The organism is Nonomuraea wenchangensis (assembly GCF_900111685.1).
Lineage (GTDB): Bacteria > Actinomycetota > Actinomycetes > Streptosporangiales > Streptosporangiaceae > Nonomuraea > Nonomuraea wenchangensis.
On sequence record NZ_FOHX01000001.1, the window covers coordinates 840,475 to 898,145 of the forward strand.

Annotated in this window: 44 protein-coding genes (2 of these 44 only partly in view); 16 read left to right on the top strand and 28 right to left on the bottom strand. The window is 74.2% G+C overall.

The genetic code is table 11. The features are described from left to right. The 5 genes in view from BMW85_RS04100 to BMW85_RS04120 are tightly spaced (at most 36 nt apart) and all read left to right on the top strand, a layout consistent with a single transcriptional unit that may run on beyond the window. Window positions 1-69, top strand: partial view of an antibiotic biosynthesis monooxygenase family protein gene (locus BMW85_RS04100; protein WP_091076915.1) — the final stretch only. It extends 234 nt beyond the left edge of the window; only the last 69 of its 303 coding nucleotides appear in the window; its start codon lies beyond the left edge, outside the window; the stop codon is at window positions 67-69. A gap of 36 nt (window positions 70-105) precedes the next feature. After that, complete coding sequence (gene accA / locus BMW85_RS51790; protein ID WP_091076917.1) at window positions 106-1,791, top strand: acetyl-CoA carboxylase carboxyltransferase subunit alpha/beta; 1,686 nt, start codon at window positions 106-108, stop codon at window positions 1,789-1,791. Between the two features lie 26 nt (window positions 1,792-1,817). Then, window positions 1,818-2,348 carry an acetyl-CoA carboxylase biotin carboxyl carrier protein gene (locus BMW85_RS04110; protein WP_245774594.1) on the top strand — a complete coding sequence of 177 codons (531 nt, stop codon included), beginning with the start codon at window positions 1,818-1,820 and terminating at the stop codon, window positions 2,346-2,348. Next, window positions 2,345-3,742: an acetyl-CoA carboxylase biotin carboxylase subunit gene (locus BMW85_RS04115; RefSeq protein ID WP_091076919.1), complete on the top strand. Its 1,398-nt coding sequence runs from the start codon at window positions 2,345-2,347 to the stop codon at window positions 3,740-3,742. The genes BMW85_RS04110 and BMW85_RS04115 overlap by 4 nt, the downstream gene beginning before the upstream one ends. 23 nt (window positions 3,743-3,765) lie before the next feature. Continuing rightward, complete coding sequence (locus BMW85_RS04120; RefSeq protein WP_245774595.1) at window positions 3,766-5,001, top strand: FAD-dependent oxidoreductase; 1,236 nt, start codon at window positions 3,766-3,768, stop codon at window positions 4,999-5,001. 51 nt (window positions 5,002-5,052) lie between these two features. On the opposite strand, the gene BMW85_RS04125 is transcribed toward BMW85_RS04120, so the two are convergent. Then, on the bottom strand, window positions 5,053-6,249 hold the full coding sequence (locus BMW85_RS04125) for a cytochrome P450 (RefSeq protein ID WP_091076924.1): 1,197 nt from the start codon (window positions 6,247-6,249) through the stop codon (window positions 5,053-5,055). Between the two features lie 197 nt (window positions 6,250-6,446). Between BMW85_RS04125 and BMW85_RS04130 the strand changes: the two genes are divergently transcribed. After that, on the top strand, window positions 6,447-7,475 hold the full coding sequence (locus tag BMW85_RS04130; RefSeq protein ID WP_091076926.1) for a methyltransferase: 1,029 nt from the start codon (window positions 6,447-6,449) through the stop codon (window positions 7,473-7,475). Between the two features lie 16 nt (window positions 7,476-7,491). Here BMW85_RS04130 and asnB read toward each other — a convergent pair whose 3' ends face one another. The 11 genes from asnB to BMW85_RS04185 form a co-directional block, all read right to left on the bottom strand. Next, window positions 7,492-9,363, bottom strand: coding sequence for an asparagine synthase (glutamine-hydrolyzing) (gene asnB, locus BMW85_RS04135; RefSeq protein WP_342743378.1), 1,872 nt, complete (start codon window positions 9,361-9,363; stop codon window positions 7,492-7,494). A 49-nt stretch (window positions 9,364-9,412) separates the two neighbouring features. Next, the gene (locus BMW85_RS04140; protein WP_091076931.1) at window positions 9,413-10,660 is read right to left on the bottom strand and encodes an acyltransferase family protein; all 1,248 of its coding nucleotides are present in this window, start codon (window positions 10,658-10,660) and stop codon (window positions 9,413-9,415) included. Between the two features lie 79 nt (window positions 10,661-10,739). Next, complete coding sequence (locus BMW85_RS04145) at window positions 10,740-14,438, bottom strand: non-ribosomal peptide synthetase (protein WP_091076932.1); 3,699 nt, start codon at window positions 14,436-14,438, stop codon at window positions 10,740-10,742. Between the two features lies 1 nt (window position 14,439). After that, window positions 14,440-15,438, bottom strand: coding sequence for a class I SAM-dependent methyltransferase (locus tag BMW85_RS04150; protein WP_091076935.1), 999 nt, complete (start codon window positions 15,436-15,438; stop codon window positions 14,440-14,442). A 27-nt stretch (window positions 15,439-15,465) separates the two neighbouring features. Further along, entirely contained in the window at window positions 15,466-16,674 is a 1,209-nt protein-coding gene (locus BMW85_RS04155; protein WP_091076937.1) for a cytochrome P450, read from the bottom strand. A gap of 108 nt (window positions 16,675-16,782) precedes the next feature. Then, entirely contained in the window at window positions 16,783-18,633 is a 1,851-nt protein-coding gene (locus tag BMW85_RS04160) for an AfsR/SARP family transcriptional regulator (RefSeq protein WP_091076939.1), read from the bottom strand. Window positions 18,634-18,795: 162 nt separating this feature from the next. Next, window positions 18,796-20,667, bottom strand: coding sequence for an AfsR/SARP family transcriptional regulator (locus BMW85_RS04165; RefSeq protein WP_091076941.1), 1,872 nt, complete (start codon window positions 20,665-20,667; stop codon window positions 18,796-18,798). A 279-nt stretch (window positions 20,668-20,946) separates the two neighbouring features. Next, window positions 20,947-22,206: a beta-ketoacyl-[acyl-carrier-protein] synthase family protein gene (locus BMW85_RS04170; protein ID WP_091076943.1), complete on the bottom strand. Its 1,260-nt coding sequence runs from the start codon at window positions 22,204-22,206 to the stop codon at window positions 20,947-20,949. Beyond that, window positions 22,203-22,631: a cupin domain-containing protein gene (locus tag BMW85_RS04175; protein WP_091076945.1), complete on the bottom strand. Its 429-nt coding sequence runs from the start codon at window positions 22,629-22,631 to the stop codon at window positions 22,203-22,205. The genes BMW85_RS04170 and BMW85_RS04175 overlap by 4 nt, the downstream gene beginning before the upstream one ends. Next, entirely contained in the window at window positions 22,628-22,963 is a 336-nt protein-coding gene (locus BMW85_RS04180; RefSeq protein ID WP_091076948.1) for a TcmI family type II polyketide cyclase, read from the bottom strand. The genes BMW85_RS04175 and BMW85_RS04180 overlap by 4 nt, the downstream gene beginning before the upstream one ends. An 84-nt stretch (window positions 22,964-23,047) precedes the next feature. Next, window positions 23,048-23,743 (bottom strand): SDR family NAD(P)-dependent oxidoreductase, encoded by a 696-nt coding sequence (locus BMW85_RS04185; RefSeq protein WP_091076949.1) that lies wholly within the window; start codon window positions 23,741-23,743, stop codon window positions 23,048-23,050. 204 nt (window positions 23,744-23,947) lie between these two features. Here BMW85_RS04185 and BMW85_RS04190 point away from each other — a divergent pair, with 204 nt between their 5' ends. Next, window positions 23,948-24,988: a methyltransferase gene (locus tag BMW85_RS04190; protein ID WP_091076952.1), complete on the top strand. Its 1,041-nt coding sequence runs from the start codon at window positions 23,948-23,950 to the stop codon at window positions 24,986-24,988. A gap of 80 nt (window positions 24,989-25,068) precedes the next feature. On the opposite strand, the gene BMW85_RS04195 is transcribed toward BMW85_RS04190, so the two are convergent. After that, on the bottom strand, window positions 25,069-26,511 hold the full coding sequence (locus tag BMW85_RS04195; RefSeq protein WP_091076954.1) for an MFS transporter: 1,443 nt from the start codon (window positions 26,509-26,511) through the stop codon (window positions 25,069-25,071). Window positions 26,512-26,622: 111 nt separating this feature from the next. Between BMW85_RS04195 and BMW85_RS50270 the strand changes: the two genes are divergently transcribed. Beyond that, entirely contained in the window at window positions 26,623-27,324 is a 702-nt protein-coding gene (locus BMW85_RS50270; protein WP_091076957.1) for a TetR/AcrR family transcriptional regulator, read from the top strand. Window positions 27,325-27,333: 9 nt separating this feature from the next. Beyond that, the gene (locus BMW85_RS04205) at window positions 27,334-28,347 is read left to right on the top strand and encodes an NAD-dependent epimerase/dehydratase family protein (protein ID WP_091076959.1); all 1,014 of its coding nucleotides are present in this window, start codon (window positions 27,334-27,336) and stop codon (window positions 28,345-28,347) included. Here the strand turns inward: BMW85_RS04205 and BMW85_RS04210 are convergent. The 6 genes from BMW85_RS04210 to BMW85_RS04235 are packed head-to-tail and all read right to left on the bottom strand — an operon-like array spanning window position 28,337 to window position 37,919. After that, the gene (locus BMW85_RS04210; RefSeq protein WP_245774596.1) at window positions 28,337-29,584 is read right to left on the bottom strand and encodes a cytochrome P450; all 1,248 of its coding nucleotides are present in this window, start codon (window positions 29,582-29,584) and stop codon (window positions 28,337-28,339) included. The genes BMW85_RS04205 and BMW85_RS04210 overlap by 11 nt on opposite strands. Next, entirely contained in the window at window positions 29,581-33,381 is a 3,801-nt protein-coding gene (locus BMW85_RS04215; RefSeq protein ID WP_245774597.1) for a type I polyketide synthase, read from the bottom strand. The genes BMW85_RS04210 and BMW85_RS04215 overlap by 4 nt, the downstream gene beginning before the upstream one ends. Next, window positions 33,378-34,439 (bottom strand): ketoacyl-ACP synthase III family protein, encoded by a 1,062-nt coding sequence (locus BMW85_RS04220; protein WP_091076963.1) that lies wholly within the window; start codon window positions 34,437-34,439, stop codon window positions 33,378-33,380. Before BMW85_RS04220 ends, BMW85_RS04215 begins: the two co-directional genes overlap by 4 nt. Window positions 34,440-34,476: 37 nt before the next feature. After that, on the bottom strand, window positions 34,477-35,514 hold the full coding sequence (locus BMW85_RS04225) for a ketoacyl-ACP synthase III family protein (RefSeq protein ID WP_091076965.1): 1,038 nt from the start codon (window positions 35,512-35,514) through the stop codon (window positions 34,477-34,479). After that, complete coding sequence (locus BMW85_RS04230; RefSeq protein ID WP_091076968.1) at window positions 35,514-36,365, bottom strand: phytanoyl-CoA dioxygenase family protein; 852 nt, start codon at window positions 36,363-36,365, stop codon at window positions 35,514-35,516. Before BMW85_RS04230 ends, BMW85_RS04225 begins: the two co-directional genes overlap by 1 nt. Window positions 36,366-36,413: 48 nt before the next feature. Continuing rightward, complete coding sequence (locus BMW85_RS04235) at window positions 36,414-37,919, bottom strand: FAD-dependent monooxygenase (RefSeq protein ID WP_091076971.1); 1,506 nt, start codon at window positions 37,917-37,919, stop codon at window positions 36,414-36,416. Between the two features lie 235 nt (window positions 37,920-38,154). Between BMW85_RS04235 and BMW85_RS04240 the strand changes: the two genes are divergently transcribed. Both BMW85_RS04240 and BMW85_RS04245 read left to right on the top strand, forming a co-directional pair. Beyond that, entirely contained in the window at window positions 38,155-39,396 is a 1,242-nt protein-coding gene (locus tag BMW85_RS04240) for a cytochrome P450 (RefSeq protein WP_091076973.1), read from the top strand. After that, window positions 39,374-39,592, top strand: coding sequence for an aldo/keto reductase (locus BMW85_RS04245; protein WP_143082085.1), 219 nt, complete (start codon window positions 39,374-39,376; stop codon window positions 39,590-39,592). The genes BMW85_RS04240 and BMW85_RS04245 overlap by 23 nt, the downstream gene beginning before the upstream one ends. 72 nt (window positions 39,593-39,664) lie before the next feature. Here the strand turns inward: BMW85_RS04245 and BMW85_RS04250 are convergent, their stop codons facing one another. The 8 genes from BMW85_RS04250 to BMW85_RS04285 all read right to left on the bottom strand — a co-directional run bounded on the left by BMW85_RS04250 (window position 39,665) and on the right by BMW85_RS04285 (window position 52,198). Continuing rightward, window positions 39,665-43,576, bottom strand: a complete 3,912-nt coding sequence (locus tag BMW85_RS04250; protein WP_091076976.1) for a S8 family serine peptidase — start codon at window positions 43,574-43,576, stop codon at window positions 39,665-39,667. Between the two features lie 121 nt (window positions 43,577-43,697). Continuing rightward, on the bottom strand, window positions 43,698-46,634 hold the full coding sequence (locus BMW85_RS04255) for a helix-turn-helix transcriptional regulator (protein WP_218155646.1): 2,937 nt from the start codon (window positions 46,632-46,634) through the stop codon (window positions 43,698-43,700). A 164-nt stretch (window positions 46,635-46,798) separates the two neighbouring features. After that, window positions 46,799-47,980: a hypothetical protein gene (locus BMW85_RS04260; RefSeq protein WP_245774598.1), complete on the bottom strand. Its 1,182-nt coding sequence runs from the start codon at window positions 47,978-47,980 to the stop codon at window positions 46,799-46,801. 143 nt (window positions 47,981-48,123) lie between these two features. Then, window positions 48,124-48,660, bottom strand: a complete 537-nt coding sequence (locus tag BMW85_RS49220; protein ID WP_091076981.1) for a MauE/DoxX family redox-associated membrane protein — start codon at window positions 48,658-48,660, stop codon at window positions 48,124-48,126. A gap of 23 nt (window positions 48,661-48,683) precedes the next feature. Further along, complete coding sequence (locus BMW85_RS49225) at window positions 48,684-49,331, bottom strand: hypothetical protein (RefSeq protein WP_091076983.1); 648 nt, start codon at window positions 49,329-49,331, stop codon at window positions 48,684-48,686. Continuing rightward, on the bottom strand, window positions 49,328-50,122 hold the full coding sequence (locus BMW85_RS49230; RefSeq protein WP_091076985.1) for a hypothetical protein: 795 nt from the start codon (window positions 50,120-50,122) through the stop codon (window positions 49,328-49,330). Before BMW85_RS49230 ends, BMW85_RS49225 begins: the two co-directional genes overlap by 4 nt. Beyond that, the gene (locus tag BMW85_RS04280; RefSeq protein WP_091076987.1) at window positions 50,112-51,272 is read right to left on the bottom strand and encodes an ATP-grasp domain-containing protein; all 1,161 of its coding nucleotides are present in this window, start codon (window positions 51,270-51,272) and stop codon (window positions 50,112-50,114) included. The genes BMW85_RS49230 and BMW85_RS04280 overlap by 11 nt, the downstream gene beginning before the upstream one ends. After that, window positions 51,269-52,198, bottom strand: coding sequence for an NAD-dependent epimerase/dehydratase family protein (locus tag BMW85_RS04285; RefSeq protein ID WP_020546088.1), 930 nt, complete (start codon window positions 52,196-52,198; stop codon window positions 51,269-51,271). The genes BMW85_RS04280 and BMW85_RS04285 overlap by 4 nt, the downstream gene beginning before the upstream one ends. Before the next feature lie 165 nt (window positions 52,199-52,363). Here BMW85_RS04285 and BMW85_RS04290 point away from each other — a divergent pair, with 165 nt between their 5' ends. The 5 genes from BMW85_RS04290 to BMW85_RS04310 are packed head-to-tail and all read left to right on the top strand — an operon-like array spanning window position 52,364 to window position 57,279. Next, window positions 52,364-53,404 carry a GNAT family protein gene (locus BMW85_RS04290; protein WP_091076989.1) on the top strand — a complete coding sequence of 347 codons (1,041 nt, stop codon included), beginning with the start codon at window positions 52,364-52,366 and terminating at the stop codon, window positions 53,402-53,404. After that, the gene (locus BMW85_RS04295; protein WP_143082086.1) at window positions 53,389-54,402 is read left to right on the top strand and encodes a hypothetical protein; all 1,014 of its coding nucleotides are present in this window, start codon (window positions 53,389-53,391) and stop codon (window positions 54,400-54,402) included. Before BMW85_RS04290 ends, BMW85_RS04295 begins: the two co-directional genes overlap by 16 nt. After that, window positions 54,399-55,145 carry a hypothetical protein gene (locus tag BMW85_RS04300; RefSeq protein ID WP_091076995.1) on the top strand — a complete coding sequence of 249 codons (747 nt, stop codon included), beginning with the start codon at window positions 54,399-54,401 and terminating at the stop codon, window positions 55,143-55,145. Before BMW85_RS04295 ends, BMW85_RS04300 begins: the two co-directional genes overlap by 4 nt. Continuing rightward, window positions 55,142-56,320: a hypothetical protein gene (locus tag BMW85_RS04305; protein ID WP_091076997.1), complete on the top strand. Its 1,179-nt coding sequence runs from the start codon at window positions 55,142-55,144 to the stop codon at window positions 56,318-56,320. The genes BMW85_RS04300 and BMW85_RS04305 overlap by 4 nt, the downstream gene beginning before the upstream one ends. Continuing rightward, window positions 56,317-57,279: a glycosyltransferase gene (locus BMW85_RS04310; protein ID WP_245774599.1), complete on the top strand. Its 963-nt coding sequence runs from the start codon at window positions 56,317-56,319 to the stop codon at window positions 57,277-57,279. Before BMW85_RS04305 ends, BMW85_RS04310 begins: the two co-directional genes overlap by 4 nt. On the opposite strand, the gene BMW85_RS04315 is transcribed toward BMW85_RS04310, so the two are convergent. Next, window positions 57,239-57,671 carry the end of an NAD(P)-binding domain-containing protein gene (locus BMW85_RS04315; protein WP_342743380.1) on the bottom strand. Its footprint extends 809 nt past the window's final position, so 433 of the gene's 1,242 nt are visible here — the last part of the coding sequence; the start codon falls outside the window, past its right edge; its stop codon occupies window positions 57,239-57,241. The genes BMW85_RS04310 and BMW85_RS04315 overlap by 41 nt on opposite strands.

The window sequence follows — 57,671 nt, forward strand, 5'->3', positions numbered from 1 at the left end:
CTGCGGCCGTTCCGCGACACCACCATGAGCCGCCCCTTCGGCGTCTACCACGTGATGGGCACGTACTGACCCCAGGTCCGGCCGCGAGGACGGGAGGTGTGACCGATGAACGGCGCCGAGTACTTCGGCAAGGCCGCTGTAGGGACGCGCGCGGAGGCGGAGTGGATCGTCTGCCGGAGCTGCAAGCTGCTGCTGTACGGCAAGCGGTTCACCCGCCACGCCAAGGTGTGCCCCGAGTGCGGCTGGCACAGCTCCCTGACCGCGTCCGAACGGCTCGCCCTCCTGCTCGACCCCGGCTCGACCACCACCGTCCAGCCGGGGGCGTCGGTGCGCGACCCTCTCGGGTTCACGGACCTGAAGCCCTACGCGGGCAGGCTGGTGGCGGCGCGGCAGGCGACCGGGCTGGACGACGCCGTGCTGGTGGCGCACGGGACGGTCCACGACCGGCCGGTCGTGGCGGCGGTGATGGACTTCCGCTTCCTCGGGGGCAGCCTCGGCTCCGCGGCGGGCGAGGCCGTGGCGACCGCGGCGGAGACCGCGCTCGGCTGCGGCTCGCCGCTGCTGCTCGTCACCGCCTCCGGCGGCGCGCGCATGCAGGAGGGCGTGATCTCCCTCATGCAAATGGCGCGGACCAGCAACGCCATGGCCGCGATGGACGAGGCCGGCCTGCTCACCCTCACGCTGATCACCGATCCCACCTTCGGCGGGGTGTCCGCCTCGTTCGTCACGCTGGCCGACGTGCTCATCGCCGAGCCCGGCGCCCGGATGGGCTTCGCCGGGCCGCGGGTCATCGAGCAGACCGTCAGGCAGCGGCTGCCCGAGAGGTTCCAGACCGCGGAGTTCCTGCTGGAGCACGGCCTCGTCGACACCGTCCTGCCCCGCTCCGAGGTGCCGAGGATGGTGGCGAACCTGCTCGGCGTCGCCGACGCGCCCGACGAGCGGTGGGGCGCGGACGTCAGGGACCCGATGGTGCGCGACCCCGCGCGGCTGGCGGCGCCGCCGGTCGAGGAGACCGTGCGCCGGGCCCGCGAGCTCGGCCGCCCGACCACCATGGACCACATCGCCGGCTGGCTGGACGACTTCGTCGAGCTGCGCGGGGACCGCACCGGCGAGGACTGCCGGGCCCTGGTCGGCGGGCTCGCCCGGCTCGACGGCCTCCCCGTCATGGTGATCGGCCACCAGAAGGGGCACGACCTCGACGCGCTCGTGCGCAACAACTTCGGCATGCCGTCACCGGCCGGCTACCGCAAGGCGGCCCGGCTGATGCGGCTGGCGGCCAAACTGCACGTCCCGGTGATCACGCTGATCGACACGCCGGGCGCGCACCCGGGCGTGGACGCCGAACGCGGCGGCCAGGCCCACGCGATCGCCGAATGCCTGCGCGTCATGGGCTCGCTGCCGGTGCCGATCGTGGCCGTGGTCAACGGCGAGGGCGGCAGCGGCGGCGCGCTGGCGCTGGCCGTCGCCGACCGGGTCCTGATGTGCGAGAACGCGATCTACTCCGTGATCAGCCCGGAGGGTTGCGCGGCCATCCTGTGGCGCGACGCGGAACGGCGCGCCGAGGCGGCGGCGGCGCTGCGGCTCAACGCCCGGTCGATGCTGGAGCTGGGCGTGATCGACGGCGTCGTCCCCGAACCGGCCGGTGGGGCGCACAACCGGCCGGACCGGGCCGGCCGCCTGGTACATGACGCGGTGGTGTGCGCGCTGCGGGACCTGCGCCGGTTGCCCGGCGTGCAGCTGGTCTCCGCTCGCCGGGCCCGGTTCCGCCGGTTCGGCTCACCAGCGGCGTGAAGACAGATCGAGGAGGCGTGGACGACGTGACCGAGACACGTGTCGAGAGTGCGGACGAGCAGCGGGCGGTGGAGCTCGGTTCGCTGGAGGCGGAGATGACCAGGCTCGGCGCGGAAGGGGCGATGGAGATCCTCTGCCGCAGCCTCAGCGGGGTGGTCGGCCTGGCGCCGTTCCCGCCGGCGCGGGCGAGCGCGCGGTTCGGGTGCGCCAGCATCGAGGTCGAATGGGCCTCCCCCGAGCCCGCGCCGGCCGCGCCGGCGGCCGGCGCGGCGGCGGCGGTGGAGGAGGAGGAGCCCGAGGCGGAGGAGCGGCACGAGGTGCGCGCCCCGCTGGTCGGCACGTTCTACCGGGCGCAGGAGCCGGGGGCCAAGCCGTTCGTCGAAGTGGGCGATGCCGTCGTCGCCGGCCAGCAGGTGGGCATCGTCGAGGCGATGAAGCTGATGAACCCGGTCGTCGCCGAGGTGTCCGGCTGGGTGACCGACGTCGTCGCCGGCGACGGCGAGCGGGTCGAGTTCGGGCAGCCGCTGGTGTTCCTGCGGCCAGGCGGGCAGGAATGACCCAGGCGGGCGGCGCCGGCCCGCCCTTCGAGACGGTGCTGGTCGCCAACCGCGGCGAGATCGCGCTGCGCGTGGTGCGTACGTGCAGGGAGATGGGGATCCGCACCGTCGTCGTGTACTCCACCGCCGACCGCGACTCCGCGGCCGTGCGCCTGGCCGACGAGGCGGTGCAGATCGGGCCGCCGGCCCCGAGACAGAGCTACCTGTATCCGCCGGCCATCATCGAGGCCGCGGTGAGCACGGGCGCGCAAGCCGTGCACCCCGGCTACGGGTTCCTGTCCGAGAGCCCGGACTTCGCGGAGATCTGCGCGCGCCACGGACTGACGTTCATCGGCCCGCCGCCCGAGGTGATGGCCCGGCTGGGCGACAAGGCGCTGGCCCGCCGGCTGATGGCGGACGCCGGGCTGCCGGTGCTGCCCGGCACCCGCGACCCGGTGAGCACCGTCGCCGAGCTGGTCCCCGCGGCCAGGCGGATCGGGCTGCCGCTGATCGTCAAGGCGTCGGCGGGCGGCGGCGGGCGCGGGATGGCCGTGGTCAGGACGTGGGAGGAGCTGGTCCCGGTGTTCCGCGCGATGCGGGCCACCGCCCGTTCGGTGTTCGGCGACCCCGGGGTCTACCTGGAGCGGTTCTGGGAGCGGGCCAAGCACGTCGAGGTCCAGGTGCTCGCCGACGAGCACGGCGCCGTCCTGCACCTCGGCGAGCGGGACTGCTCGGTGCAGCGCCGCCACCAGAAGCTGGTCGAGGAGACCCCGGCGCCGCGGCTGGCCGAGGGGATGGCCCGGCGGCTGGCTGAGTACGCCGTGGCCGGGGCGAAGTCCGTCGGCTACACCGGGGCGGGCACGTTCGAGTTCCTGGTCGACGAGGAGGAGGCCGCGTTCATCGAGGTGAACTCGCGGCTGCAGGTCGAGCACCCGGTGACGGAGATGGTGACCGGCATCGACCTGGTGCGGGAGCAGATCAGGGTCGCGTCCGGCCTGCCGCTCCCGGTCGGGCAGGAGGAGGTGCGCCCGCGCGGCGTGGCGCTGGAGTGCCGGGTCAACGCGGAGGATCCGGAGCGGCGGTTCGCGCCGTGTCCTGGCGAGCTGGCCGAGTTCGTGCCGCCGGGCGGTCCCTTCGTCCGGGTGGACACGCACGGTTACCCCGGCTGGCGGATCTCGCCCGACTACGACTCGCTGCTGGCGAAGGTCGTGGTGTGGGCCCCGGAACGGGAGCAGGCGCTCGCCCGGATGGAGCGCGCACTGGCCGAGTTCCGCATCGGCGGCGAGGGCGTGCGCACGACGCGGGACCTGCTCCGGGGCGTCATGGGGCACCCGGTGTTCCGCGCAGGCACGCACACCACGTCGTTGCTGGACGGGACGGACGAGCCGGCCGGCGGCACGGCGCCGGCCGGTTGACGACGATCGCCAAGGAGGCGGACATGGACGGGCGGGAGACACCGCGGGACCTCCGGGTCCTCGTGATCGGCGGCGGCATCGGCGGGCTCTGCCTCGCCCAGGGACTGCGCCGGGCGGGGGTGGACGTGCGGGTGTACGAGAGGGACGCCGCGGTCCACCGCCGCACCCAGGGCTACCGCCTGCACATCAGCCCGGAGGGCGAGCAGGCCCTGCGCGAGTGCCTGCCGCCCGAGGCCGCCGCGCTGCTGACGGCGACGGCGAACTCCCGGTACGGGTACGGCATGGCCGTCTACGACGAGCACCTCACCGAGCAGTGGTCGCCGCGGTTCACCGATCCGAGGGCGGCCGACCCGGACAAGGTGGACGCGGTGGACCGGGTGACCCTGCGCTACGTGCTGCTCGCCGGGCTCGACGGCGTCGTCTCCTTCGGCAAGCAGTTCACCGGGTACGAGCTGACGCCGGACGGCGAGGTCACCGCCCACTTCGCCGACGGGACGAGCGCCACCGGCTCCGTGCTGGTCGCCGCCGATGGCGTCAACTCGACCGTACGGGCCCAGTGCCGCCCCGCGGACCGGCCGCGCGACCTCGGCATCCGTACGTTATTCGGCCGGATCCCGATGGCGGACGCCGTCCGCGACGGCCTCCCCGAGACGCTGCAGGACCGGTTCACCTGGATCATGGGCACCGACGGCCACAAGCTGGGGCTGATGCCGATGGTCTTCCGCACCCCGCCGGAGGAGGCGGTGGCGCGGCTGTGGCCCGGCCTGGTCATCGAGGAGTCCGAGGACTACTTCATGTCGGTGTTCTCCATGCACCGCTCGCTGCTGGGCATGGCGGACGAGGAGCTGTTCGCGATGGACGGCGCCCGGCTCTGGGAGCTGGTGCGCGAGCGCACCGCCCGCTGGGATCCGCACCTCCGCAGGATCCTGGCCGCCGCGAGCACCGACGCGACCTTCGCGGTGGCCGTGCGCGCGACGCGGCCGATCGAGCCGTGGGAGCCGGGGCCGGTCATCCCGCTGGGCGACGCCGTGCACGCGATGCCGCCGTCCGGTGGGGTGGGGGCGAACACGGCCGTCCGCGACGCCGCCGTCCTGTGCCGCGCGCTGGTCGCGGTGGAGCGCGGCGCGGTGTCGCTGGAGGCGGCGGCGGCCTCCTACCAGGGGGAGATGCTGAAGTACGCGACGGAGGCGCTGAACACGTCGCTGGAGGTCGCCAGGTGGTCGCTCGGCCGCAACGACCTCGACGACCTCGACGGGTGAACGGGCCGGCGGGCCGGCGTCGCCGGCCCGCCGGGAGGTCGCCACGGTCGCTCACCAGGTCAGCGGCAGCTCCGCCGGCCGGGAGAACGCCGTGCCCCGGTTCCACCGCAGGCCGGACTCGGGTACGGCGAGCCGGAGCCCGGGCAGGTCCCGCAGCAGGGAGCCGAGGGCGATCTCCAGTTCGAGCCGGCCGAGCTGCGCGCCGAGGCAGTGGTGGATGCCGTGCCCGAAGGACAGGTGGGGGTTGGGCCTGCGGTCCAGCCGGAGCCCGTCGGCGTCGGCGAAGACCGTCTCGTCCCGGTTCGCCGAGTTGATCATGGGGAGGACGGCCTCCCCCGCGCGGATCAGCACGCCGTCGAGCCGCACGTCCTCCGTCGCGATGCGCAGCGCGCCGATGCCGCCGCCGGCCTGCGACCTGCGCAGCAGCTCGTCCACCGCGGCGAGGGGCGGCCGGTCGCCGCTGCGCAGCAGCCGCAGCTCGTCCTCCTCGCGCAGCAGGGTGAGCACCGCGTGCGCGATGCTCGCGGTGGTCGCGTGGTAGCCGGCCCCGAGGAGGGTGTAGCCGAAGGCGAGCAGCTCCTCCTGGGACAGCCGGTCGCCCTCGTCGCGCGCCTCGATCAGCACGGTCAGCACGTCGTCGGCCGGCTCGCTGCGCTTGGCCTCGATGAGCGCGGTGAGGTAGTCGTTCAGCCGTTCCCGCGCCTGCCTGACCTGGTCCTGCATGGCGCGGTCGAAGCTCAGCATGAGGTCCGTCCACTGCCGGAAGCGGCCGACGTCGGCGTAGGGGACGCCGAGCAGCTCGCAGATGACGGTGATCGGCAGCGGCTGGGCCAGGCCGCTCATCAGGTCGGCCGGCGGCCCGCTCTTCACCATCGCGCCGAGCAGGTCGTCGGTGATCTGCTGGATGCGGGGGCGCAGCGCCTCGACGCGCCGGGCGGTGAACGCCTTGGACACGAGCCGGCGCAGCCGGGTGTGCTCGGGCGGGTCCATCACGAAGATCGACTTGGAGCCCTCCGCGATGGGCAGCACGCGGGGCGCCCCCGGCGCGGTGATCGCCTCCCTGCTGAAGCGGGCGTCGTCGGCGAGCACCTGGCGTACGCTCTCGTACCGGCTGACCAGCCAGGCCAGGTCACCCGAGGGCAGGCGCACCCGCGCCACGGGCTCGTCGCGTCTCAGCTCGGCGTACTCCTGGGGCGGCTCCAGCGGGTCCGCCGGGGTGAACGGGAACGAACGCGCGGCATCGTCCATCGCCGGGGCCCTCCGTGTCGTGGGTCGGTGAGCGGGGGTGTGACGTCTCCAGCGTGACCGGGGCCGGTCGAGGGCGCGTCGAATCCGCCTGGAGCGTGGTCCTGCCCTCCGCGCCCCCAGCGGGGCTCCAGCGCTCCACCAGATCCAGAGGGGATCCTGCGGCTGACCGCGCACGCGACCGTGAAGGAGTGCCGCCCATGAACGCCGTACCCCCTGAGCTCGAACTGGTCCAGAGGATGGGCGAGCTGCGGCCGCACGAGTGGAGCACCGGGCTGATCCTGCGCGGTGCCGCGCTGCTGGGCCTGGCCGACCATCTGGCCGCCGGCCCCCGCACCGCCGCCGAGCTCGCCGAGGCGACCCGGACCCACCCGCCGAGTCTGGCCCGGTTCCTGCGGGCCTGCGCCGTGACCGGGATCGTGACGCCCGCCGGGCCTGACGAGTACGCGCTCACGGAGCTCGGCCGGGTGCTGCGCTCCGACGTGCCCTCGCTGCGCGGCTTCGTCATCGCGGTCAACGGCCCGGGGTTGATGCGGCCGTGGGAACGGATCGAGCACACGCTGCGCACCGGGCGGCCCTCCGCCACGGACACGCTGGGCTCGGACCTGTGGGGGTATTACGCGCGGCATCCGGACGAGGCCCGGCACTACGCGGAAAGCCTGATCCCGGTGTGCGGGCTCGCGGGGGCGGTGCTCACCTCCGTCTGCGACCTGAGCGGCGCCAGGACGGTCGTGGACGTCGGTGGCTGCCCGGGGACGCTGCTCGCCGCGGTCCTCGCCGCCGCCCCTCGGGCGCGGGGGGTGCTGCTCGACCTGCCCGCGATGCTCCCGCACGTCAAGGAGATCGTCGCCGAGCACCCCGCGGCGGACCGGATGACCCTCGCCGGCGGCGACTTCCTGGAGTCGGTGCCCGCCGGCGGGGACCTCTACCTGCTCAAGCACGTCCTCAGCGACTTGGACGAGACCGGCGCGAGAACCGTCGCCGGCAACTGCCTCACCGCCGCCGCGCCCGGCTCGCGGCTGCTCGTGATCGACTGGGTGACGACTGAGAAGCCGTCGTTCGCGCACGTCACCGACATCGACGCGATGGTCACCTTCGGGGGCCGGATCCGGTCCGAGTACGAGCTGACCGGCCTGCTGCGCGAGGCCGGCTTCCGGGACGTCCGGCGGCTCGCCGTGCCCGGCCAGGAGGACGATCCCCTCGCCTTCGTCGAGGCGATCCGCCCCTGACCGGGCCCGGCCGCGCTCACAGCTCCAGGCTCACGCCGTAGTGCTTGAGCCAGGAGTTGAACTGCAGCGCCATCTCCACGTTCATCCGGCTCGGCCAGTCCTGCGCCACGTCCTTCGGGTGTCTGAGCACCTCGTCGGCGGCGGACCGGTCGAGCAGCGGCAGGACGGGCGCGTTCGGGTCGGCCAGCAGGTCGGCCAGCTCCTGGTGCAGCGCCCGCGTGTAGGCGGGGTCCTGCGTCACCGGGTAGGGGCTCTTACGGCGGTCCAGGACGGAGGGCGGCAGGAGGTCCTTCACCGCGGCCCGCAGCAGGCTCTTCTCCCGCCCGTCGAAGGTCTTGAACGCCCAGGGCGTGTTGTAGACGTACTCGACGAGCCGGTGGTCGCAGAACGGGACCCGGGTCTCCAGCCCGGACGTCATCGCCAGCCGGTCGCTCCGGTCCAGCAGCATGGGCAGCCAGCGCGCCAGCTTGACGTAGCAGACCGAGCGCATCAGGTGCTCCCGCTCGTCCTCGCCCTCCTGGTGCGGGGCCTCCGCGAGCGCCTGGTGGTAGTTGTCGGCGTAATACCGGTCCATGTCCAGCTTCTGCAGGAAGCTCCGGTCGAACAGGCCGCGGCCCTGCCCGTTGGCGCAGCCCGGCTGCCGCTTCTCGTTCGCCACCCAGGGGAAGGTGCCGGAGCGGACGAGCTCGTCGTCGTGCACCCAGCGGAAGCCGCCGAAGATCTCGTCGGCGGTCTCCCCCGTCAGCGCCACGGTCGAGTGCTGCCGGATGGCGCGCAGCATCAGGTAGAACGAGGTGTCCATGTCCCCGACCGTGGTGGGCATGTCCTGCGCCGTCATGGCGGCCTTGCGGGCCTCCGGGTCGGTCAGGGCGGCGGTGTCCAGCACGATGTCGGTGTGGTCGGCGTCGACGTGCCGGGCGAGCTCGGCCGCGTACGGCGCGTCCGCGGTGTCCCTGGTGTCGTCGGGGCGGAAGTTCTCGCTGTACCCGACGTACGTGGTCGTGACGCTGCGCACCCGCTCCCCGTTGACCTTGCGCTGCCAGCGGGCGGCGAGCGCGGTGACCGCGCTGGAGTCGAGGCCGCCGGACAGCGTCGTGCACAGGGGCACGTCGGACACCAGCTCGCGCAGGACGATGTCCTCCAGCAGGGACCGGACGTGGTCGACGGTGCCGTCCAGGTCCTCGGTGTGGGGCCGCGCGCTCAGCGCCCAGTAGCGCCGCTCGACGACCTTGCCGGGCCGTACGGTCAGCGTGTGGCCGGGCCGCACCTCCCGCTGGTCGCGGAAGACCGCCTGCCCCGGCTGCTTGGCGGTGGAGAAGACCTCGCGCAGGCCGTCGAGGTCGACGGCGGTCCCGGTCTCCGGGTGCGCCAGCAGCGCCTTCGGCTCGGAGGCGAACAGCACGCCGTCGGGGCGCAGGCTGTAGAACAGGGGCTTGATGCCGAACCGGTCGCGGACGAGCAGCAGGCTCTGGTCGCGCACGTCCCAGACGCCGAAGGAGAACATGCCCTCCAGGCGCGTGGCGCAGTCGGCGCCCCACTCCAGGTAGGAGCGCAGGACGACCTCCGTGTCGCTCCTGGTGCGGAAGCGGTGGCCGCGCTGCTCCAGCTCGTTGCGCAGCTCGCGGAAGTTGTAGACCTCGCCGCTGTAGGTGATCACCGCGATCGTGCGGCCGTCCTCCTCGGCCGTCATGGGCTGGACGCCGCCCGTGAGGTCGATGACCGATGTCCTGGTGTGCCCCAGCGCCGCGTGCCCGGCGCACCAGACGCCTCTGGCATCGGGACCACGTGGTGTCAGGGTGTCGGTCATCGCGTCGATCGTCCGGTGCTCTCCGGACAGATCGCGTGCGAAGTCCACCCAACCGGCGATGCCGCACATACGGGCCTCCATCTGGTTGTCCGACTACCGTCGAGCCTGCTGGGACCGGCTCGAACCCGCCTCAACGGCGGATCGAGCCCCCTTGGCCCGGCCCGCGCAGGCCGAACAGGAAGGCGGTCAGGCGGGTGCGGCGCACCAGCACGTCGTACGCGGCCACGGTGAGCGCGAGCGACAGCGCGACGATGACCAGGTACTCCGCCAGGGCCGGCGTGTCCCTGCCGACGACGAAGAAGGCCACGGCCACGACGATCGGCTGGTGCAGGACGTACACGGGTAGGGCGGCGGGGGCCAGGTAGCCGTACAGGCGGCCGAGCGGCCGGTCCGGGGCGACGGCGCGGCCGAGGGCGGACGGCGTACGGTCGAGCAGGCGCAGGATCACGACCAGCAGGCACCACCCCGCCAGGCCGTGGAGCGCGCGTACCCCGGCCGCCAGGGGCGTCATGCCGGTGAACGCGTCCGCGCCCGGCTCCGTCAGGAGGGCGAACCCCGGCACGCTCGCCGCCAGCAGCACGATCCCCGCCACGGCCGCGGGCACCGTGTCACGGCGGATCGCGGCGGGGAACGTCTGGTGGGTGACGAGCACGAACCCGTACAGGAAGAACACCGCGTAGGCCCAGCGGTTCCAGCCGCCCATGGTCTCCTCCAGCCCGGCCGCGGCGGAGATCGCCGCGATCGGGAGGCCGAACAGCAGCGTCCCGCCCGGCAGGGCGGCCACCCGCGCGGGACCGGCGCGCAGCCGGCGGGCGAGCGCCCGCGGCAGCCAGCGCACCAGGGGCGCGAGCAGCAGGGAGAAGCACAGCAGCAGCACGAGGAACCACAGGTGCCCGGTCTCGAAGTACGTGCCCTTCAGGACGAACGGGAAGTCCGCCGGCGCCGGCCGCACAGCGAAGAACCTCGGCAGGAACGCCAGGTACGACTCGTGGTAACCGGGATCGGTCCGTAACCGTAACCACTGCGGGATCGGGGCGACGGTCACCATCGCCACCACGAACGGCACGCCCAGCCGCCGCAGCCGCTCGGCCGCGAACCCACCGGGCCCCCGGCGGCGCATCGAGTGCCACGCCCCGAACCCCGCGATGAGGAAGAGGAGGGGCATCGCCCAGACGACGCAGAGGGCGGCGACGAGGCCGGTGACGAGGAAGGGGGCGTCGCCGGTCCCGGCGTTGGTGACGTAGAAGCCGTCACGCGAGCCGAAGACCAGCGACGCGTGGAAGAACACCAGGCCCACGACCACGACCAGGCGCATGACGTCGAACTCGGGGCGCCGTTCCCGCGCCAGGTCCCGGGGCGCCCCGATGCCGGTCGTCATGCCTGCGCCTCCCCTGTGGGCCGTGGCCGGTCCGAGGGGGACGGCCGTCAGGCGGCCGCCGGCTACTCCCCTCTCTCCTTCACTCTGCCCCCTGCGACGCGATTATCTTCTTCATCACCTCGGCGAGGTCGTCGGCGACGGCGCGGACGTGGGGCGGCCGGAGCACGGACAGGTGGCCGCCGGCGCAGGCGCGCGCGTCGAGCCGGGCCGCGAACGGCCGCCAGCACTCGGCGAGCGGCACGGACCAGGCCGACTCCCGCGCCTGGTACAGCAGCACGGGAGCGGCGACCGGCCGCGGCCGGTACGTCAGCAGGGCGTGGGTGTGCGCGGCCAGGATGCGCACCCGCGCCTCGAACTCCTCCCGCGCCAGCGACAGCATGACCTCGGGCAGGTTGAGCTCCCGCATGAGCGCGCGGGCGCGGGACGAGCCCGCCAGGTCCGGCAGCGCCCCGGCGGCGGCGACCAGCGACGACAGCTCGTCGATCCGGTCCCGGTCGCGCTCCACCATGTCCTTGACGGGGCCGACGGGCAGGGCCGCGTCCACGGCGGTCAGCAGCGCGACCTCCGCGCCCTGCCGCTCGGCGAGCTCGGCGACCGCCAGGGCGACCGCCCCGCCGAGCGAGTAGCCCGTCAGGAAGTACGGCCCGGACGGCTGCATGCCGCGGATCGCGCCCCAGTACGTCTCGGCCAGCTCCACCAGGTCGCGCCCGGGGGCCAGCCCGAGCCTGATGCCGCCCGACTCGATCCCGACCAGACGGGCCACCGGCGAGAGGATCTCCGCCAGGTCTGTGTAGGCGCTGACGTTGCCGCCGATCTCGTGGAGGCAGAACATCATCGGGCCGGCCGGGCTGTCCCCGTTGAGTATCGCCATGGACACCCGCCCCCGGTCCCCGCCCTGCCACACCTGGAAGCGCCAGCCTGAGCCGCCGGCCGCGGTCCTCGCCCGCCCGCCGCCGGACACCCGCGCGGCCATCTCGGCCAGGGTCTCCGACTCGAACACCACCCGCGAGCTGAGCCGGATGCCGTGCTCCCTCGCCCTGGTGATGAGGGCGATGCTGAGGACGGAGTCGCCGCCGAGGTCGAAGAAGCCGTCGTGGACGCCGACCCGGTCGAGCCCGAGCACCTCCGCCCAGACCCGGGCGAGGGTCTCCTCGACGGGCGTGCGCGGCGGCACGAACTCCGTCTCCAGCCGGGGCCGCTCGCCGCCGGGGGCCGGCAGCGCCGCCCGGTCGATCTTCCCGTTGCCCGTCAGGGGCAGCTCGTCCATCCGGACGAAGCCGCTCGGCACCATGTAGCCGGGCAACGTCCGCCCGCACCACTCCCGCAGGTCGGCCGCGGCCGGTTCCGCGCCGTCGCCGGGGGCCCAGTAGGCGAACAGCCGCGTGTCGCCCGGCGTGACCTCGCGGGCCACCACCGCGCACGAGGCCACCGCCGGGTGCCCGGCGAGCGCCGACTCGACCTCGCCCGGCTCGATGCGGTGGCCGCGGATCTTCACCTGGTGGTCGATCCGGCCGGCGAACTCCAGCGACCCGTCGGGCAGCCACCGGACCAGGTCGCCCGTCCGGTACAGCCGCCGTTCCACCCCGCCGACGGTCCGGACGACGAACCTCCCGGCGGTCAGCTCGGGCCGGTTCACGTAGCCGCGGGCGACGCCGGCGCCGCCGATCCACAGCTCGCCGACCACGCCCACGGGGACCGGCCGCTCCCGCGCGTCCACCACGAACACCTCCGTGTTCGCGATCGGCCGGCCGATCGGGATCCTCTCGGCGGGCCGGCGGATGGTCGCGGTGGTGGCCGTCACGGTGGTCTCGCTGGGGCCGTAGACGTTGAACAGCGGCACGTCCGACACCTCGAACCAGCGCCGGACCTGCGCGGGCAGCACCTGCTCGCCGCCGAGGGAGACCAGCCTCAGGCTGGGGCCGAGCCGCCCGTCGATGCCGAGCTTGTCCACCAGCAGGCCCCACACCGAGGGCGGCAGCTCGCACACGCTCACCTCGTGCTCGACGATCGCGTCGAGCAGCCACTGCAGGTCCCACTGCCCCTGCCGGACGACCAGCCGCGCGCCGGCCACGAGCGGGGGGAAGATCTGGCCGATCGAGCCGTCGAAGGCGATCGAGGCGAACTGCAGGAAGGTGTCGCCGGGGGTGAGCGCGTACCGGTCGCGCAGCTCCACGACCCGGGCGGTCAGCGACCGGTGCTCGACCTGGACGCCCTTCGGCCGCCCGGTGGAGCCGGAGGTGTAGATGACGTACGCCAGGTCGTCCGGCCCCGCGCCGCCGTCGGGCGCGGTGACGGGGTGCCGGGCGATCGCGTCCCGGTCGGCGTCCAGGCGCACCACGGCGGCGGCGCCGGCGGCCCTGAGCCGGTCGTCCAGGTCCCGCTCCGACACGACCACGGACATGCCCACGTCGCGGATCAGGAACGCCAGCCGCTCCGGCGGATGGTCCGGGTCCAGCGGCACGTACGCGCCGCCCGCCTTCATGACGCCGAGCAGCGCGACGATCATCGGCGCGCCGCGCCCGACGCAGACCCCGACCGGAACCTCCGGGCCCACGCCGTGCCCGCGCAGGTGGTGCGCGAGCTGGTTCGCCCGCTCGTCGAGCTCCCGGTACGTCACCCGCTCCGGCCCCGCGACCACCGCGACCGCGTCCGGGCACTCCCGCGCCCGCTCGGCCACCAGCTCGTGCACGCCCCGTCCGGCCGGGTACGGCGCCGCCGTCCTGTTCCAGTCGACGACGATCCGGCGCCGTTCCGCCTCGGTCAGCAGCTCCAGCTCGCTCACGCGGGCGTCAGGATCGGCGGCCATCCCGGCCAGCACCTGCCGGAGATGGCCGGCCAGCCGGTCGATCGTCTCCGCCTCGAACAGGTCGGCCGAGTACTCGAGGCGCGCGGTGAGCGAGCCCGCCGCGTCCTGGGCGAACAGCCCCAGCTCGGCCGGGGTGACGGTGGTCCACGCCGACGCCGACGCGACCTCGATCCCGGCCGCCCGCCAGGCGAGGGCCGGCTCCTCCTCGAACGCGTACCGCACCGGCGGCGGCCCGGCGACGGTCGAGGCGTCCAGGAGGCCGCGCCCGGTGCGCGCCAGCGCCTCCCGCACGGTCGGGTCGCCGGACAGGTCGCCGCGGAACAGCCGGGTGTCGGCGGGGGAACCGTCGGCGACCGGCAGGCCCACCGGAACGTCGTCCCTGCCGGTGTACCGGCTGAGCACGATCTGGAAGGCCGCCAGCAGGATCGCGGCCACCGGCACGTCGAGGCGCGCGCCCAACGCCCGCGCCGCCTCCGCGTCCAGCGCGAACTCCCGCGCCGCGCCCCGGCCGGAGAGCTCCGGAGGGCGGACGTGATCGACCGGCAGCGGCAGCGCGGGCGGCTCGCCCGCCGGTCCGCCCCGTGGGGCCGCCTCCGCGCGGCGCGGCGCGGGAACGGCGGGCCGGCCGCGCGCCGCGGCCGCGTACAGCCGCGGGAGCTGCCGGCTGAGGCAGGTGAGCAGCCACGCGCCGGTCGCCAGCGGGTTCGTCGCCACCACCAGGACATCGGCCGCCGGCCGCCGGATCAGCGTGGCCCGCACCGCGGAGCGGGTGGCGAACCCCGCCCGCCGCTCCTGGCCGAGCACCTCGTCCACGGCTCCGGCGCCGTCCGTCTCCAGCACGCGCAGCTCGCAGTCGTCCATCGCCGCTTCGTGGACCCACAGCCGGGCCGCCGCGGCCCGCAGCGCCGCCCGCAGCGCCTCCACGTCGAGCCGTCCACGGAACCGGAGGACGACTCCCGCACCGCCTTCCATGTCAGACCTCTCCTCCCCCGCACAGGTTCGCCAGCGCGGCGCCCCGCTGGATGCGCGTGGCGCACCGGTCGAGGCTCGCGCCCTTTCCGCACACCACCGTGAACCCCGTAGGCCGGAGCGCCAGCTCCAGGCAGCGGAGCTGGGAACGGGGATCCAGGCCGAGGAACGCCGTCCTGGCCGCCGGCTCGGCGAAGAGCGTCGCGGCGGTGATGGCGCCGTACTTCGGGTCCGCCCAGTCCGCGACGTTGATCACGCCTGAACCGTCCTGCCAGTTGACGCCGGTGGCGACCGCCCACGGGAACTCGTGGGCGAACAGGCCGGCGACGGAGTCGAAGTCGTAGGCGTTCACGATCGGATGGAGGTAGGCGTCCGCGGCGGCGGCGACGTGCGCCTCGTCGCTCACGTCGGAGTGCGAGGTGCCCGAGCCGTAGCGCGCCATCGACAGGGACAGGCTCAGGTCCCGCAGCAGCTGGTCGGCGTCGGCGTTCCCGCCGGCCAGCAGGCGGACCAGGCGCCGCTCCAGCAGCCGGTCGTACTCGCCGTAGAGGTGGTAGAACCACGTGTACATGGCGCCGTCCGGCTCCAGATGGCCGGCCAGCCATGTGACGCCGGCCGGGGGGTCGGGCAGGTGATGGATGACGCCGGTGCTCGTGATGACGTCGAACCGCCGGCCGAGTGCCGCGCCGCCGATCTCGCCCTGCTCGAACGCGACGTTCCCGCAGCCGTGTCTTCTCGCCAGCTCCCGCGCCACCGCGAGGGAGCTGCCGCTGAAGTCGAGCCCCAGGAACGAGGTGTCGGGGAACTGCAGGGCCATCCCGACCAGCCGGTGGCCGGTGCCGCAGCCGGCGTCGAGCACCCGCCTGCCGTCGAGGTCCGTGAACGTCAGGTCCACGCCGATGGCCGTGTCGAAGATGGGCTCCGCGGCCGAGGTGGGCAACGGGTACGGGAAACGCTCGTACAGGTCGCGTACATCCCTGGGGTATGCGTGCTCAGTGGTCATTGATCGCCGCTCTTCTGCGTGACGTTGCTACCACGTGACGGGAATCTCGTGCGCCCCGTAGATCTGCATGTCGGAGCACATGGGCACCTGCTCGACCGGGACGGCCAGCCGCAGGCCGGGAAGACGCCGGGTCAGCCTGCCGAACGCGATCCGCATCTCCATCCGGGCGAGCTCCTGGCCGAGGCACTGGTGGGCGCCGTACGCGAAGCCGACGTGGCGCTTGGGCTCCCGCGTCACGTCCATGACGTCGGGCGCGTCGAACTGCGCCGGGTCGCGGTTGGCCGACTCGGTCGACAGCAGGATCGGGTCACCCGCGCTGATCCGCTGCCCGCCGATCTCCAGGTCGGCCTTGGCGGAGCGCGGCAGGCAGTACGGGCCGACCGTCAGGAAGCGCAGCATCTCCTCGACGCCGCGCTCGACGTTCTCGGGGTGCTCGCACAGGTTCACCCACTGCGTCCGGTGCGTCAGCAGCGCGAGCGCGCCGAGGCCGAGCATGTTGGCGGTGGTCGCGTACCCGGCGATGACCATCAGGTTGCCGATGGCCACCAGCTCGTCGTCGGTCAGCGGCACGCCGTCCGACGGCACGGCCTCGATGAGGCCGCTCAGCAGTCCCTCGTCCGGGCTCCGCCGCTTCTCCTGGACGAAGGCGCGCATGTCGGACGCCATCCCCGTCATCGCGTCGAGGAGCTCGTCCTTCGTCCGCTCCAGCCGCATGATCGTGTTGGTGCGCTGCTGGAACTGCTTGCTCTCCGAGTACGGCATGCCGAGCAGCTCGCAGATCACCATCGACGGGACCGGCAGCGCGAAGTCCCGCACCAGGTCGGCAGGCGGCCCGGCGGCGACCATCGCGTCCAGGTGCTGATCGACGATCTCCTCGATGCGCGGCGCCAGCGCCTTCAGCCGCCGGACGGTGAACTGCCCGGTCAGCAGCCGCCGGTACCGGGTGTGCTCGGGCGGGTCCATCCCGATGAAGGAGGTCCCGAAGCCGGAGGCCAGGTACTCCTCCGGGGTGAGCGTCACCGACGTGACCGAGGTCTGGAACCCGCGCCGGGCGCTGACGTCGGGGTGGATCAGCGCCGACGTCACGTCCTCGAAGCGCGTGAGCAGCCAGCCGGTCTTCCCGTCCGGCAGCGCCACCGGGCAGACGCGGCTCTCCTCCCGCAGGCGGGCGTACTCCGGCGGTGGGGCCAGCGGGTGCTCGCGCGCCAGCGGCAGAGGTCGGGGGGTCTGGGTCATCACAGTTCTCCCTTGGGAATCACAGGGGGCGGCGCCGCCGTGCGGGATCCGCCTGCCGTGCTGCTCCTCCACCTCAGCGAGGGTTCCTGGAGGATCGATCCAGCCTGGCTAGGAGAGGTCCTCGTCCAGCGGCGCCTGCAGGTACCTGCCGATCGCGCGCACGGTGGGCAGCAGCCAGTAGCGCTCCGGTGTCGTCGGCACCATCCCGAAGTCGATCCGCAGGAGCTGCCGGTTCGCCAGCTCCTGCAGCAGGAACTCGGCGAACTCCTCCGGCACGCCGAGCACCGCCGCCACCAGCACGGGCGGCAGGAACGGCGACGGGATCGCGCACAGCCTGCGGAACACCGTCCGCAGGGCCTCCGGCATCACCTCGTAGTTCCGCCGCACGCTGGTCACCAGCGGCGACCACGCGCCCACCAGGAACGCGCCGGTCGAGCGGGTGCGGCGGACCTGCTCGACCAGGTGGTCGATGGTCCAGTGCGGGCGGCTCGCCAGCCGGGACGCGGCGGCGTGCAGGATCGAGGGCAGGCCGTCGCACAGCTGGACCAGGTCGGCGGCGGCGTGCGGGTTCTCCGCGATCCGCTCGGGGCCGAGCACCTCGGTCAGCAGCCGCAGGCCGTCCTCCGTGCCGAGCGGCGGCAGGTCGACCACGGTGACGCCGCCCGGCAGGAACATCCGCCGCCGGCCGGAGATCAGCACCCCGCAGGGCCCCTCGACGGGCAGCACCTGCATGAGCTGCTTCACACTCATGGCGTCGTCGAGGACGATGAGCGCCTGGTGCTCGGCCGCCCAGGCGCAGAACATGCGGCGGCGGTCCTCGAACGCGGCGGGGATCCTCCTGTCGGGCACGCCCAGCGCGCGAAGGAAGCTGGCGAGCACCTCGCCGGGGTTGGCCGGGTCGCTGTCCTTGAGCATGCCGGCGTACAGCTGCGCGTCCGGGTAGCGGTCGCGTACCTCGTGCCCGGCCCTGATGCACAGCGACGTCGTGCCGGAGCCCGGCGGGCCGCTGACGACGACCACGTTCGGCCCTTCTCGCGAGCACGCGGAGAGCGCGTGCAGCATCATGGCGAGCTCGTCGTCCCTGCCCACCAGGATCCGCCCGTTCGGCGGGAGCTGGCACGGGTGCTCCGAGGCGCTGGTCAGGCGGGTCTTCGCGGTCGTGCTCACCGGGCGCGGGTCGAGGTCGCGCGAGGAGGTCAGCATGTCCTGGTGCAGCCGCCACAGCCGGTTGGACGGCTCGACGCCGAGCTCTCTCGCCAGCATCATGCGGGTCCGCTGGTAGACGCGCAGCGCGTCGGAACGCCGGCCCGCGCGGTAGAGCGCGAGCATAAGCATCGCCTGGAACCCCTCGTGAGTGGGCTCGCGCAGGGCGAGGCCGGTCAGCTCGCCCAGCAGCTCATGATGGCGGCCGAGCTGGAGATCGGCCTCGATGCGATGCTCCAGGATGCTCTTGCGCACCTCCTCCAGCCGCAGCGCCTCGGTCTGCAGCACGGCGCCGGGCGTGACGTCCACCAGCGCCGGTCCGCGCCAGAGGCGCAGCGCGTCCCGCAGCGTGTCGGCGGCCTTCTCCACCTCGCCGGCCTTCAGGTGGCACTGGCCGAGCGCCGCGAGTTGCTCGAAGCGGTAGGCGTCCAGCGCATCCGGGGCCAGGGACAGGGTGTAGCCGTTCGGCGTGGTGAGAAGGGCGGGCGCGCCGGCGTCGTGGTCCGGCCCCGGGGACGAGCCGTTGGAGGCGCGCAGGCCCAGAAGCTTCCTGAGCTGGTACACGTACGTCTGGAGCGTGGTGGTGACGCTGGCGGGCGGATCCTCCTCCCACAGCTCCTTGATGAGCTTCTCCGTGCTCACCACGTTGTTCGCGTGTATCCCGAGCAGACAGAGCACCCGGCGCAGTTTCGGCGCCGACGGTGTTACCAGCCCGTGATGCCGGACCTCCAACGGGCCCAAGAGGTGGATCTCCATTAGCCACACGTTCCTCACGGTTCACCGGTGCGAGCGGGTCTTGCCTGAACGCGTTCTGTTGGGGCGATGGCGGTGGCTCCCGGCGGGGGCACCGCGCGGGAGGAGGGCGCTGGGCGGCGCTCCTGTGACGCCAGGACACGACTTCCCCGACCGTGGCCACGGTCAGACCTCCTGAGGCACCTGGACCAGGGGCGGCCTCGCCGCCGGCTGCCGCGGCGCCTCGGGCGCGAGGCCGTCGCCCGCCTCCTCGGCGAACCGCCGGCCCACCTGCCGGACGCTGGGCAGGACCCGGTAGTGCGGCCACCCGTCCCGCGCTCCCGGGACGACCTCGACCAGCCACAGGTCCACCAGCTCCTCCAGCCGGTACTCCGCCTGGTACTCGGGCACCCCCAGCAGCCGCGCCACCGCCGGCACCGGGAACACGGCGGTGCCCGCCGTGCTCATCAGCCGGAACGTCCGGCGTGCGTCGGGGGAGGCGAGCCGGTAGCTCCGCTCGACGCTCTCGCGCGGCCCGATCCCCCCGCAGGCGGGCGGCACCGGACCACTCAGCTCGCCGCGGACCCGGCCCAGCGCCCGCTCCAGCGACTCGTGCGGCTCGCACAGCAGCCGCTCCGCCACGTCGCTCAGCGTCGAGGGCAGGCCGCCGCAGAGCTGGACGAGCTGTCCGGCCGCCGCCCGCTCCGCGGCCACCCTGCGGCAGCCGAGCAGGCCGGCCAGCAGCTCCACCCCTTCGTCGACGCCGAGCGGGCCCAGGCTCACGGTGCTGGTGATCTCCGGGGAGTAGAGCAGCCGGCGGCTCACCACGAGCACGCCGCAGGCCGAGTTGGACGGCAGCAGCGGCAGCAGCTGGCCGACGTCGGCCACGTCGTCGAGCGTGACGAGTATCCGGCGCTCCGCCGTCCAGGCGCGGAACAGCCTGGCCCGCTCCTCGTCGGCGGCGGGGATGAGGTCCTCGGGCAGGCCGATCGCCCGCAGGAGCGTCAGGAGCAGCCCGCCGGCGTCGAGCGGCCGGCCGGCCGCGTCCAGGGCGTCGGCGTGGACCTGCCCGTCGGGGTACCGCTCGGCGGCGCGGGCGCCCACCTCGGTGCAGAGCGCGGACTTGCCGGAACCGGGCGGGCCGGAGATGACGACCACCGCCGGGACGTGCTCGCGGCCCGCCGCCAGCCCGCGCAGCGCCAGCTCCACGTGCCGCTGCCGGCCGACCAGCGTCCCCTCCGCCGGGTGGACCGGCCCGGGGTGCACCGAGACGCGGTCCGCCACGCTCGGCACGTCGAGGCTGCGGTCGGCGGACATGATGGCGTGCTGGATCCGCTGGAGCCGGCGCGAGGGGTCGAGACCCAGCTCGCTCGCGAGGGCGGAGCAGGTCCTGCGGTAGACGTGCAGCGCCTCCTGCGGGCGTTCCGCCCGGTACAGCGCCACCATCAGCTTCGCCTGGAACCCCTCGTGGGTGGGCTGCTCCTCGGCGAGGCGGACCAGCTCGTCGAGCACCTCCCGGTGCCGGCCGAGCTGGAGGTCGGCCTCGATGCGCTGCTCCAGGGTGTTCCTGCGCAGCTCCTCCAGCCGCAGGACCTCGGCGCGGAGCACGGGCCCCTGGCTGACGTCGGCCAACATGGGCCCGTGCCACAGGCCGAGCCCCTGGGACAGGTTCGCGGCCGCCTGCTCGAACTCGCCCGCCTCGAGCGCGGCTCGACCGGCCTGCGCCAGCCGCTCGAACCGCATCAGGTCGACCACGTCGGGCGGCAGCGACATCAGGTAGCCGCCGAGCGAGGTGTGCAGGCCCGCGGCGTCCGGCCCCCGCTCCCCGCCGTGGTGCCGCAACGTCTTGCGGAGCTGGTAGACGTAGGTCTGAAGCGTGGTGGTGACCGTGGTGGGAGGGTTGGCGTCCCACAGTTCTTCGATGATCTGCTCGTTGGGCACCACGCTGTTGGCGTGGACGACGAGGAGGCTGAGCATCCGCCGTAGCTTCGGTGCCGACGGGGTGACGACGTCTCCCTCGCACCGAACCTCCAGCGGGCCCAGTAAGTTCACCTTCATGCCAAGCTGCTCCTCCGGAACGACGCGTCCCACTACGTGGATCTTCACGCCGTCGGACGCGGCCGAGCTGAAACCGTACGTTTTGTGCCCCCGGCTGAACGCACGCAGGAGGTATCCCGTGGAAGGTGATGGATCACCCGACCCCAGCTAATCTACCGCCGTTTGATTGCTGGAAATCAAGCCTCGCTATAGCGCCGCTGAAGCCGGTTCGGTCCCGGCCCTCCCGCTCCCCCTCGGGCGGACGGGGAGCGGACGGGACTCGTGCCAGCTCACGGCCGGTCAGGTTCCAGGGCGTGCCAGCACGGTCGCGCTCTGGAATCCCCCGAACCCGCTGCCCACGCTCAATACCACGTCCATCCGGTGCGGCCGCGCCTCCAGCGGCACGTAGTCGAGATCGCACTCCGGGTCGGCGTTGTGCAGGTTCGCCGTCGGCGGGACGACGCCGCGGTCGAGCGCGAGCGCGCACGCGGCGACCTCGATCGAGCCGATGGCGCCCAGCGAGTGGCCGATCATCGACTTGATGGAGCTGACCGGCACCCGGTAGGCCCGGTCGCCGAGGCTCCGCTTGAACGCCGCCGTCTCGTGCCGGTCGTTCTGCTTGGTCGCCGAGCCGTGCGCGTTGATGTAGTCGATGTCGTCGGCGCCGACCCTCGCCTGCGCCATGGCGACCCTGATCGCCTCCGCCATCTCCTTGCCGTCCGGTTTGAGGCCGGTCATGTGGAAGGCGTTGCTGCGGCCGGCGAACCCCCTGACCTCGGCGTAGACGCGGGCGCCGCGGGCGCGGGCCGCCGCCGCGTCCTCCAGCACCATCACCGCCGCGCCCTCGCCCAGCACGAACCCGTTCCGCTCGGCGTCGAACGGCCGCGAGGCGTGCTCGGGGTCGTCGTTGCTGGGCGAGGTGGCCTTGATCGCGTCGAAGCAGGCCGAGGTGATCGGCGACAGCGGCGCGTCCGTGGCGCCGGCGAACACCACGTCCGCCGAGCCCTCCTCGATCAGGGCGGCGCCGTGGCCGACCGCGTCGAGGCCGGAGGTGCACCCGGTGGAGATGAGCGCGGTCGGCCCTTCGGCCGCGACCTCCCACGCCACCTCGACGGCCAGCGTGCTCGGCACCATGAAGCCGTAGAGGTGGGGCACGCCGTAGGTGTGGTCGACGAGCCAGCGGCGGCCCTCGTCGGCGAGCACGGTGTACTCCTCCTCCAGGCTCATGGTGCACCCGACGGCGCTGCCGACGCTGACGCCCACGCGCCCCGGGTCGACGCGGCCGAGCTCGACGCCGCTGTCCGCGAGCGCCTCCCTGGCGCACACCACCGCGAACTGGGCGGCCCGGTCCATCCTGCGGACCTGCTGCGCGGACAGGCCCGACGCCCTCGGGTCGAAGTCCACCTCGGCGGCGATCCTGGACCGGAACCGACCGGCGTCGAAGAGGGTGATCGTGCGCGTGGCGGTGCTGCCGGCGGTCAGGAGCTCCCAGAACGGCTCGCGCCCGACCGCGCCCGGCGCGACCACGCCGATCCCGGTGATGGCGGCGGTCCTGCTCATCCCGCCTGCCCCACCTGGGGAGCGGGCGCCTCGGGGGCGACCACCTGCTCGGTGTCGACGTGCCCGAGCTCCGGCCGCGGGGCGAGCGGCGAGAGGTGGAACACCACCCGCGCCCGCTCGGCGCCGGTGTTGACCAGGCGGTGGCGCACCCCGATGGGCACGATCAGCGAGTCGCCCGGCGCCAGCGGCATCGGCTCGCCGTCGAGCGACATCTCCAGCGTTCCCGACACGACGTGCAGGAACTCCTCGGAGTACGGGTGGTAGTGCTCGGTGACGTACTCCCCCGCCTCCAGGAACAGCACGCCGCCGAAGCCCGAGGTGGTGCCGGCCGTCTTGGGGCTGAGGGTCACCCGGATGTCCCCGCCCCGCCTGCGGTTGGGGATCGCCTCGTCGACGTTGACCTTCACGGGCCGCCTGGTGCTCACATCGTCCTCCCGTCCCGGCTGGTCCAGACGTAGAACGGCGAGGCCATCGCGTCCTTGGGCTCCTTCCAGGCGGGGTCGTACGGCGCGACGAACTCGGTCAGCCTGGTGTTGACGTCCTGGTAGAGCGGGTGGCTGCGGACCCGGTAGAGGTTCGGGGAGATGTCCTGGTCGGCCTCCACCAGGTGGAAGTAGAGGTCGTGGAACCGGAAGAGGGTCCGCCGGGACACGCCCACCATGTGCGGCAGGTCCGAGGCGTCCGACGCGGCGAACACGTCGGCGATCTGATCGGTGTCCTTCGTCCTCAGCTTCGCGACGATCAGGGTGCGGTGCACGTCTGCCTCCAGCGAAAGGGGGTCGCCACTGACCCGCTCACGCTCGCCCGCGGCACTGGAAGCAGGCTCGAATCGCGCTGGGCGTCACCACGGCACGGGCCGCGTGCCGCGCAGCAGCGTCCCCGTCGGCCCGTCGTCGGGGAGCGTCGCGGCGTGGGCGACGTCGAGCGCGGCCTCGGCCGCGGTGCGCGGCGCCGTCGGCATCATCCTGGTGCGGGTCTGGCCGGGGTTGACGGCGTTCACCAGCACCCCGTCGGCGGCGGTGCGCGCGGCGAGCATGGTGGTCAGCCCGTTGAGCGCCACCTTGGACACCGAGTAGGCGGGCGTGCCGGCGGCCAGGCCGATGCTGAAGGTGCCGATGCCGCTGGAGACGAACACGACCCTGCCCCAGCCGCGGCTCACCATGCCGGGCACGAACGCCTGCGCCACCCGCCACGCCCCCAGCAGGTTGACCGCCAGCGTGCGCTCGACCACGTCCAGCGGCACGGTAAGCGGATCGGTGCCCGCGTCGAGCAGCACACCCGCGTTGGAGACCAGCACGTCGACGGCCCCGATCCGCCGGGCGGCGTCCCGCACCCCGCCGGCGTCGGTCACGTCCAGCGCCTCCCCGACGACCTCGCCGCCCATCCCCTCGCTGATCTCGCGGGCGGCGGCGGCCGCGTCGCGCGCGGACCTCGCGGTGACGATCACCCGCAGGCCGCGGCGGTGCAACTCCTCCGCGACGGCGCGGCCGATGCCCCGGTTGGCCCCGGTGATCAGTGCGGTGCGCTTGTCTCCCACGGTGCCTCTCCCGCCGTCGTCGTGTCGAGACCGCCGCGAGCCTCCCAGAACGGGCTCGACCCGCGCTGGTGCCCGGCTCGCGCGGGGCGGCGGGGACGCGGTTGAGGTGTCGTCGAGCCGGGTTCGAGATCGAGCGATCAGGCTGGCGGCTGGTCACGGAGGAACCGCCCCGCGCACCGGATCGGCAGGAAGGACGCGTACACGATGACGACGACGAAGGACATGGCCGACGCCGGGACCCGGATGAGCCCCCGGCCCCTGATCGAGCTGGGCGTCTCGTTCTGGTCGGCGAAGGCCCTGCTCACCGCGGTCGAGATCGGGCTGTTCACCGAGCTGGCCCGCGGACCGGCGAGCGAGCGGGAGCTCAGCGAGCGGCTGGACCTGCACCCGCGCGCCGCGCGGGACTTCCTCGACGCCCTGGTCGCGCTGGACGTCCTGGAGCGCACGGACGACGTCTACCGCAACACCCCGGCCGCCGCCGCCTACCTGGACGAGGGCAAGGACACCTATCTCGGCGGGTGGATGCGGCAGGCGAGCAGGCACCTGTTCCGGGCGTGGGGCGGTCTCACCGAGAGCCTGCGCAGCGGGAAGCCGTTCATCGGCTGGGACAGCGCGGACTACTTCCAGCGGCTCTACGAGGACGAGGAGGAGCGGCAGCGCTTCATCGCGGCCATGGACGCCATGACGAACCACATCGCGGGCGAGCTGGCCGTCGGCCTGGACTGGAGCGGCTACGGCACGGTGGTGGACGTCGGCGGCGCCCGCGGCAACCTCATCGGGCACCTCGCCCAGGCGCATCCGCATCTCCGCGGCACGGTGTTCGACCTGCCGGAGCTCGACCGGCTGTTCGCCGAGCACATGGCCAAGCTGGGCACCGGCGACCGGATCGCCTTCGTGAGCGGCGACTTCTTCGCCGACCCGCTGCCGGAGGCCGACGTGCTGATCTTCGGCCACATCCTGCACGACTGGGACGACGAGCAGCGCAGGCGGCTGATCGCGCACGCCTACCCCTTCGTACGGCCGGGAGGATGCGTCGTCATCTACGACCGCATGATCGACGACGAGCGCCGGGAGAAGGCCGTCAGCCTGCTCGGCTGCCTCAACCTGCTGCTGGTCACGCCGGGCGGCTCGGAGTACACGGTCGGGGAGTGCCGGGCGTACGCGCGTGACGCGGGCTTCGCCCGCACCTCCACCATGCCGCTGTTCGACGGGCTGGAGACGGCGGTCATCGGGTGGAAGGAGTAGGCCGGGCCGCCCCCGCGCAGCACGAAGGGCCGCGAGAGGGTCGCGGCCCTTCGTCGTCGGGCGGTGCGCGGACGGCGGGATCAGGTGGTGGGCTGGGCCTGCTCCTGCGTCACGGGGTCGCGCTGCTGGGGCGGCAGCAGGAACCCCAGCGCCGCCGAGACGAGCAGCAGCGCGGCCACGCAGACCAGGGCGATGATCGCCGCGTCGGCGGGCGGGCCGGAGTCCAGCAGCGAGAAGAAGACGGTGCCGATGACCGCGATCCCCAGCGCGGTGCCGATCTGGATCGTGGTGTTGATGACGCCCGACGCGGCTCCGGCATCGGTCCAGTGGACGTGCGCCAGCACGACGGTGATCAGCGTCGTGGCGACGGCGGCCATGCCGAGGCCCGCGACGAAGAGCCCCGGGATGAGCTGCCACTGCCCCACCTCGGTGCCGCCGAGCCGGACCGCCCCGGCCACCATCCCGATGCCGACCGCCATGACCAGGGGGCCGACGATGACGACGCGGCGGCCGAGCTTGGGCGCGAGCTGGGTCGCGGCGCCGGAGCCGAAGACGACGCCGACGGCGAAGACCAGCAGGGTCAGCGCGGTGCGCAGCGGGGTCCAGCGGGCGAAGTCCTGGAGGAAGATGGTCATGACGAACCCGTAGGCCGGGCCGCAGAAGAAGAACACCGCGACGGCGAGGCCGCCGCTGACCGCGCGGCTGCGGAACAGCGCGGGGTTGATCAGCGGGTCGGCGCCGCGCCCGACCGCCGCGCGCTCCCTCCAGAGGAACACCGCGAAGACCAGGATCGCGGCGACCGGCAGGGCGAGGATCCACACGGGCCAGCCCAGCGCCTGCCCCTCGATCAGCGGGTAGAACAGCGCGGCGAGGGCGACGGTGGCGATGAGCAGGCCGAGGACGTCGAACTTCCGCGCGGCCTCGGTCTGGGACTCGCGCGCCAGCGCGGCCACGCCGGCCAGGCAGACGAGCCCGAACGGCACGTTGATGAAGAAGATCGTCCGCCAGCCCCAGCCGAAGAGGTCGGCGTTGAGCAGCAGTCCGCCGAGCAGCGGCCCGCTGACGCCGCCGACGGCGAAGGTCATGCCGAACACGCCGATGGCCTTGGGCCGTTCCTCGTCGGAGAACTCCGTCTGGATGAAGGGCAGGACCTGCGGGATCATCAGCGCCGCCGCGGCGCCCTGCACGAGGCGGGAGACGACCAGCATGGCCGGGGACACCGAGGCGCCCGCCGCGACCGACGCGAGGATGAAGACGACGAGGCCGGTCAGGAGGACGCGCTTGCGGCCGTACCGGTCGCCGAGCCGGCCGCCGGTGATCAGCAGCGTGGCGAAGGCGAGGGTGTAGCCGGCCGCGGTCCATTCCAGGACGGTCTCGCTCGCGCCGAGGTCGTGCTGGAGGGAGGGCAGCGCGATGAGGACGACCGTCGCGTCGAGCAGGTCCATGAAGACCGCGATGAGGATCATGACGAGGGCGGGCCACCGTTGGGGGTGGAGGCTCACCGCTCCGGTGCTTTCGTGCATCTGAACGCTCCAGAGGGGAATCGTGGCTCCCTCCGAGGGAATCACCGATGGGATGAATCTGTCAACCAAAAGATAATTCCCGTGTTTCCGGCCGGTCGCTAGGCTGGATCCATGTCGACCGCACCCGGTTCCTCTGACACACCTCGACGGACTCGGCGTTCGCCTCAGCCGCAGGAGCGGCAGCGGGACGCGGAACGCACCAAAGCCCGGATCCTGGAGGCGGCGATCGTCGAGGTGTCCGCGGTGGGACCGGCGCAGGTGCGGGTCGCCGCCATCGCCGCGCGGGCCGGCGTCAACAAGCAGCTCATCTCCTACTACTTCGGCGGCCGGGACGGGCTGCTGCGGGCGATCGGCGAGCGCTGGCGGGAGCAGAAGGTCGCCTTCCAGAGCGAGACCCGGTCACTGCCGGACGTCATCGCCGACTACGTCGGGCAAGGCGCCGGCGACGCGGTCGCCACCCGCATCCTCGCCTGGGAGGGCCTGCACTACGACGGCCCCGAGCACGACCCCGACCGGGAGGGCCGGCGCGAGCAGGCCGCGCGCGACGTCGCCGAGCTGCGGCAGCGGCAGGAGCGCGGCGAACTGGCCGACGACCTCGACCCGGCCGTCGTGCTGCTCGCCATGATCGGCGCCGGCGTCGCGCCCGTCCTGCTGCCCCACATGGCCAACGCCATCTGCGGCGCCGACGCGCAGTCACCCGAGTTCGTGGCCCACTACACCGAGCAGATGCGGCGGATCGCCCGCCGCCTCTCCGTGCTGGTGGCGGGCGCCGACGAGGAGGAGGGCGAGGGCCGCCGGGCGGCGTCGGGTTAAGATCAACTGGTGACGGTTCACGGCCGAAGCGCCTTCATCATCGGCGGCACGGGCCAGATCGGCCGGGCCACCGCCGCCCGCCTCGCCGCGGCCGGCTACGCGGTCACCCTCGGTCAGCGCCGGCTCCGCCCGGACGCCGCCGCGCCGCCTGGAGCGCGGTCCGTCCAGATCGACCGGGCCGACACCGAGGCGCTGCTCGCCGCCCTCGACGGTCACGACCTGGTCGTGGACACGGTCGCGTTCACCCCCTACCACGGCGCGCAGCTCGCCCGGCTGGCGGGCCGGATCGGCTCCCTGGTCGTCATCTCGTCGGGCGCGGTCTACCGGGCTCCCGGCCTGCCGGTGCCGATCCCCGAGACGTGGCCGACGGTCGAGCGCGAGGCCCACGACTACCCGGCAGGGAAGGCGGCGCTGGAACGCCTGCTGCTGGCCACGCCCGACCTGCCGGTCAGCGTCCTGCGGACGGGCGTGCTGCACGGCCCCTACGGCACATCGCTGGATCACTGGTCGTTCATCAAGCGGGCGCTGGACGGGCGGCCGCACGTCGTCATCGCCCAGGACGGCCGGAGCCGGTTCCCCACGACGGCGGTCGCGAACGTCGCCGAGCTGATCCGCCTGTGCGGCGAGCGGCCGGCGGCCCGGGTGCTCAACATCGCCGACGACCCGCTGACCGTCGCCGAGATCGCCGCCAGGACCTTCGCCGTCATGGGCCACGAGGCGGAGATCGTCACCTTCGCCGGCCCGTCGCGCCCCGACGGCCTGGGCTTCCATCCGTGGAACGTCCCGGAGCCCATCGTGTTCGACACCGCGCGGGCCCGCGCCGAGCTAGGCTACTCCCCCGCCGTCTCCTACGACGACGCGCTGCGCCAGGACGTCGAATGGGCCGTGCCCGCCGTACGCGCCGCCGAGGCCGCCGGGGGCGGCTGGCAGGACGTCTTCCCCGACCTGGTCGAGCGGCACGGCCCCGACGTCTGGTTCCCGTACGCGGCCGAGGACGCCTACCTCGCCGGCCCTACCAGATGACCGGCACCGCGTGCGGCCCGAAGAACGGGGCGTCGTGGGCGAACGGCACCTCCTCGAACGCGACCGCGAGGCGCAGCTCCGGCAGCCTGGCCACCAGCGTGCCGAGGGCGACCCGCAGCTCGGCGCGGGCCAGGTTCGCGCCGACGCACTGGTGCACCCCATGGCCGAACGCCAGATGGTGGTGGGCGGAGCGGCGGATGTCGAACGTGTCGGGGTGCTCGAACGCCCGCTCGTCCCGGTTCGCGGAGGCCGCCAGCACCGTCAGGCGGTCGCCGGCCCGGATCCGCGTCGCACCGACCTCCAGGTCCGCGGTCGCGACCCGGTCGAAGCTGACCCAGTCCTGCACCGAGTGGAAGCGCAGCAGCTCCTCGACGGCGCCCGGCAGCAGGCCGGGGTCGGCGCGCAGCGCGGCGAGCTGCTCCGGGTGCCGCAGCAGCGTGAGCACGCCCAGGGAGATCGTGTTCGCCGGCGAGTCGTAGCCGGCGAGCAGCATGAGGAAACCCATGTTGACCAGCTCGTCGGCGGTCAGCTCGCCGGTGGGCAGGTGCCGGGCGGCCAGCCGCCGGATGACGCCGTGGCGCGGCTCCCGTTCCGCGTCGCGGATCAGCTCGCGCAGGTAGCCGCGGACGTCCCTTGACGCCTCGGCCGCCACGCTCGGGTCCATGCTCGTCACCGACAACATCCGCAGCCGTGACTCGAAGAATCCGTGGTCGGCGGGCGGGACGCCGAACACCTCACAAAGGACGCGGGCCGGGACCCGGCGCGCGTACCCGGCGACGAGGTCGGCGGGCGGCCCGGCGGCCACCAGCTCGTCGATCGCCGCGCCGGCGATCCGCTGGATGGCCGGCCGCAGGGCGTTCATCGGGCGGACGCCGAGCTCCGGGATCAGCACCCGCCGGAACCGGGTGTGCTCCGGCGGGTCCAGGTCCACGAAGAAGCCGTCGTCGGGACGGTCGTCGTCGGGGCCGCGCGGCCGTTCCGGGCGGCCGGTGGCCGAGCTGATCCGCGGATCGCTGAGGAGCTGCCGCGCCTCGGCGTGGCGGGTGACCGCCCAGACCGGGGCGCCGTTGGGCAGGGCGGCCCGGACGACGGGGGCGGCGGCCCGCATCCGCGCGTACGCGTCGGGCGGCGCGAGCGGACAGCTCCGCGCCATCGGGAACGCCGGCGTGTCGGCCGGGCCGCTCCGCGCGGTCGGGGACCCCGGCCTGTCGGCCGGGCCGGGGTCGGTGGCGCTCACCGGGCCTCCCCGTCGGACAGCACCCCGGCGATGTAGTCGGCGACGGCGGCGACGGTCGGCTGCGCCCACAGCAGCGTCGCCGGCAGGGAGCACCGGAACCGCTGCTCCAGCCGCCGCCGGACGACCACGGTCATCACCGAGTCGAGCCCCTGCTCGATGAGCGGGCGGTGTGGTTCGAGGTCGGTGGGGGCGAGCCGCATCTCCTTGGCGATCTGCGCGCCGACCTCCTCGACGAGGAAGGTGCGCAGCTCCTCCGGCTCCAAGTGGGCGAACGAGTCGGCGGGCCGCTCGCCCTGCGCGCCGCTCCCGCCGGGGGCGGGCGTGTCGATCACCGGGTAGCGCAGGCCCGCCAACCGGCCGATGAGGGTGCCGGTGTCGTCGGTGATCCGTACCTGTGCCGTGTCGGGCTGCTCGTGGTCGAGCAGCACCTCGATGGTGACCGGGCCGTCCGGCGCGCCCGAGGTGACCAGCCGGTCGATCCGGGTCACCATGCGCAGTAGCGGGTCGCCGGGGAACACGCTCGGCGCGACCGACATGGCCGCGTCCAGGACGGGCGTCCACGGCGAGGCCCCGGACGGGACCGGGCCGCAGCGGACGCGGGCGCGCACCGCGCCGTCCCCGAGCCGCAGTTCCTCGACCTTCCAGTCGAACCCGGTGTCGGGTACGCCGACCGCGGCCAGCCGGGAGGTGACCAGGCCGGGATCGGCCGGGGCGAGCGGCCGCGGCCGGGGCTCGGGCGCCGCCACCGGACCGGCGGGGAGCGCAGCAGTGGCGATGAGTTGCCAGGCGGCGTCCGGGTCGCCCGCGAGCCGGGCGGCCAGGCGCAGCTCGGCGCCCTGGCGGACGACCTGGATCTCGCGGCGGTCGGCGGTCAGCAGCGGAGCGGACATCGTCACGTCCGAGAGCTCGTCGCCGCCGGCGGCGGCGAGGAACGTCGCCGTCAGGACCGCGGCCGGCACGATCTCCACGCCCTCGATCGCGTGGCTGCCGGGATAGGGCCGGGTGTGGTCGTCGAGGACGCTCCGCCACAGCCGGACGTCCGTCCCGGCGAGATCGACGTGGTCGCCGAGCAGCGTGTGCGTGTCCGGGTCGTGGCCCCTGCCGCCGGTGTCGGGCGGCGACGGCGGACGCCAGTGGGTGCGCCGCTGCCACGGGTACGCCGGGAGCGTCACCGGCCCGCCGGAGGGCTGCAGCCGGCGCCAGTCCACGTCGAGCCCGGCGCAGTGCGCGGCGGCCACGGCGGTGAGCAGGGCGGTGCGGCCGGGCCGGTTGCGGCGCAGCGACGCGCCCACGAAGACGTCCTCGTACCCGCTGTCGCCCAGCGTCTCCAGCACCGAGTGCGTGACGACCGGGTGCGCGGAGATCTCGATGAACGCGCGGTAGCCGTCGGCCGCGGCGGCGGCGACCGCGTCCGCGAGGCGTACCGGCCGGCGCAGGTTGGCCGCCCAGTATGCGCCGTCGAAGCCGGGCCTGCCCCGCGGGTCGTCCAGCGCCGTCGAGTAGACGGCGATGCCGGGGGCACTGGGCGTCAGGTCGGCCGCGGCGGCGGCCAGGTCCGGCATGAGCGGGTCCATCTGGGGTCCGTGGAAGGCGACGTCGGAGGCGACCCTGCGGGCCGGGATCCCCTCCTCCAGCCAGGCGGTCAGCACCTCGGCGACGGCGTCGGGCTCGCCGGAGACGACCGTGGAGCCCGGCGACGACGTGATGGCCGCGACCACGCCCGGATGGCCTTCGAGCCGCCGCTCCGCCTCGGCGAACGGAAGCTGCACCATGGCCATCGCGCCCCGCCCCGCGACCTGGCGCAGCAGGCGGGAGCGGCGGCAGATCAGCCGGGCGCCGTCGAGGCGGCTCAGCGCTCCGGCCGTCACCGCGGCGGCGATCTCGCCGACGGAATGGCCGATCACCGCGTGCGGGCGTACGCCGTACTCGCGCCAGACCTCGACGAGGCCGACCTGCATCGCGAAGATCATGGTCTGGACCAGGTCGACCTCGGTGAGCTCGCCCTCGCTCAGCGCCTCGCGCGGCGAGAACCCGATCTCCTCGGCGAACACCGGCTCCAGCTCGTCGATCACGGCGGCGAACGCCGGCTCGGTCGCCAGCAGGTCGCGGCCCATCGCGGCCCACTGCGAGCCGTGCCCGGAGAAGACGAACACCGGGCCGGGGCCGGGGTCGGCGAGGGGGCGGCCCGTGGCCACGGCGTCGTGCGGGGTGCCGGCCGCGAGGTTGCGCAGTCCGGCGGCCAGCGCGGTCTCGTTCTCGGCGACGACCACCGCCCGGTGCGACAGGTGGGTCCGGCGCAGCGCGAGCGTGTGCCCGAGGTCCGCCATCGACACCGGGTCAGTGACGCCGGCCAGGTCGGCCCCGCCGGCCGCGGCCGGATCGGCCGGGCCGGTGACGGTGACGCCGGCCAGGTCGGCTGCGGCCTGGCGGACTGCCGGGCGTGACGCGGCGGACACCGGGAACAGGCGGCCGGCGGCTCCCTCGGCGGGCGCGGGCGCCGGCGGTCCCTGTTCGAGCACCACGTGGGCGACGGTCCCGCCGTAGCCGAAGGCGGAGACCGCGGCCCGGCGCGGGTGCGCGGCCTCGGGCCAGGGCGTCGGCCGGTCCACGACGCGCAGCCCGGCGGCGGCCCAGTCCACGGCCGGGGTGGGGGTGTCCAGCCGGCTCGGCGGGATCTCGCCGCGCCGTACCGCGAGGATGGCCTTGACCAGGCCGGCGACGCCGGCGGCGCCCTCCAGGTGGCCGATGTTGGACTTGGCCGAGCCGATCAGGCACGGCCGTTCCAGCTCCCGGCCGGTGCCGTACACGGCGGCCAGCGCGGCGGCCTCCAGGGGGTCGCCGACCGCGGTGCCGGTGCCGTGCGCCTCGACGTAGCCGACCGTGCCGGGCTCGACGCCGGCCTGCCGCAGCGCGCGGCGCATGACGTGCTCCTGCGCCTGGCCGCACGGCGCCATGATGCCGGCGGTGTGGCCGTCCTGGTTGACGGCGCTGCCGAGGATGGTCGCCAGCACGACGTCGCCGTCCCGTACGGCGTCGCTCAACCGCTTGAGCACGACGACCGCGGCGCCCTCGCCGCGCCCGTAGCCGTCGGCGGCGGCGTCGAACGACTTGCTCCGCCCGTCGGGCGCGAGGGTGCCCGCGGCGTCCAGGGTCAGCGTCTCGCCGGGCGACAGGATGAGGTTGACCCCGCCCGCCAGCGCCAGGTCGGTCTCCCCCGACCGCAGCGCCTGCACGGCCAGGTGCACGGCGACGAGGGACGCCGAGCACGCCGTGTCCACGGCCATGCTGGGGCCGCGCAGGTCCAGCGCGTACGACACGCGGTTGGCGACCGCGCAAGTGGCGGCGCCGATCCCGGTCCACGCCTCGATGTCGGGCAGGTCTTCAAGCAGCCGGTGACCGTAGTCGCCGGTGCACACGCCGACGTACACGCCCGCGTCGGTGCCGGCCAGCGCGCCGGCCGGGGTGCCCGCGTGCTCCAGCGCCTCCCACGCGGTCTCCATCACCAGGCGCTGCTGCGGGTCCATCAGCTCCGCCTCGCGCGGGGAGAGCCCGAAGAACTCCGCGTCGAAGTCCGCCACCCCGTCGAGGAAGTGGCCGTACGGCACCGCGCGGCGGGCCGCCGCCGCGTAGGACGGGCCGCGGTCGGCGTAGGAGCGCCAACGGTCGGCGGGCGCGGGCCCGCTCGTGTCCCGTCCTTCGCACAGCAGGTTCCAGTACCGCTCAGGCGAGTCGGCGCCGCCGGGCAGCCGGCAGCCGATCCCGATCACCGCGATGGCCTCGAACTGTCGATCCGTCACGCGTCCCCTCCCCGAGCCCGCGACCACGCGGGCGACTCCAGAATCTCCACGACGGCGGCCGAGATGGTCACGCCGGGGCCGTAGGCGAACATCAGCAGGTGGTCACCGGGGCCGAGGTCGCCGCGGCGGACCAGGTGTTCCAGGGCGAGGACCTGGTCGCTCGCCCCGCAGTGTCCGATGGTGCGGCCGAAGTCCCAGGTCGAGCGGGACGCCGGGATGCCGAGCCGGTGCTCGCAGATCTGGTCGGCGATCTCCTGCGAGGTGTTCATGCAGGTCAGCCGGGTCACGTCGGCCGCCTTGACGCCCGCCTGCGCCAGGGCGCGATCGATGACCTCGACCATGCGCTCGTCCAGGGTCACCAGCACCATGGTCCCTTCGCCGCCGGCGACCGCGCGGCGGCGGAAGGTGTCGTTGTGCGCCGCGAAGTCCAGCGGGCGGCCCTCGGTGACGCCGGGCGGGAACAGCGGCTCGGCGCACCGGTGCATCTCCTCGGCCTGCGACACCGACACCGAGCACACCGAGGCCAGCCGGGCGAACCCCGGCTCGGTGTCGAGCACGAGGGCGCTGCCCGCGTCGCCGGCGATCGCGCCGGGCAGCATCCGCCAGCGGTCGGCCAGCGGCGTGCCGTAGTTGTCGGCGGCGACCAGCAGGGCCGCCTGGCGTCCAGGCTCGGCCCGCAGGTAGCTCGCGGCCAGCTCCAGTGCCGCGAACATGCCGTTGCAGCCCTGTTTGAGCTGGGTCGACAGGACGCCGTCGCCGACCAGGTGGCGCTGCACGTACGCCTGCGGCGGCCAGCCCTCCGGGCCCTGGTGCCAGGTGGAGGTGTAGAGGAGCAGGTCCAGGTCGGTGGGCGAGCGGCCGCTGCGCGCCACCGCCGTACGGGCCGCCCGGAGCGCCATCTCCGGCGCGGGGACGTCGCCGGCCACCGCGACCGAGGCGATCCCGTGCAGCTCGGCCTCCTCCGCCGGGTACCAGCCGGCCGCCACCGCGTGATCCACGTCCACGGTGCCGGGCAGGTAGGACCCGACGCCGCTGATGTACATGTCCGCCGTCTCCATGTCGCCTCCTGGCTCGTTCGGAACAGGTCGGTCCTTGTCAGGAGGCGTACTCGGGAGGGATGTCCAGGATCCGCAGCACGGCGCAGGCCAGGGTGGTGCCGGCGCCGAACCCGAGGAGCAGCATGTGGTCGCGGGGGGCCAGCGCGCCGGTGGCGAGCAGGTGGTCGAGGGCCACGAACTGGTCGGCGACCCCGAGGTGGCCGACGCCGGCGCCGTACTCCCAGGTGGTGTCGGCGAGGGTCAGCCCGAACCAGTTGACGCCGCGGTGCTCCACGTCGTCGCGGCGTACGTGGGGGAAGGCGACCCGCGCCACGTCGTCGAGCGTGAGCCCGGCCTCCTTGAGCGTGCGGTCGGCCAGCTCCAGCATCGTCGTCTGGATCGCCAGCATCACCTGGGCGCCGTCGCCGTGCAGCAGCCGCCCGCGGAACTCCCGGTTGCGGGCGGCGAAGTCCAGCGGCCGGCCCACGGTCGCGTCCGGCGGGAACATCGGCACGCCGCCGTCGTTGACGGCCTCGGCCTCCGGCACCACGCGTACGTTGACCGCCAGCAGCTCGGCGAACCCGGTGTCGGTGGTGAGCAGCAGCGCGCAGCCGGCGTCGCCCATCACGGTGCCCTCGATCATCCGCCACCGGTCCACCAGCGGCGTGCCGTGGTTGTCGGCGCCGACGAGCAGCGCGCTGCCGCCGGGCCGCAGGTATCCGGCGGCGAGCTGGAGCGCGTTGAACAGGCCGCAGCAGCCCTGCCGCAGCTCGGCGGCCGGGACGTGCCCGCCGGTCAGGTGCTGCTGGAGGTAGTACTGCGGCGCCCAGCCCTCGGGGCCCTGGTGCCAGACGTCGCAGTACAGCAGGAGGTCGAGGTCGTGCGGCGACAGCCCGCCGGAGCGCTCGAACGCCTGCCGGGCGGCCCGCAGGCCGAGCTCCGGCGCGGGCACGTCGCCCGCCACGGCGGCGCCTCTGAGCTGGAAGTGCTCCACCTCGTCGGCCGGATAGCGGCCCTCGGCGACCGCCGTCTCGATGCCGACCACGGGGGGCAGGTGGACGCCGATACTGCGCAGGTACGTGCCGGAAGTACGCATCAAGCCTTTCCTCGGAGCAGCAGCATCGGGTCGTCCAGCTCGTACAGGCCGCACATCGGCGGGCAAGGCTCGTAGCCGAGGAGCCGCTGGACGTCCTCGGGGTAGCCGCGGACCACGTCCAGCGGTATGGACAGGTACTGGTTCTCCTCCTGGCGGAGGTTGCCCAGGTCTAGGGCATACGACAGGCCGGTACGCGGCCCCTCCGAGTTGTTGGCGCCGGCCCCGTGGTAGGTGCTCCCGAGCCAGAGCAGCGCCGACCCGGGGCGCATCTCGGCGGGGACGGCCTCGTCCTCGCGTGGCCCGCGTTCGTCGTCCCAGCGGTGGCTGCCGGGGATCACGCGGGTGGCGCCGTTGCGCGCGGTGAACTCGCTCGCCGCGATCATGACCTGGACCCGGCTCTCGGGGCCGGGATGGGTGCGCAGGTGGGCGGTGTCGTCCCGGTGCAGGCCCTGGACGGGGACGCCGGGCTGGATCTGGATGGCCCGGGAGATGCCGAGCTGGATCGTCGGGACGAACTCGATGCGCTGCTCGCCGAGCCAGGCGCGGACCGGGCGTTGCAGGTAGTGCCGGGCCGCGCCGAGGAAGTGCGGCTGGCGCAGGACCGTGACCGAGTGCGCGCTGCGGCGGACCAGGCCGGGCAGGATGCGGGTCTTCTCGCCGACCAGCCGTCCGTCGCCGTCCGCCGTGCGTTCCAGGTCGGCGCGCAGGTCCTCCCAGAGGCCCGCGAGCGTCCCGGGGTCGATGAAGTCCTCGATGATCACTGCTCCGGCGGCTTCGACCGCTTCGATCGCCTCGTCGATCGCGGCCGAGGCGGGCAGGGTGGTCAGGGTCGTCACGGTTGAATCGCTCATCCCGGCCTCCGCAGGGGGCTGAGTGGTCGGATGGTCCGTACGAGGGGGTCAGGCGGGCGGGCCGAACCACCGTTCGAGCGCGGCGGTCAGCGACGCCCCTCCGGCGGGCGTGCTCCAGGCGACGAAGCCGTCCGGGCGGATCAGCAGGGCGTCCGCCGGGGCCTCGGCGCATTCGGCGGTGACCACGTCCACCCGGTCGGCCCAGGGCCCGGCGAGCGCGCGCAGGCCGGGGTCCGCGCCGAGGTCGAGCAGCAGGGGCCGCCCGCCGCGCTGCAGCTCGGCGAGCCGCGCCGGGCCGTCGGCGGTCTTCAGCCGCAGATCGGGGCAGAAGCCGCCGGTCAGCGGGCCGGTCAGCGACGGGTCGCCCATGTCGTACGTGATGTGCAGGTCGTCGATCAGGGCGGTCAGGTTCCGGTTGGTGTGCTCGTCGAGCAGCAGCTGGGTGACCAGCCGGCGCAGCGCGTCCACGTGCGGGCCGGGCCGCATCAGCGCGATGGAGGCGCGCTGGACCTCCAGGGTCTGCGCGCCGACCGGGTGGCGTTCGGCGGTGTAGGTGTCGAGCAGGTCCTCGGGGCACCGGCCGCGGGCGACGGCGGCGAGCTTCCAGCCGAGGTTGATCGCGTCGCCGAGGCCGAGCCGCAGGCCGGGCCCGCTCCACTGCGACTGTACGTGGGCGGCGTCGCCGGCCAGCAGGACCCGCCCCTGCCGGTAGGTGGCGGCCTGCCGCTCGTTGTCCGTGAACCGGTTGATCTTGTGGACCTTGGTGACGGTCACGTCGGTGCCACTGAGCCGGCGCAGCGACTCCTGGAACTCCTCCCGCGTGATGGGCGCGTCCCTGTCCGCCGGGCGGCCGATGAACTCCAGGGTGATGAACCGGGGCGGTCCCTCCTCGTACACCAGGAGCCCGTTGTCCTTGCGGAACCAGCCGGGCAGGTGGAAGCCAGGGTCGTCGATCTCGGCGAAGGCGCGGTAGCCGGTCGTGACGCCGTCCGTGCCGGGGAAGGGGATGCCGGCCAGCTTCCTGACCGTGCTCCGGCCGCCGTCGCAGCCGACCAGCCAGCCGGCCCGCAGCGAGTACGGCCCGTCGGGGCCCTCGACGTCGAGCCGTACGCCGTCGCCGTCCTCGGTGAAGCCGGTGAGCGTGTGGCCGCGACGTACCTCGACGCCGAGCTCGGCGGCCCGCCGGGCCAGCTCCCGCTCCAGCACCTGCTGGGGCACCAGCAGGTCGGGAGATTCCGGGCGGAGCACGAACATGGTGGCGAAGTGCCGCGCGCCGGGGAACGCCTTGGGCTGCAGGCTGTCGGGCCGCCGCTCGCCCAGGGCGATGCGTTCCCGTTCCTCGGGCGTCGGCTGTGCCGGGGTCCCGTCGACCCCGAGCATGAGACCACGGCGGTCCAGGATGTCGATGGCCCGCCCGGTGATGCCCTCGGCCTTCGGATGTTCCTCCAGTTCCGGGAGTCGTTCGAGCACCACCACCGGCACACCGTGCAGCGCCACCTCGCAGGCGAGGAAGAGCCCGATCGGTCCACCACCGACTATCGCGACCTGTGCCATACACACCTCTGCTGAGGGCATGAGACTGCTGGGGAAATCGTCGGGTCAACGGCCGCTGACCGGCGGCGACGGCCGGTGCGCGGTCCTGTTGCTGATGTGTTGACAGGTGACTGTTCTGTCAGCCGATGCCGATGTTAAGTCGATGATCAAAGAATTCCTAGTGGTGGAATTTTCCGTGTTTGTCATGCATAATCCCCTTCGGCCTTGATCAACAGCTCGCAGGGGAGGCCAACCCATGAGCGACGGCCAGACCGCCCAGTCCCTGGAAACCGACCGGCCCACCCCCTTCGACCCGCCCGTCGCGCTGCGGCGCCGCCCCCCGCTCAGCAGGCTGGCCTACCCCGACGGCCACCTCGGCTGGGTCTCCACCGGGTACGCGGAGACCCGCGCCATCCTGGCCGACCCGCGCTTCAGCACCCGGCGTGAGCTGCTGCACCAGCCGGTCGGCGGCGAGCGCGCGACCGAGCGGCCGACGCCCGCGGAGCCGGGCATCTTCCCGCACATGGACCCGCCCGAGCACACGCGCTTCCGCCGCCTGCTCGCCCACCACTTCGGGCCCCGGCGGGTGGCCGGGCTGATGCCCGCGATCCGGCGGCACACCGAAGAGGCGCTTGACGGCATGGCGGGCAACGGAGGCCCCGCCGACCTCCTCACCGCGTTCGCCATGCCGATCCCGGCGCTCGTGATCTGCGAGCTGCTGGGCGTGCCGGTGGAGGACCGGCAGCGCGTGCAGGCCGCCACGGCGGTGATGAACAACCTCGACTCACGCCCGGAGCAGGTCGGCGCGGCCGTCGCGACGATCACGGGGACGGTGCGCGACGTCCTCGCCCGACAGGGTGCGAGCACCGCTGAGGGCGGGCTGCTGGCGCACGTGGCGGCGAGCGGCGAGCTGAGCGACGAGGAGCTCACCAACCTCGGGATGGTGCTCCTCGCGACGGGCCACCTGCCGACGTCGAGCATGCTCGCGCTCGGGGCGTTCGCGCTGCTGACCGACCCGGATCAGCGGGCTCTGCTGGCCGCCGACCCGGAGCGGGCGGTCGAGGAGCTGCTGCGGTACCTGTCGGTGCTCCAGTTCGACGTACGGCGTACCGCGCTGGTCGACGTCGAGATCGGCGGCCAGGTCATCGCGGCCGGGGAGACCGTGGTGCTGGCGCTGCCGGTGGCCAACCGCGATCCCGGGCGCTTCCCCTGCCCGGACGCGCTGGACCTGTCCCGCTCCGCGACCGGGCACCTGGCGTTCGGGCACGGCGTCCACCAGTGTTTGGGGCAGCATCTCGCGCGGGCCGAGCTCCGGGTGGCGCTGACCGCGCTCTTCGAGCGCTTCCCCGACCTGCGCCTGGCGGTGCCGGCCGCCGAGGTGCCGACCCGCGACCGCTCGGCGGTGTACGGCGTGGACCGGCTGCCCGTCACGTGGGGCGCCCTTCCAGCGGACCGGCGGAGAAAGGGTGCGGATCATGCGCTACAGGACCTTGGGTGACTCGGGCCTCCGGGCGTCGGTGGTCGGGCTGGGCTGCAACAGCATCGGCGCGGGCCTCGACCTGGCCCGCACCAGGGCGGTGGTGGACGCGGCCATCGAGGAGGGCATCACGCTCTTCGACACCGCCGAGGCGTACGGCGAGCCCGCCGGCGCGAGCGAGGAACTGCTCGGTCACCGCGCCGGCGCCCCCGCCTGACGCCTCAGGCGGGGGGGCGCCGTCCCGTGGCTCCCCGCTCCCGGGCGGGCGGGAGCGGGGAGCCGCCGGCGGTTACCTCAGCGTGTACGCGCTCAGGCTGGTCTGGGTGACGCGGTTGCCCGCGGCGTCCCAGGCCTCGGCCCGCAGGGCGACCGCGCCCTTGGCGTGACGGGGATGGCTGACCGAGGCCGTCCAGGTGCCGTCACGGCCACGGCGGACGTCGGCCGCGGTCCAGCGCTCGCCGCCGTCGGTGCTGGCCCACACCTTCAGGCCGGCGACCGCGGGTGTGCTGCCGGTCGCCGGCGAGTGGTAGACGCGGACGTCGAAGGTGTGCCGCCGGCCCGCCGGCACGCTGTTGTCGAGCCCGAGGCCGCCGGTCAGGTCGTACGCGACGAACACGACCGGCTCGGGCCGGCACGGGCCGGTGACGCCGGCCAGGAACCCCACGCAGACGTGGGTGGGCGGCGTCGCGTCCGTGGTGACCGTCGCGGAGCGGAAGGTCCACTCCGCCGACGTCCCGGTGCCGGGGTTGTCGAAGGTCAGCCGGTAGTCGCCGGCCTCCTTCGGCATCGGGTACGCGGGCAGGCCGCCCATGAGGACGGCCGGGATCTCCGTGCCGTTCCTGTAGAGGCGCGTGCCGCCGATCAGGGTGTCGCCGGACTGGCCCTGCGCGCCGATCTCGGTGTGGTTGGTCCAGAGGACGTCGCCCTGCCGGCAGATCGAGCAGGGCGCGAACAGCGGCGTGAACTGCGGGTCGAGCAGCCGCCTGACCGCGTCGGACACGGTGGCCGAGCCTGGCGTGAGCGGCCCGGCGTTCCAGTGCTGGGTGTGGGGGCCCGCCCGGTCGAAGACGTGGGAGCTGCTGAGCGGGCTCCGCGCGCCCTCCACCTGCCGGTAGACGATCGCCTCGGGATCGACGGGGCCTGCGTACTCGGTGCGCGTGCCGGGTCCCTCGATCACCGGCAGCCGGGTGTGGAAGCTCGTCGCCTGTCCCTTCCGCGCGATCGCCGCCGTGGCGAAGAAGTCGGTCGGGGCTGCGGCGTGGTAGCGGGTGTCGATGGTGGTGAGCCGCCGGTCGGTGATCCTGAACGGGATCGTGGCGGGCACGCGGTCCTTCTCGGCGGGATAGAGCTGGTAGCCGTAGGACGACCGGGGCGTGCCGTGGACGGCGACGGAGACCGGGCCCTTGGCGAGCCGCCTCTTCAGCTCGCGGGCCTCGGCGGGCGACACCGTCACGTAGGGGATGTCGATCGAGGCGCGGGTGTCCCACGACTCGGGCGCCACCATCTGCGGGATGTGCGGCCCGAACCCGCACGAGTAGAGCGGCGCCGACGGCCACATCAGGAAGCCGGCCGCCCCCGCGTCGCGGAGGTTGCGTACGCGGTCGAGCCCCGCGGCGCAGCCGCCGTCGTCGTCGAGCAGCGCCAGCTTGCCGCGCAGGTCGAGCCCCGCCAGGGCCTCCTTCGTGCCGACCCCGGCGTCGACCAGGTTCGCCGTCAGGTCGCCGGTGAACGGCACGTAGTCCAGCGGGATGTTCCTGAGGGAGCCGCCGTCGTGCGGATAGACCTCCGGGTGCAGCTTGAGCGGGTCGCGTCCGCGTACCTCCATGGTCACCTCGGGGGCGGCCAGCCCCCAGTAGGTGGAGAAGAGGAGCGAACCCTTGGTGACCTTCCTCGTCGGGGTGATCCAGTGCCGGACGTACGGGGCCGACGCCGTGTAGGAGGTCCACCGGCTGCCGTCCTCGACGGTCCGCTGGAAGGACGTGAACGCCTCGGAGCCCGGCGAGGCGACCGCCGGTCGCGGCGTGTCGAAGCCGATCTCCTTGAGCTCGCGCCCGTCCAGGGTGACCTCGGTGTCCCCGGTGACCTCGACCTGCGGTCGCAGCAGCCAGCCGGCGTTCGCCAGGTACGACACCGGGTCTATCCATTGGAGGAACCCGCTGACGTCGTAGGAGCCGCGCGGCACCTGGACGGTGAAGACGCCGGGCGACTCCCACCGCGCGCGGCGGGTGAGGTCGCCGCGCCCGCCCGTGATGTCGAGGACGTTGAGCAGGCTCGGATTCACCGCCGTGCCCTCCCCGTCGAGGACGCGGACGGTGAGCGTGACCTTCGGCGGCTCGCGGGTCAGTCCGACGGGAACGGTCAGCCGCGTGCCCTGCCCGTCGGTCGCGGTCACCGCGCCCGTGTACGTGCCGAGGCCCAGGGCGGCCGGGGTCAGCGTGACGGTGGCCGTGGCCGTCCCGCCCGCGGGGACCGTCAGCGTCCCGTCCACCGTCAGGACGCCCTCCGGGACGGCGGCGCCCGCGACGGTGGTCAGCTTCGGGGTCAGGGTGAGGGTCACCGGCCGGTCGGAGGTGTTGGCGTACACGACCTGCTTGCCGACCGGCGCGCTGCCCTCGGCGACCGCGCCGTAGTCGAGGTTCGCGGTGGTGGCGTGCACCCGCTGGGTGAGCGCGTTCGCCAGGTCGAGCCGCCCGGCGCCGCGCTCGTAGACGGTGCCGCCGACCTCCTTGACGGTGCTCATCAGGGCGGCCTTCAGCTCGGCGGCCCGCCAGTCCGGGTGCCGCTGGGCGAGGATCGCCGCGGCTCCGGAGACGTGCGGCGCGGCCATCGAGGTGCCGGACGCGGCCGTGTAGGAGTCGCCGGCCGGGTCGCCCATGCTCGTGCCCGCGGCGCGGGCGGCGACGATGTTCACGCCGGGCGCCGCGATGTCCGGCTTGAGCGCGCCGTCGATCCGGGGGCCGCGGCTGGAGAAGGGGGCCAGCTTGTCGTCGAGGTCGGTGGCCGCGACGGTGAGCGCGGACAGGGCCGCGCCCGGCGTGCCGACGGACTCGGGCGCGCCCACGTTGCCCGCGGCCACGACGAACAGCGCGCCGGTCTCGGCCGTCAGGCTGTCGAGCGCCTGGCTCACCGGGTCGGTGCCGTCGGTGGCCTCGCCGCCCAGGCTCATGCTGACGATCCTGGCGCCGCTGCCGGCCGCCCACTGCATGCCCTCGACGACGTCGCTCCAGCTACCGCTGCCCGAGTCGTCGAGCACCTTGCCGACGACGAGTTTCACCCCGGGCGCGACGCCCTTGTACGTGCCGCCGGAGGCCGCGCCGCTGCCGGTGATGATGGAGGCGACGTGCGTGCCGTGCCCGTGGCCGTCCTTGGCCGTCTCGGCCCCGTCCACGAACGACCGGGAGTCGGCGATCCGGCCGGCGAGGTCGGGATGGGTGTCGTCGATCCCGCTGTCCAGGACGGCGACCTTGACGCCGGCGCCGTCGAGCCCGGCGGCCCACGCCTGCGGCGCGCCGATCAGCGGCACGCTGCGGTCGAGGCGGGCCGCCACCTTCCTGTCCAGCCACACCTTGGCGAGCCCGGCGCCGAGCGTGCCCGCCGCACGGCCGCCCGCGTTCCTGTCCACCGTCCGGCCCTGGACGGCGGACCAGAACGTCGCGGTCGAGTCGTGCGGCACGGCCAGGGCGACGCCGCCGATGCTGTCGAGCGTGGCCGTGGGGGTGCTGGCGGGCAGCGCCTCGGCCGCGGACCTGAGCCCCTTCGTGCTCTTGTCGTACTGCACGATGACCGGCGTGGACCGGCCCTCGGCATAGCCGTGCTCGGCCAGGTACTTCACGTCGAACAGCTCGCGGTCCACGCGGCCCGCCTCGATCGCGGGCAGCACGTCGCCGGGGAAGACGTAGAAGCCGTCGGGCCCCGACCGGCCGTGGAAGACGGGCTCCGGCCTGCCGGGGCCGGCCGCCGCGCGGACGCGGAAGCCGTAGTGGCCGCCGCCCATGTCGGTCAGCGTCACCTTGTCGCCGGTGATGAGGGTGATCTCGTGCGTGCCGGGCCGTACGCCGTCGAGGGTGACCGGCGCGGCCGGCTGCGGGGCCGTCTTGTCGTCGGCCGCGGCGGGGCTCAGCGGTAAAGCCGTCGCGGTCATCGCGAGCACGGCGACGACCGCGGCCGGCCATCGTCGGCGCACGCCTGGGAACAGCGTCATGAAGGTCTCCTCGGGGGGTGGGCCTCACGGGGAGGCGGGGTCCTGGGGAGAGTTTCAGTCAGCCGGAAACCCTTGTCATGAGTCGGATGACCTAATAAATGACGATCACCGCAGGCGGCTGTCAGGACACGAGGCCGGACTCCACTGCGCTGACCGCGAGCGCCGTGCGGGACCTGACGCCGAGCTTGCGCATGGCCGAGTTGACCTGGGCGGCGACGGTCTTCGGCGAGCGGGACAGGACGACGGCGATCTCCCTGTTGGTCATGCCGGTCGCGAGCAGGCGGACGACCTTCAGCTCGCGCGGCGACAGCTCGTCGCCGTAGCCGCGCCGGCCGCGCCCGCGCACCTCCACCCGGTGATCGCGCAGCAGGCCGGCCACCCGCTCCGCCGCCGTCCGCGCGCCCAGGTCGCCCAGCTCCTGCGCTACCTTCCGCGCCAGGGGAAGGGCCTCCTCGGCGGCGCCGGCCGCGAGCAGGCAGGCGACCCGCCGCTCCTGGGCGAGCAGCACGTCGTACGGCCGGGGCAGCCGCTGCCAGGCGTCCGCCGCGCGGGCGAACGCGGCCGCCGCCGGTCCCGGGCCGGTGCGGGCCTCGGCCAGGACGGCCCTGCTCAGCGCCAGCCCGGCGCGGGGCGCGGGGGCGGGCCGGCCGCGCACCCAGCCCGCGAACGCGGCGACCAGCCCGGCGGCCTCGTCCACCCGGCCGGCCGTGACGAGCGCCTGCGTACGGGCGGGCACCAGGTCTGCGGCCCACAGCCAGACGCCCTTGTCGGCCACCTGGCGCACGGGCTCGTCGGTGACCAGCAGCGCCTCCCCGACCGCGCCGCGCGCGAGCAGCAGCCGGCACAGGGCCGCCGCAGGCTCGGCCACCAGCTCGGCGGCGCCGCGCCGGCGGGTCTCGGCGAGCACGTGCTCGAACCGCCCGGCCGCGGCGGGGTCGCCCGCCGCCGCGTCCAGCAGGCCGGCGACCAGCACCGCCTCCAGCCTCGTCACGGGCTGGATCTCGTCGTCGTCCGCGAGCGCCGCGACCCGCCCGGCCAGCCCCCGCCACCGGCCCGTGAACCAGTCCAGGTGGGTCCGGGTCGCCTGGATGATGCCCGGGTAGCGGCGGAACCCGTGGCGTTCGGCGATCGCCTCGGCCGCCGCCAGGTGACCGGCGGCCTCGGCGTAGCGGCCCCAGCGCACCGCGGCGTCGCCCAGGTTGAGCCGGCCCTTGCCGAGGTGCCGGGCCTCGTCCGGGCCGGCCGGGTCGCCGCACAGCCGGGACGCCTCCGCCCAGCCCTCCTCCTCGCCCAGCATCAGCAGCGCGGTGACGCGCTCGACCAGCAGGCCCATGCGGTCGAGCGGCGGCAGCGACTCGGCGACCCCGGCCGCCCGCCGTAACCAGCGCAGGTGCGTGGCGACCGGGGTCGAGGACTCGCGCGGCCAGCCGAGGTAGGCCATCATGCGGGCGGCGCTGTGCGAGCCGGGAGACAGGTGGGCGACCGCCTTGATCATCTCGTGCCTGGCGGCCTCGAACTCCTCCATGACGAGCAGGACGCGGGCGAGCTGGCAGCGGGTCTCGGCCGCCTGCTCGGGCGACATCGTGCCCGCGTCCAGGGCCGAGCGCAGGGCCCTGACCATCTCCCTGAAACGGCGGTCGCCGGTGAACGACGAGAACGGCATCTTGGCGACCAGCCGGGCGGCGTCGTACGCGGCCAGCCGGGGGTGCGTGAGCAGGTCGTACAGCAGGGACGCGGCCCCGGACTCGTCGGCCGCGGCCAGGGCCAGGTCGGCGGCCCGCTCGGCGTACCGCATCCAGGTGGTCACGTCCCCGGCCTCGCGGAAGTGGCGGGCGAGCTGGGAGACCGAGAGCGGCGTCCGCACGGCGAGGGCCCGTCCTGCGCGCAGGTGCGCCGCGCGGCGGTCGGGGGCGGGGATGGCCTCGTACACGGCTCTGCAGGCCAGCACGTGCCGGAACGAGAGCCGGCCGCCGTCCTCGCGCAGCAGCCCGCAGGCCAGCGCCTCCGCGAGCCCTTCCGCCGGCCGGTCCGCGGGTCCTCCCGCCGGGCCGCCTGGCCGGGGCGGAGGGACGGCGGCGACGGCGCCGAGCGTGGCCTCGTCCGCCGGCACGGACAGCACCGCCGCCGCCCTGAGCACGGCCCGCGCGGGGCCGCTCAGCCGCGCGACCCGTTCCAGCACGGCGTCGCGCACGGTCGGCGGCACGTCGAGCTCGGTGCGCCTGCGGCGGACCCACGCGCCGTCGCGGCGAGTCAGGTCCGCGCGGTCGTGCAGCAGGCGCACGGACTCCTCGACGGCCAGCGGGATCCCATCGGTGTGCTGCTGGAGCAGCGTCGCGAGGGCCGGGGAGACCGGCTCGTCGTCCAGCATCGACGACACGAGCGCGCCGGTGCGCGCCACGTCCAGGGGCCCGACGGCCAGCCGCAGCCCCTTCGCGCCCGTCGGCAACCGCGCGGACAGCCGCAGCAGCAGCGAACCTGGCGGGACGTCGTTCGCGCGGTAGGTCACGACCAGGCTGGCGGGCGGCGGGTGCCGGGCGGCCAGGAACAGCAGGAACTCCAGCGTCGCCTCGTCGGCCCAGTGGACGTCCTCCACGGCCAGCACCGACACCCTGAGGCGGTCCAGCACCTCGGCGAGGGCGCGGAAGAGCAGGTGGCGGGCGGCGCGGGCGTCCTCAGGCGGATCCGGAGCGGGCGGCAGCTCGTCCGCCCACTCGGGGAACAGCGGGCGCAGCGCCCCGGCGAGCCCGCTCAGCCGCAGGCCGCGGATCCGCCTGGTGGCCTGGCGTACCGCGTCGACGATCGGGCCCAGGGTGTACGGCTCGCGGAAGGGCGGGCACCAGGCCACCAGGCTCCGGTGCTCCCGCCCGGCCGGCGAGCCCAGGAACTCCCGCAGCAGGCGGCTCTTGCCGACCCCGGCCTCCCCCTCGACGAGGACGATCGCCGGGCCCTGCGCGAGCGCCCGCTGGAGGGCGGCCAGCTCGGCCGCGCGGCCGACGAACGCGGGCGCCGCCATGAGCCGTGAGGCACCGGCGGCCCCAGGAGTCGCCGTAGCAGCCACAGGCACCGGGCTCCCTACCGTGAGACTGCGGCCCGCGGGACCCTGCGCGGGCTTTCCGGACCGCGAGTGCACCGTCCGGCCGGGCACGGGCGTGACGGCCCGTGCCCGGCCGAGGCGAGATCATCTTAGGCCGGGCCGGCGGCCCGGCGCCAGGCTCGCCCGCGTCAGCACCAGGTCAGGGTGGAGTTGTTGCGGGTGACATTGCTGATCGTGTTGTTGCTCCCGGTGCAGGGGCTCCAGCGGATGTTGGTGTTGCTGACCGTCAGGTTCTGGAACCTGATGCCCGACGAAGGCGGGAACTCCGTACGGGCCGCGATCCGCACCTCGCCGCCGCCGCTGATCGTGCCCGACACGCCGGCGATGACGACGTTGTAGCAGTTCTCCACCAGGACCGAGTTGTTGCCGGTGTTCGCGATGTCCACCCGGTCGATGGTGGCGCCGCCGCTCTCGGAGACGCAGAAGATCCCTCGGCCGCCGCCGCGCGCCTTGACCGTGCCCACGCGGATGTTGTTCGGGTAGGAGCTGCCGATCCGGCCGTTGCGGTTGGCCATGCGGAAGGCGGCGTAGCCGGTGCCGGCGCCGGCGTTGTCGGCGTCAACGGTGCCGACCGTGGCGTTGACGGTCTGGTTGAGCAGCAGCCCGGACTCGCCGACGTTGCGGGCCGTCACGGTGCCGACGGTCAGGCCGTCCACGCCGTACGTCTCCATGGCGTGCGAGCTCGCGCCCTGGACGTACACGTTGTCGACCCGGACGTTGCGGGTCCACTGGCTGGTGTCGCCGCGGTTGTCGATGCGTACGCCGAGTCCCGCGCCGAGCCGCATGTCGAGCTGGCCGAGCCAGACGTTGGTGACGTTGCGCAGGAAGATGCCGTAGACCGGGGTGCCGGTGACGTTGAGGTAGGGGACCTCGATGTTCGTGGTGCCGCGGGAGTAGACGGGCGCGTAGTCGCCGGAGCCGGAGCCGGTGACGTTGATGGTGCCGCACACCGACAGGGACGTGTAGCTGGGCAGGGAGATCCGGCTGCCGGCGCTCATCGTGCCGTTGCCGCGCACCACGACCCGCTGGATGGAGGTGCGCCCGGCCGTGAGGCTGCCGATGCCGGCCTGGACGGCGGCCCGGAAGTCGGTGCCGCTGTAGACGGTGCCGCCGCCGCTGTCGCGGGCGGTCCAGGTGCTGCCGCTGACCGTCACCTGCGACTGGAAGGACCCGTCGCCGCACGCGGCGGCGGACGCCGGGGTGATGCCGGGCACGACCGCGGCTCCGGCGGCGCCCAGCAGCACGGCTAGGGCGGCGGCGATCCGGTGCCGGCGCTTGGGCGAGGGTGACGAGGGGGTGACCGCTGTCATGGCATCCTCCGGTGGGGTGTTCCACGGCAAGTGAGCCGCGCATCACCGCCGAGGCGCGCCTCCGTTCCCAAAAACGTTTAAATAGCGGTGACGCGGGTGTCAAGCGGCCTGTCAGGTTGTTGCAGTGAGCGTGCAGCCCGGCATCAGCGCCGGGGAGCGGGCGCGAAGAGCGCGGCGAGGTCGTCGGCGAACACGGCCGGGAGGGCGAGCAGCGCGCCGCCCGCGACCGCCAGCGCCACGCCCGCCGGGTGCGGCTGCCCAGGGGCTCCGGCCAGGACGGCCGCCGCGCCGGCCACGGCCAGCGCGGCCAGGGCGAGGTTGCGTACGAGGTGCAGGCGGCCGAGCGGCGACGGCGTCATGCCGAAGCAGCGGCAGGAGGCGCGCACCCCGGCGCGCAGCGCACGTCCGATCCCGGCGGTGAAGGCCAGCAGGACGGCGGCGGCCAGGGCGAGTCCGGCCGCCGCCGTACGCTCCACGGTCAGCAGGACGACGACGGCGCACTCGGCGGCGACCACGAGCGCGGGGAGCACGGCCGAGGCCGCTCCCCGCGGCAGCGGGACGAGCTCCGGCACCGACCGCCGGAACGCCTCGTACGCCGCCCGCCCGCGCACCTTGCCGATCACCGCCACCAGGAACACGAGCCCCAGGGCGCAGCGCGCGGTCAGTGCGAGATAGTCCACGGAGGTCCCCCTTGCGGGTGCGGTCAGGCGGCCGGCCGCCGGCCGCGCCGGCGGAAGAGGCTGCGCGGCAGGAACAGCACGAGCAGCGCCGCCACGACGTGCACGGCGATGAACGCGTACGCCTCGGCCTTGGTCGCCGGATGGCCGATCCGCACGGTGATGTGGTCCGCCCACGCCCACACCTCGGGGATCCCGTCGAGCCGGCGGTTCATCGAGACCGCCACCAGGTCCTCCAGCCCGGACACGTGCAGGATCGACATGGCCGCCCCCGTCCGGAGCACGCCCTCCCGCGACCCGCCGCCGATCCGGTACGCCAACAGCAGCGCCACGATCAGGAACGGCACGAACACCACGACGTGCAGGTAGAGATCCTCGAAGGTGCCCGATCCGTCCTCGATGTCCATCGCCCTGATGAAGGTCGCGGGCACGAAGTACAGCAGGAAGCCCAGGAAGAGCGCGGGAAGGACGAGCAAGTGCAGGCGCAGCCGGCGGGCCGTCTCCACGTCCAGCCAGGCGACCGCCACGATGGCGGCCAGTTGCGGGGTGAGCTTCACGAGGAAGCCCCACAGGGTGGTGATGTCCTGCTCGTACGGCAGGACGAAACGGACCAGCCCGGCCAGTGCGACGGCCACGACGCCCATCACGAGCGTCACCCGGTTGGCTCTGATCACGGTAGGACTCCAAGGGTCGGGGCGCCGTGGACGGGGCAGCGTCCGAGCGTGGCGGCGCCGTCGGGCACCACGTCGACCAGGACGGGCCTGCGCCTGCGCAGCGCGGTGACGGCCGGTGTGCCGTCCGCCGTCGTCCGCGCGTGGAAGCGCCGCCACAGCAGGTGAAGGTGGCCGCACCCCGCGCGTGCGGCGTAGTAGCCGAGATGCGGGTCGTGGACCAGCTCCCCGTCGGCATCCAGGTTGCCGCGGATCAGGACGCGGGTCTCGATCCCGGCGAGCGCGGGCAGGAACTCGGCCACGGCGGCGCGCTCGCCGACCAGGACCGCCCGCCCGGCGCCGGCGGCGAGGCGGAGCGCGGGCTCGTTGAGCTCGCGCCGCCGTCGCTCGTTCCTGACCTTGGCGCCCGCGGCCAGCAGCACGCCGTAGCGCCGGAACGGGCCGAGCGCGCGCCGGTCGAGCACCGCGGGGCCCACCTCCAGCACGGGCGCCCGCCCGCGTACGCCGGCCGTGCGGAGCGCGGCCCGCAGGTCGGCGGCGGGGCCGATCCACAGGCTGGGCTCCGCGCCCGCGTCGTACGGCGCCCCGAACGGGCACAGCCGGTGCAGTTGCCCCGCGAGGTCCGCGCTCGGCGTGGGCTCGGGCTCGCCGAGCTCCCGCCCGGCCCGTACCCACTGGTCGCGGTAGAAGGGCACGCGGGCGAAGGCCGCCCGCACGGCCCGCCGGTACGCCAGCCGCCACAGGACGCCGGAGAACCCGCCCGGCGACCGGGAAGCGGACGCGCTAGCGGACATCTACCCTGATCAGCGCGTCGAGGTCGGCCGGTTCGCGGTCCACGACGTAGCCCAGCTTGGCCCGGCACTCGGTGTAGGGCACGACGTGGTCGCCCGGCCGGGCCACCACGACGACCTCGGCACCGTCCGGCAGCGACTCCAGCCCGTCGATGGAGACGAGCGTCCCCTCCGAGGGCGCGCGCAGCACCCGGACGTGGGCGGGGCCGCGCCGGGCCGGGGTCAGGTCGGGACGTTCGCCGACCGCGAGCCGCACGGTGGCCTCGACCGTGTCCACGCCGTGCATGAGCCCGAGGGCCTCGCCCAGGCCGTTGCCGCCGATCCGCGCGCCCATCTCGACGAGGGTGACCTGCCCGCCGTCCACGAACAGATCGACGTTCAGCGGGCCGTCGCGGTAGCCGAGGTCGCCGCAGACGAGTTCGAGCTGCCGGACGACCTCCTTCTCCAGGACGTCGTCGGCGGGCGCCATGTCGTGCCCGACCGCCACCACCGCGGGCGGCGCGGTGACGCGCCTGCTCAGGCCGAGCAGGGCGATCCTGCCGTCCTGGAGCATGGCCTCGGCGCAGAGGTCCTCGCCGGTCAGCAGCTCCTCGATGACGGCCCGCCCGCTCGGGGAGACCTCCTTCGCGTGCGCGATCGCCGCCGGCAGCTCGCCGGGCTCGCGGCAGATCGTGATGCCGCGCGAGCTGCCGGAGTCCACGGGCTTGACGATGACCGGCAGCGGCGGCCGGAGCGCCGGGTCGGCGTCGTCGGCCCAGTGATCGTCGGCCCAGTGATCGTCAGCGCAGTAGCGGGGTCCGGGCAGGCCGAGCCGTTCGCACACCTCGCGGAAGTGGAGCTTGTCCGTCGAGGCGCGCAGCGTCGCGTCCGTCAGGCCGCACGGCAGGCCGAGCAGGCGGGCCAGCTCGACCAGCGACGGGAGGTTGATGTCGCTGCCGGGGGCGAGCAGCCCGGCGAGACCGTCGCGGCCCCGCAGGGCGTCCGCGACGGCGGGGACGTCGCGGGTGCTGAGGTGCAGGAACTCGTCGGCCTCGGCGACGCCGGGCGCGTCCGGCCGCATGTCCACGCAGATCGTGGCGAGGCCCAGCCGCCGGGCGGCCCGGAAGGCACTGACCGTGCCGTCCGAGCCGCCCAGGATGACCAGGTGCCTCATCGCGGCGGGCTCCAGTGCGTGCCGCGGTTCTCGATGAACCAGTCGACGGTCTTGGCCATGCCCTCCGGCAGCGAGACGAGCGTGGCGGGGTCGATGCCGACCGACCGCAGCGTCTGCGGGTCGGCGGTGACGGCGGTCTCCGGGGTCTCGCCCGGCCGCATGGGCAGGTCGACGATCGGGACGCGGTCGTAGCCGCGCTCCACGCACATGTCGATGATCATCTCGGCGACGGCGCGGATGCTGGTGGACTCGGCGGGGCCGACCTCCACGACGTGCTTGAGCGGGCCCTGCTCGGCGGCGGTCTCCAGGGCGGAGACGAGGCCCCTCGCGACGTCGCCGACCCAGACCATGTCGGAGATCTGGGCGCCGCCGCCGTAGAGCTCGACCGGCATGCCGGACAGCGCGCGGCAGACGACGGCGGGGGTGATCTTGCGGACCTTGCCGGGCGCGAACGGCGGCGCGGCCATCTGCCGCGGGCCGTAGGCGTTGACGACCCTGACCTGGTTGACGCGGGTGCCGCGGTGGGCGTTGAACATGCGCACGAAGCGCTCGACGGCGGTCTTGGAGATGGAGTAGCTGTTGTCCATCCAGTGGTTGCCGACGCAGATGTAGACGCCGGGCAGGTCGTACTGGGCGACGGCTTCGAGGAAGTTGAGGCCGCCGACGAGGTTGGTCTCGGCCGCGGGACGCGGGTTGTCGATGGTCTCCTGGGTCCCGAGCACGGCCGCCAGGTGGATGATCGCGTCCGCGTGGGCAGCCAGCTCGACCATGGCCGTGGCGTCCCTGATGTCGCCGAGCATGAACTCGTACGTGCCCGTGCCACGCTGGCGGTGGTCGAAGACGATCGGGGTGTGGCCGCGGGCGGCTAACTCCTCGCAGACGTAACGTCCGATGAAGCCGTTGCCCCCTGTGACGCCTACTTTCATGCTTTCCCCTGGTCAGTGCCGTGCGCTGCGGTGTTGCGCGGGCGGATGTTGCGGAGCGCCCGATCATGGACGCGGCGATGATCAAATCAGACATATACTGCGATCGTTTGACTCAAATGACTATGTTGCAGATTCGTTGTATTACGTGTCAGTCAAGGACGTACGGTGAGGTTCGACTTCTTCCAGCCCGGCCGTGACCCCGAACCCGAAGGCTGGGAGGACTTCCGCCGCGCCAGGGAGCTCACGGCGATCTGGTCGTACGACGTGATCCGCGCCTCCTTCGACGGCTCCTGGGCCAGGCCGCTGCTGTGCGTGGCCCGCGACGGGGAGCGCGTCGTCGGCGCCGTCGGAGCGCTCAGGTCGGGCCGCGGGCCGTTCCTGCTCGACGTACGCCTGCCCGCCCACTCCAACGGCCCCACCTGGGTCCTGCCGGACGGCGCGGAGGGCCGCGCGGTCATCAGGGGATTCGAACGGGCCGCCCGCAAGGAGTTCGGCCCGTGGCTGGCCGGGGTCGTCTACCGCATGGTCACCGAGCCCGCCCTGCCGCTGGTGGCCAGGCGCGGCGCGGTCGTCCGCCACTCCCCCGGCACGACCCTGTTACCCGTGCGCTGGACCTCCGCCGACGGCTGGCTCGCCACGCTGAGCGGCAGCCGCCGCGCCTCGCTGCGCCGCCAGGCCCGGCGCGTCGAGCAGGACGGCACGCTGCGCGTCGAGACCGGCGCCGGGCGCACCGACCTCGACCCCGCCGAGCTGGCCGACCTCCACGAGCGTCAGGCCGTCCGGATCACCTCGCGCCCCGCCCCGGCCGGAAGGGGCCCGGCCGCCCTTGCCGGCCGGCTCCTCGCCCGGCCGGCCGCCGCGTTCGACCGCCGCCTGCCGCTGCCCGCCGCCTATTTCGCCGAGCTGATCCGGCGCGACGACGTCTGGACCGTCTCCTACCACGACGGCGACCGGCTGATCGGCGTCGCCGTCGTCTACGACCACCCGGTCACCCCGATGTACGGGCCGTTCGCCGCGCTGACCCCCGCCGAGGGCGGGCGCAAGGACCTGTTCTTCTACAGCTACACCCGGATCGTCGAGCACGCCGTGGCCGGCAAGGCCGAGAGCCTGTACGCCGGACGCGGCTTCGTTGACGAGAAACGTTCGCTGGGGTTCGAATACCTCCCCATGAGACTCGTGGCGGTGCCCCGGTGGGCGCTCGGATGAAGGTGGAGCTGCTGGATCCGCGGCACGACCCGGAGCCCGGCGACTGGGAGGAGTTACGCCGGGCCGCCGGACAGCGGGTGACCTGGCGCTACGACCTGCTGCGCGCCTACGCCTGGGCCGCCCAGGCCCCCGTCATGCTGGCCGTGCTGCGGCGCGAAGGCCGCGCGGCGGGCGCGGTGGCGGCCTCGCTGCGCGCCCCGAGGCTGCGGCGCGCCAGATACGCCGGCCCCCCGGGCGGCTCGCGCGCCCCGGCGGGCGTCGTGGACGTGCACGCGCCGGGCAACCGCTCCCAGAAGGGCTGGTGGTGGCGGGACGAGCACGACCCCGAGCTCCTGGCCGCCTACCTCCGCGCGGTGCGCCGCGCGCTCGGCCCCGGCTGGCGGAGCACCGTCTGGCGCGAGGTGTCGGCGGGCGAGGAGGCGCTGCTGCCCGGCCCGCTCCGGCTGCGCCTCCCCACCGCGCCGCTGGCCAGGCTGGCCCTGCCCTGGTCGCGCCTGGACGACTGGTACGCCGTGCTCGACCCACGCCGCCGCGACTCCCTGCGCCGGCGCGCGAAGACGTTCGCCGCCGAGCTGTCGGTGCGCGTCGGCCCGGCCCATGACCTGGTCGGCGCGGACGAGGCCGCCCGCCTGCGCGCGGAGAACGACCTCAAGCACCGCAGCAGGCTCTCACCCGCGCCGCCGCTCCCCCTGCCCTACCTGGAGACGCTGATCGGCAGCGGCGAGAGCGTCGCGCTGACATACCGGGACGGCCGACGGCTGCTCGGCCTGTCCCTCATCCTCGACCACCCCGGCTGGCCCGTCTGCCTGAGCTGGGGGGCCGTCCCGCCCGAGCAGGGCGGGCGCAAGCACCTCTACTTCGACGGGTACGTCCGCATGATCGAATGGGCCATCGGCTCGGGCCGGCGCGGGCTGGTGCTCGGCAAGGGCCAGGCCGAGGTCAAACGCGACCTGGGCGCCGAGCTGCGGCCCTCCTCCGCCCTGGCGGTCCCACTGTGAAGGCGGACCTCGCGGTGCGCTGCGTCCAGTGCGGGGACCCGCACCCCGTACGGCTGCGCGGGCGGCGCCGGTCGTGCCGCTCCTGCGGGGCCGTCTTCAGGGCGGCGCCGGTCGTGCCCCGGTCCGTGGCCGGGGATCCGCTGGAGCCGTACCTGCCGGCCCGGATGGTCCGGTGGATCCGCGACAACGACGACGACGCCGCGCCGGACCGGGCCGCCATGACCCGCTGGTACCGCGAGTTCGACGCGCTGGTGGCGCGGGCCAGGACCGACGAGAGCGCCGCCGGGCTGCTGGCGGAGGTCAGCGAGGTCCCGGCCGGCGAGCTGCCCGCCAAACCCGTCGCCTTCCCCCAGGTGTGCGCGGCCCTGCACGCCACCTGCTACGACCTGCGGCTGGCCCGGGAACGGCTCGCGCCGGACGACCCGTGGGCGGCCGAGCGGCTGGGGCACGTACGCGCCTGGTTCGCCGGGCCTGGCCGCGCGGACACGTGGGCGGCCGGGCCGCCGGTCGCCGCGCCGGACCCGGAGGCGGTGCGGAAGCTGCTCCCCCTGCCGGAGCGCTTCGAGTCCGGCCCGCTGCGGACGTTCTTCGCTGCGCTGTTCCAGGTGGAGAGGGGGCCCTCGCCCACCGGTGTACTGGAGCGCTTCGGCGCCGAGGCGGTCGAGGACGCCCTGCGGGCCTGGCTGCGGGACGGCTCGTACCCGCTGCGCGAGCGCGTGATCGCCGACCTGGACGCCGGATGACCGCCGTCTCCCACCGCGTCGGCCTGTCCCGGCTGACGACGCTGCTGGCCGGCCGGGCCGTCTTCCGTCTCATGCTGTACGGCTCGGCGGCCCTGCTCGCCCTCGCCTGGAGCCGCCCCGACTTCAACGCCTACGCGGCCGTGATGGGCGCGGTCGGCTGGCTGTGCATGGTCGTGCAGTCCGGCGGCGAGAAGGCGGCGCTGAAGCTCGTCCCGCGGGCCCGCCGCACCCGCGACGACCTCGTGGGGATGCTCCGCGCGCTGGTCGCCTACGTCCCGCTGCCGCCCGCGCTCGCGGCCGTGACCGCGCTGGCGCTCGCCCCGCACGCGCGGGTCACGCTCTACCTGCTGGGCGTCGCCTACTACGTGGGGCTGGGCTGCGGCATGCTGGGCGTGGCCCTGCACCGCGCGCTCGGCAACTACACGCGCGACACCGTGCACTTCGCCGTGCTGGGCGTCGGGATGGGCACGATGGCGGCGCTGGCGTTCCTCGCGGGGATCGGGCCGGCCGGCTACCTGACCGGGCTGCTGGCGCTGGTCACCGCGCTCAACGTCGCGCTGCTGCCGGGGCTGCCGCGCCGCACGCGGCCCCGGCCGGGGGCGCGCCGCGTGCTGGCCGGGACCGTGCTGCTGATGGGCGCGGCCGACGTCATGAACAACGCGATGATCGGCGCGCTGTTCGTGGAGCTGGCGCTCAGCCCGTACGCGGCCCACAGCGGCGACCTCTACCTGGTCACGCTCGGCTGGGGGTTCGCGCTGTCGATCCTCTACACCGTGCAGCGCATCTACCAGCCGCAGCTCTCGCTGCGCGTGGCGGGAGGCGGCGTGGCCGGGGCGCGGGTGCTCGCCCGGCGCATGGCCGGGCTCGCCGCGGCAGGCGCGGCCCTGTGGCTGCTGATCGCCGGGATCGTGCTGGCCGTGTGGGGGGTGGACGGGCCGGTCGCGCTCGCCGTGCTCGCCCTCACCCTGCTGCCGATGCAGGCGCTGGCGAGCGGCGCCACGTTCGTGGTCGAGCACACGAACCTGCGGGCCAACGCCCGGGCGGTCGTCGTCGCCCTGGCCGCCGTCGCCGGGCTGGGCGTGGTGGCGATCTCCCTGGCCGGGGCGGCCGGGGCCGTGTACGCGCTGGGGGCGAACCCGCTCGTCCTCGGCCTGGCATTGTGGAGGGCGCGATGACGGGCGCATCTACTGGCGCACCGACCGGACTGACCGTGCTCGTTCCCTGCTTCAACGAGGGCGCGCAGGTCGAGGTGGCCTACCGGGAGCTGACGGCGGAGCTGGCCGCGATCGAGGACCTGGAGATCCTCTTCGTGGACGACGGCAGCACCGACGACTCCCTCGCCCGCATCCGCGCGCTCGCCGACGCGGACCCCCGGGTGCGTTATCTGTCCTTCACCCGCAATTTCGGCATCGAGGCCGTCATGGCGGCCGGGTTCCGGCACGCCGGGCAGCCCTGGACCGTCCAGTGCGACGCCGACCTACAGGTCCCGCCGTCGCAGATCTGGCGGCTGCTCGACGGCGCCGCCGGCGGCCACTACGACGTCGTCTTCGGCCGCCGGGTCCGGCGGCGCGACCCCCTCGTGCGCAGGCTCGGCTCGGCCGGGATGCACTGGGCGGCGCGGGCGGTGTTCCGCATCGAGATGCCCCGGGGGGCGTCCACCTTCCGGCTCGTCCGAACCCCCGTCGCCCGCACGATCATGGAGCTGCGGCTGCCGTGGTTCATGGCCGCGGTGCCGCTGGTGGGGGCGCGGCACACCCTGGTCGAGGTCAGCCATCGCGAACGCGACGCCGGACGTTCCAAGCTGCGCCTGGCCCGGCTGGCGGGGCACTCCTTCGAGCTGTTCTTCGGGTTCTCCTGGCGGCCGTTGAACGCGGTCTACCTGCTGGCCGCGCTGGGCCTGGTCGCGGCGGCGCTGGGGCTGCCGGGCGCGCACCTGCTGGTGCCGGCGGTGACGCTGGCCGCCGTGGCCGTGGTCGGCCGCTACGTCCACCGCCTCGCGCCGCCCCGGCCCGCGTACTACGTCCGTGAGGCGAACGTGCCGCTGCGGCCCGAGGACACCCTCTTCCAGGGCGCGCCCACCCCGCCGCCGCCGCTCAGTGCCGGGCGCCCAAGTAGCGCGCGAGGTGGTCGATGACCTCGCGGGCGTCGTCCTCGATGCCGTTGATGAACGTGGACCTGCGCCGCCGCAGCATGGGCAGGCCCAGCGCGTACAGGCCGGGACTGTCGGCCACGCCGCCGTCGTGACGCAGCCGGCCCTTCCCGTCGAGCACCGGCACGTCGAGCCAGTGGTAGTCAGGGCGGAAGCCCGTGGCCCACACGATCGTACGGATCTCGCCGCTGCCCAGGTCGAGCTGCCAGCGCGCCGACTCGGGCACCCTGGTCGGCGCGAACCGCTCGGGCGGCCCGACCTCGCCGTCCCGCCCGTGCTCGCGGGCCCACACGTCGAACGTGTCCAGCAGCCGCTCCATCTTGAGATCGGCCAGCGAGAACACGTTGCGCAGCCCGCCGGAGAACAGCGCCCGGCCG

Coding starts and splice junctions, on each gene's coding strand:
- BMW85_RS04160 (WP_091076939.1), bottom strand. CDS start 18,633: ATGGAGATCCACCTCTTGGGCCCGTTGGAGGTCCGGCATCACGGGCTG.
- BMW85_RS04190 (WP_091076952.1), top strand. CDS start 23,948: ATGACGACGACGAAGGACATGGCCGACGCCGGGACCCGGATGAGCCCC.
- asnB (WP_342743378.1), bottom strand. CDS start 9,363: ATGGAGGCCCGTATGTGCGGCATCGCCGGTTGGGTGGACTTCGCACGC.
- BMW85_RS04235 (WP_091076971.1), bottom strand. CDS start 37,919: ATGGCACAGGTCGCGATAGTCGGTGGTGGACCGATCGGGCTCTTCCTC.
- BMW85_RS04225 (WP_091076965.1), bottom strand. CDS start 35,514: ATGCGTACTTCCGGCACGTACCTGCGCAGTATCGGCGTCCACCTGCCC.
- BMW85_RS04240 (WP_091076973.1), top strand. CDS start 38,155: ATGAGCGACGGCCAGACCGCCCAGTCCCTGGAAACCGACCGGCCCACC.
- BMW85_RS04310 (WP_245774599.1), top strand. CDS start 56,317: ATGACGGGCGCATCTACTGGCGCACCGACCGGACTGACCGTGCTCGTT.
- BMW85_RS04145 (WP_091076932.1), bottom strand. CDS start 14,438: ATGGAAGGCGGTGCGGGAGTCGTCCTCCGGTTCCGTGGACGGCTCGAC.
- BMW85_RS04120 (WP_245774595.1), top strand. CDS start 3,766: ATGGACGGGCGGGAGACACCGCGGGACCTCCGGGTCCTCGTGATCGGC.
- BMW85_RS04170 (WP_091076943.1), bottom strand. CDS start 22,206: ATGAGCAGGACCGCCGCCATCACCGGGATCGGCGTGGTCGCGCCGGGC.
- BMW85_RS04115 (WP_091076919.1), top strand. CDS start 2,345: ATGACCCAGGCGGGCGGCGCCGGCCCGCCCTTCGAGACGGTGCTGGTC.
- BMW85_RS04165 (WP_091076941.1), bottom strand. CDS start 20,667: ATGAAGGTGAACTTACTGGGCCCGCTGGAGGTTCGGTGCGAGGGAGAC.
- BMW85_RS04130 (WP_091076926.1), top strand. CDS start 6,447: ATGAACGCCGTACCCCCTGAGCTCGAACTGGTCCAGAGGATGGGCGAG.
- BMW85_RS04305 (WP_091076997.1), top strand. CDS start 55,142: ATGACCGCCGTCTCCCACCGCGTCGGCCTGTCCCGGCTGACGACGCTG.
- BMW85_RS04155 (WP_091076937.1), bottom strand. CDS start 16,674: ATGACCCAGACCCCCCGACCTCTGCCGCTGGCGCGCGAGCACCCGCTG.
- BMW85_RS04245 (WP_143082085.1), top strand. CDS start 39,374: ATGCGCTACAGGACCTTGGGTGACTCGGGCCTCCGGGCGTCGGTGGTC.
- BMW85_RS04285 (WP_020546088.1), bottom strand. CDS start 52,198: ATGAAAGTAGGCGTCACAGGGGGCAACGGCTTCATCGGACGTTACGTC.
- BMW85_RS04260 (WP_245774598.1), bottom strand. CDS start 47,980: ATGACAGCGGTCACCCCCTCGTCACCCTCGCCCAAGCGCCGGCACCGG.
- accA (WP_091076917.1), top strand. CDS start 106: ATGAACGGCGCCGAGTACTTCGGCAAGGCCGCTGTAGGGACGCGCGCG.
- BMW85_RS04230 (WP_091076968.1), bottom strand. CDS start 36,365: ATGAGCGATTCAACCGTGACGACCCTGACCACCCTGCCCGCCTCGGCC.
- BMW85_RS04150 (WP_091076935.1), bottom strand. CDS start 15,438: ATGACCACTGAGCACGCATACCCCAGGGATGTACGCGACCTGTACGAG.
- BMW85_RS49230 (WP_091076985.1), bottom strand. CDS start 50,122: ATGTCCGCTAGCGCGTCCGCTTCCCGGTCGCCGGGCGGGTTCTCCGGC.
- BMW85_RS04250 (WP_091076976.1), bottom strand. CDS start 43,576: ATGACGCTGTTCCCAGGCGTGCGCCGACGATGGCCGGCCGCGGTCGTC.
- BMW85_RS50270 (WP_091076957.1), top strand. CDS start 26,623: ATGTCGACCGCACCCGGTTCCTCTGACACACCTCGACGGACTCGGCGT.
- BMW85_RS04195 (WP_091076954.1), bottom strand. CDS start 26,511: ATGCACGAAAGCACCGGAGCGGTGAGCCTCCACCCCCAACGGTGGCCC.
- BMW85_RS04280 (WP_091076987.1), bottom strand. CDS start 51,272: ATGAGGCACCTGGTCATCCTGGGCGGCTCGGACGGCACGGTCAGTGCC.
- BMW85_RS04125 (WP_091076924.1), bottom strand. CDS start 6,249: ATGGACGATGCCGCGCGTTCGTTCCCGTTCACCCCGGCGGACCCGCTG.
- BMW85_RS04140 (WP_091076931.1), bottom strand. CDS start 10,660: ATGACGACCGGCATCGGGGCGCCCCGGGACCTGGCGCGGGAACGGCGC.
- BMW85_RS04220 (WP_091076963.1), bottom strand. CDS start 34,439: ATGGAGACGGCGGACATGTACATCAGCGGCGTCGGGTCCTACCTGCCC.